The sequence below is a fragment of the Arthrobacter sp. AL05 genome (assembly GCF_029960715.1).
In the GTDB taxonomy this organism is placed as follows: Bacteria; Actinomycetota; Actinomycetes; order Actinomycetales; family Micrococcaceae; genus Arthrobacter.
In genome coordinates this window covers 1-56,888 of the sequence record NZ_JASBRC010000013.1, presented here as the reverse complement: position 1 = coordinate 56,888, position 56,888 = coordinate 1, and the positions used below count along the sequence as shown (strand labels likewise).

Annotated in this window: 53 protein-coding genes (1 of these 53 running past the window's edge); 15 read left to right on the top strand and 38 right to left on the bottom strand. The window is 66.2% G+C overall.

All coding sequences use genetic code 11. The features are described 5' to 3' along the window. The 17 genes from QK287_RS15015 to QK287_RS14935 all read right to left on the bottom strand — a co-directional run. A protein-coding gene (locus QK287_RS15015; RefSeq protein ID WP_226775137.1) for a dihydroorotase crosses the window boundary here: on the bottom strand, positions 1-1,047 show its 5' portion. It extends 321 nt beyond the left edge of the window; only the first 1,047 of its 1,368 coding nucleotides appear in the window; the start codon lies at positions 1,045-1,047; its stop codon lies off the left edge, out of view. Next, on the bottom strand, positions 1,047-2,084 hold the full coding sequence (locus tag QK287_RS15010) for an aspartate carbamoyltransferase catalytic subunit (protein WP_226775136.1): 1,038 nt from the start codon (positions 2,082-2,084) through the stop codon (positions 1,047-1,049). Before QK287_RS15010 ends, QK287_RS15015 begins: the two co-directional genes overlap by 1 nt. After that, the gene (pyrR, locus tag QK287_RS15005) at positions 2,081-2,680 is read right to left on the bottom strand and encodes a bifunctional pyr operon transcriptional regulator/uracil phosphoribosyltransferase PyrR (protein ID WP_226775135.1); all 600 of its coding nucleotides are present in this window, start codon (positions 2,678-2,680) and stop codon (positions 2,081-2,083) included. The genes QK287_RS15010 and pyrR overlap by 4 nt, the downstream gene beginning before the upstream one ends. A 429-nt stretch (positions 2,681-3,109) precedes the next feature. Beyond that, complete coding sequence (gene nusB / locus QK287_RS15000; RefSeq protein ID WP_024368581.1) at positions 3,110-3,520, bottom strand: transcription antitermination factor NusB; 411 nt, start codon at positions 3,518-3,520, stop codon at positions 3,110-3,112. Then, a complete protein-coding gene (efp, locus tag QK287_RS14995) occupies positions 3,520-4,083 on the bottom strand; it encodes an elongation factor P (protein ID WP_226775134.1) in 564 nt (187 codons plus the stop codon). The genes nusB and efp overlap by 1 nt, the downstream gene beginning before the upstream one ends. Before the next feature lie 180 nt (positions 4,084-4,263). Further along, complete coding sequence (locus tag QK287_RS14990; protein WP_226775133.1) at positions 4,264-4,782, bottom strand: tetratricopeptide repeat protein; 519 nt, start codon at positions 4,780-4,782, stop codon at positions 4,264-4,266. Next, a complete protein-coding gene (gene aroB, locus QK287_RS14985) occupies positions 4,782-5,873 on the bottom strand; it encodes a 3-dehydroquinate synthase (protein WP_226775132.1) in 1,092 nt (363 codons plus the stop codon). Before aroB ends, QK287_RS14990 begins: the two co-directional genes overlap by 1 nt. Further along, positions 5,870-6,463 (bottom strand): shikimate kinase, encoded by a 594-nt coding sequence (locus tag QK287_RS14980; protein ID WP_226775131.1) that lies wholly within the window; start codon positions 6,461-6,463, stop codon positions 5,870-5,872. The genes aroB and QK287_RS14980 overlap by 4 nt, the downstream gene beginning before the upstream one ends. Before the next feature lie 11 nt (positions 6,464-6,474). Further along, complete coding sequence (gene aroC, locus QK287_RS14975) at positions 6,475-7,674, bottom strand: chorismate synthase (protein ID WP_226775130.1); 1,200 nt, start codon at positions 7,672-7,674, stop codon at positions 6,475-6,477. 26 nt (positions 7,675-7,700) lie between these two features. Continuing rightward, positions 7,701-8,615, bottom strand: a complete 915-nt coding sequence (locus tag QK287_RS14970; RefSeq protein ID WP_282360609.1) for an NAD(P)-binding domain-containing protein — start codon at positions 8,613-8,615, stop codon at positions 7,701-7,703. Further along, positions 8,612-10,303 (bottom strand): endolytic transglycosylase MltG, encoded by a 1,692-nt coding sequence (gene mltG, locus QK287_RS14965; protein ID WP_282360608.1) that lies wholly within the window; start codon positions 10,301-10,303, stop codon positions 8,612-8,614. Before mltG ends, QK287_RS14970 begins: the two co-directional genes overlap by 4 nt. After that, positions 10,284-10,898, bottom strand: coding sequence for a Holliday junction resolvase RuvX (gene ruvX / locus QK287_RS14960; RefSeq protein WP_282360607.1), 615 nt, complete (start codon positions 10,896-10,898; stop codon positions 10,284-10,286). The genes mltG and ruvX overlap by 20 nt, the downstream gene beginning before the upstream one ends. A 10-nt stretch (positions 10,899-10,908) precedes the next feature. Then, complete coding sequence (gene alaS, locus QK287_RS14955) at positions 10,909-13,587, bottom strand: alanine--tRNA ligase (protein WP_282360606.1); 2,679 nt, start codon at positions 13,585-13,587, stop codon at positions 10,909-10,911. 150 nt (positions 13,588-13,737) lie between these two features. After that, entirely contained in the window at positions 13,738-14,004 is a 267-nt protein-coding gene (locus QK287_RS14950; RefSeq protein WP_226775125.1) for a DUF6167 family protein, read from the bottom strand. A gap of 19 nt (positions 14,005-14,023) precedes the next feature. Continuing rightward, a complete protein-coding gene (locus QK287_RS14945; RefSeq protein WP_226775188.1) occupies positions 14,024-14,398 on the bottom strand; it encodes a DUF948 domain-containing protein in 375 nt (124 codons plus the stop codon). A 145-nt stretch (positions 14,399-14,543) separates the two neighbouring features. After that, positions 14,544-15,170 (bottom strand): 30S ribosomal protein S4, encoded by a 627-nt coding sequence (rpsD, locus tag QK287_RS14940; RefSeq protein ID WP_123254752.1) that lies wholly within the window; start codon positions 15,168-15,170, stop codon positions 14,544-14,546. Positions 15,171-15,361: 191 nt separating this feature from the next. Then, positions 15,362-16,804: a replication-associated recombination protein A gene (locus QK287_RS14935; RefSeq protein ID WP_226775124.1), complete on the bottom strand. Its 1,443-nt coding sequence runs from the start codon at positions 16,802-16,804 to the stop codon at positions 15,362-15,364. Positions 16,805-16,864: 60 nt separating this feature from the next. Between QK287_RS14935 and QK287_RS14930 the strand changes: the two genes are divergently transcribed. Further along, complete coding sequence (locus QK287_RS14930) at positions 16,865-17,512, top strand: acVLRF1 family peptidyl-tRNA hydrolase (RefSeq protein ID WP_282360601.1); 648 nt, start codon at positions 16,865-16,867, stop codon at positions 17,510-17,512. Positions 17,513-17,633: 121 nt separating this feature from the next. Here the strand turns inward: QK287_RS14930 and QK287_RS14925 are convergent, their stop codons facing one another. From QK287_RS14925 to QK287_RS14910, 4 genes are all read right to left on the bottom strand, one after another. Next, positions 17,634-18,221 (bottom strand): hypothetical protein, encoded by a 588-nt coding sequence (locus QK287_RS14925; RefSeq protein ID WP_226775122.1) that lies wholly within the window; start codon positions 18,219-18,221, stop codon positions 17,634-17,636. Between the two features lie 203 nt (positions 18,222-18,424). Continuing rightward, positions 18,425-18,805 (bottom strand): DUF1048 domain-containing protein, encoded by a 381-nt coding sequence (locus QK287_RS14920; RefSeq protein ID WP_226775121.1) that lies wholly within the window; start codon positions 18,803-18,805, stop codon positions 18,425-18,427. A gap of 2 nt (positions 18,806-18,807) precedes the next feature. Next, positions 18,808-19,170 (bottom strand): PadR family transcriptional regulator, encoded by a 363-nt coding sequence (locus tag QK287_RS14915; RefSeq protein WP_226775120.1) that lies wholly within the window; start codon positions 19,168-19,170, stop codon positions 18,808-18,810. Positions 19,171-19,300: 130 nt separating this feature from the next. After that, positions 19,301-22,012: a PLAT/LH2 domain-containing protein gene (locus QK287_RS14910; protein WP_282360642.1), complete on the bottom strand. Its 2,712-nt coding sequence runs from the start codon at positions 22,010-22,012 to the stop codon at positions 19,301-19,303. A 193-nt stretch (positions 22,013-22,205) separates the two neighbouring features. Here QK287_RS14910 and QK287_RS14905 point away from each other — a divergent pair, with 193 nt between their 5' ends. Next, positions 22,206-22,427: a hypothetical protein gene (locus tag QK287_RS14905; RefSeq protein WP_282360600.1), complete on the top strand. Its 222-nt coding sequence runs from the start codon at positions 22,206-22,208 to the stop codon at positions 22,425-22,427. A 129-nt stretch (positions 22,428-22,556) separates the two neighbouring features. On the opposite strand, the gene QK287_RS14900 is transcribed toward QK287_RS14905, so the two are convergent. Together QK287_RS14900 and QK287_RS14895 are read right to left on the bottom strand one after the other, a co-directional pair. Then, the gene (locus QK287_RS14900) at positions 22,557-22,778 is read right to left on the bottom strand and encodes a hypothetical protein (protein ID WP_226775118.1); all 222 of its coding nucleotides are present in this window, start codon (positions 22,776-22,778) and stop codon (positions 22,557-22,559) included. A 236-nt stretch (positions 22,779-23,014) separates the two neighbouring features. Beyond that, positions 23,015-24,532: a CYTH and CHAD domain-containing protein gene (locus tag QK287_RS14895; RefSeq protein ID WP_282360599.1), complete on the bottom strand. Its 1,518-nt coding sequence runs from the start codon at positions 24,530-24,532 to the stop codon at positions 23,015-23,017. A gap of 170 nt (positions 24,533-24,702) precedes the next feature. Between QK287_RS14895 and QK287_RS14890 the strand changes: the two genes are divergently transcribed. Genes QK287_RS14890 through QK287_RS14875 form a run of 4 tightly spaced genes read left to right on the top strand, consistent with a single transcriptional unit; the run spans position 24,703 to position 27,886 of the window. Next, positions 24,703-25,467, top strand: a complete 765-nt coding sequence (locus QK287_RS14890; protein WP_282360598.1) for a phosphatase PAP2 family protein — start codon at positions 24,703-24,705, stop codon at positions 25,465-25,467. A 10-nt stretch (positions 25,468-25,477) separates the two neighbouring features. Further along, positions 25,478-26,218 (top strand): VTT domain-containing protein, encoded by a 741-nt coding sequence (locus QK287_RS14885; RefSeq protein ID WP_226775114.1) that lies wholly within the window; start codon positions 25,478-25,480, stop codon positions 26,216-26,218. A 1-nt stretch (position 26,219) separates the two neighbouring features. Beyond that, entirely contained in the window at positions 26,220-26,894 is a 675-nt protein-coding gene (locus QK287_RS14880; RefSeq protein WP_253032672.1) for a response regulator transcription factor, read from the top strand. Further along, the gene (locus QK287_RS14875) at positions 26,891-27,886 is read left to right on the top strand and encodes a HAMP domain-containing sensor histidine kinase (protein WP_282360597.1); all 996 of its coding nucleotides are present in this window, start codon (positions 26,891-26,893) and stop codon (positions 27,884-27,886) included. Before QK287_RS14880 ends, QK287_RS14875 begins: the two co-directional genes overlap by 4 nt. A 294-nt stretch (positions 27,887-28,180) precedes the next feature. Here QK287_RS14875 and mmuM read toward each other — a convergent pair whose 3' ends face one another. The 3 genes from mmuM to aspS all read right to left on the bottom strand — a co-directional run bounded on the left by mmuM (position 28,181) and on the right by aspS (position 31,872). Next, entirely contained in the window at positions 28,181-29,164 is a 984-nt protein-coding gene (gene mmuM / locus QK287_RS14870) for a homocysteine S-methyltransferase (RefSeq protein ID WP_282360595.1), read from the bottom strand. Positions 29,165-29,279: 115 nt separating this feature from the next. Then, positions 29,280-30,050: a GNAT family N-acetyltransferase gene (locus QK287_RS14865; RefSeq protein WP_348774716.1), complete on the bottom strand. Its 771-nt coding sequence runs from the start codon at positions 30,048-30,050 to the stop codon at positions 29,280-29,282. Next, positions 30,037-31,872 carry an aspartate--tRNA ligase gene (aspS, locus tag QK287_RS14860; protein ID WP_282360593.1) on the bottom strand — a complete coding sequence of 612 codons (1,836 nt, stop codon included), beginning with the start codon at positions 31,870-31,872 and terminating at the stop codon, positions 30,037-30,039. The genes QK287_RS14865 and aspS overlap by 14 nt, the downstream gene beginning before the upstream one ends. Before the next feature lie 108 nt (positions 31,873-31,980). On the opposite strand from aspS, the gene QK287_RS14855 reads away from it, so the two are divergent. After that, complete coding sequence (locus tag QK287_RS14855; protein WP_226775110.1) at positions 31,981-33,279, top strand: APC family permease; 1,299 nt, start codon at positions 31,981-31,983, stop codon at positions 33,277-33,279. On the opposite strand, the gene hisS is transcribed toward QK287_RS14855, so the two are convergent. Next, a complete protein-coding gene (gene hisS / locus QK287_RS14850; protein ID WP_282360640.1) occupies positions 33,276-34,634 on the bottom strand; it encodes a histidine--tRNA ligase in 1,359 nt (452 codons plus the stop codon). The two genes, QK287_RS14855 and hisS, sit on opposite strands and share 4 nt — an antisense overlap. Before the next feature lie 258 nt (positions 34,635-34,892). Here hisS and QK287_RS14845 point away from each other — a divergent pair, with 258 nt between their 5' ends. From QK287_RS14845 to QK287_RS14835, 3 genes are all read left to right on the top strand, one after another. Continuing rightward, positions 34,893-35,693: a peptidylprolyl isomerase gene (locus QK287_RS14845; protein ID WP_226775109.1), complete on the top strand. Its 801-nt coding sequence runs from the start codon at positions 34,893-34,895 to the stop codon at positions 35,691-35,693. A gap of 61 nt (positions 35,694-35,754) precedes the next feature. Beyond that, complete coding sequence (locus tag QK287_RS14840; protein WP_282360592.1) at positions 35,755-37,380, top strand: DUF349 domain-containing protein; 1,626 nt, start codon at positions 35,755-35,757, stop codon at positions 37,378-37,380. A gap of 269 nt (positions 37,381-37,649) precedes the next feature. Next, entirely contained in the window at positions 37,650-38,162 is a 513-nt protein-coding gene (locus QK287_RS14835) for a type IV toxin-antitoxin system AbiEi family antitoxin (protein ID WP_226775107.1), read from the top strand. Between the two features lie 46 nt (positions 38,163-38,208). On the opposite strand, the gene QK287_RS14830 is transcribed toward QK287_RS14835, so the two are convergent. The 9 genes from QK287_RS14830 to pdxT form a co-directional block, all read right to left on the bottom strand. After that, on the bottom strand, positions 38,209-40,527 hold the full coding sequence (locus tag QK287_RS14830) for a bifunctional (p)ppGpp synthetase/guanosine-3',5'-bis(diphosphate) 3'-pyrophosphohydrolase (protein WP_282360638.1): 2,319 nt from the start codon (positions 40,525-40,527) through the stop codon (positions 38,209-38,211). Positions 40,528-40,775: 248 nt separating this feature from the next. Continuing rightward, positions 40,776-41,798, bottom strand: coding sequence for a protein translocase subunit SecF (gene secF, locus QK287_RS14825; RefSeq protein WP_226775105.1), 1,023 nt, complete (start codon positions 41,796-41,798; stop codon positions 40,776-40,778). Further along, entirely contained in the window at positions 41,799-43,559 is a 1,761-nt protein-coding gene (gene secD, locus QK287_RS14820; RefSeq protein WP_282360591.1) for a protein translocase subunit SecD, read from the bottom strand. Between the two features lie 106 nt (positions 43,560-43,665). Then, a complete protein-coding gene (yajC, locus tag QK287_RS14815) occupies positions 43,666-44,073 on the bottom strand; it encodes a preprotein translocase subunit YajC (protein ID WP_226775103.1) in 408 nt (135 codons plus the stop codon). Between the two features lie 190 nt (positions 44,074-44,263). Next, a complete protein-coding gene (gene ruvB / locus QK287_RS14810) occupies positions 44,264-45,373 on the bottom strand; it encodes a Holliday junction branch migration DNA helicase RuvB (RefSeq protein WP_282360590.1) in 1,110 nt (369 codons plus the stop codon). Next, on the bottom strand, positions 45,366-46,013 hold the full coding sequence (ruvA, locus tag QK287_RS14805; RefSeq protein ID WP_226775101.1) for a Holliday junction branch migration protein RuvA: 648 nt from the start codon (positions 46,011-46,013) through the stop codon (positions 45,366-45,368). The genes ruvB and ruvA overlap by 8 nt, the downstream gene beginning before the upstream one ends. Before the next feature lie 92 nt (positions 46,014-46,105). Then, the gene (ruvC, locus tag QK287_RS14800) at positions 46,106-46,684 is read right to left on the bottom strand and encodes a crossover junction endodeoxyribonuclease RuvC (protein ID WP_282360589.1); all 579 of its coding nucleotides are present in this window, start codon (positions 46,682-46,684) and stop codon (positions 46,106-46,108) included. After that, positions 46,681-47,436, bottom strand: coding sequence for a YebC/PmpR family DNA-binding transcriptional regulator (locus tag QK287_RS14795; protein WP_226775099.1), 756 nt, complete (start codon positions 47,434-47,436; stop codon positions 46,681-46,683). Before QK287_RS14795 ends, ruvC begins: the two co-directional genes overlap by 4 nt. A gap of 3 nt (positions 47,437-47,439) precedes the next feature. Then, positions 47,440-48,141 carry a pyridoxal 5'-phosphate synthase glutaminase subunit PdxT gene (pdxT, locus tag QK287_RS14790; protein ID WP_253032661.1) on the bottom strand — a complete coding sequence of 234 codons (702 nt, stop codon included), beginning with the start codon at positions 48,139-48,141 and terminating at the stop codon, positions 47,440-47,442. A gap of 81 nt (positions 48,142-48,222) precedes the next feature. Here pdxT and QK287_RS14785 point away from each other — a divergent pair, with 81 nt between their 5' ends. From QK287_RS14785 to QK287_RS14770, 4 genes are all read left to right on the top strand, one after another. Further along, complete coding sequence (locus QK287_RS14785; protein WP_282360586.1) at positions 48,223-49,572, top strand: Mur ligase family protein; 1,350 nt, start codon at positions 48,223-48,225, stop codon at positions 49,570-49,572. After that, complete coding sequence (locus QK287_RS14780; protein WP_282360583.1) at positions 49,569-50,291, top strand: glutamine amidotransferase; 723 nt, start codon at positions 49,569-49,571, stop codon at positions 50,289-50,291. Before QK287_RS14785 ends, QK287_RS14780 begins: the two co-directional genes overlap by 4 nt. A 96-nt stretch (positions 50,292-50,387) precedes the next feature. Further along, the gene (locus QK287_RS14775) at positions 50,388-51,488 is read left to right on the top strand and encodes a glycosyltransferase family 4 protein (RefSeq protein WP_282360582.1); all 1,101 of its coding nucleotides are present in this window, start codon (positions 50,388-50,390) and stop codon (positions 51,486-51,488) included. After that, positions 51,485-52,330, top strand: a complete 846-nt coding sequence (locus tag QK287_RS14770) for a class I SAM-dependent methyltransferase (RefSeq protein ID WP_282360581.1) — start codon at positions 51,485-51,487, stop codon at positions 52,328-52,330. Before QK287_RS14775 ends, QK287_RS14770 begins: the two co-directional genes overlap by 4 nt. 51 nt (positions 52,331-52,381) lie before the next feature. Here QK287_RS14770 and QK287_RS14765 read toward each other — a convergent pair whose 3' ends face one another. Both QK287_RS14765 and QK287_RS14760 read right to left on the bottom strand, forming a co-directional pair. Next, entirely contained in the window at positions 52,382-53,218 is an 837-nt protein-coding gene (locus QK287_RS14765; RefSeq protein WP_282360579.1) for an alpha/beta fold hydrolase, read from the bottom strand. A 120-nt stretch (positions 53,219-53,338) separates the two neighbouring features. Then, positions 53,339-54,607 carry a CapA family protein gene (locus QK287_RS14760; RefSeq protein ID WP_282360578.1) on the bottom strand — a complete coding sequence of 423 codons (1,269 nt, stop codon included), beginning with the start codon at positions 54,605-54,607 and terminating at the stop codon, positions 53,339-53,341. 80 nt (positions 54,608-54,687) lie between these two features. On the opposite strand from QK287_RS14760, the gene QK287_RS14755 reads away from it, so the two are divergent. After that, a complete protein-coding gene (locus tag QK287_RS14755; RefSeq protein WP_226775091.1) occupies positions 54,688-56,700 on the top strand; it encodes a M3 family metallopeptidase in 2,013 nt (670 codons plus the stop codon). The last annotated feature ends 188 nt before the right edge of the window (positions 56,701-56,888 follow it).

The following is a 56,888-nucleotide window of genomic DNA, read 5'->3' as shown; positions in this document are numbered from 1 at the left end:
GGTTTCGATCATGGTGTGCTGGACAACGGACAGCGCGGTTTCCAGCCCGGTCATGCCCATGGCCGCCTGCGCCCATTCACACTCCTTGTGTTCGCTGGGGTGCGGGGCGTGGTCGGTGCCCACAACGTCGATCGTGCCGTCGGCGAGAGCGGCGCGCAGGGCCTGGACATCGGCGCCGGTGCGCAGCGGCGGGTTGACCTTGTAGACCGGGTCGTAGCTGCGCGCTAGCTCATCGGTGAGCCAGAGGTGGTGCGGGGTGACTTCGGCCGTGACGTTCACGCCGCGGGATTTGGCCCAGCGGATGATCTCTACGGAACCTGCGGTGGAGACGTGGCAGACGTGCAGCCTGGAGCCGACGTGCTGGGCCAGGAGGACGTCGCGGGCAATGATGCTTTCCTCGGCGACGGCGGGCCAGCCGGTGAGGCCGAGGACGGCGGAGACCTCCCCTTCGTTCATCTGGGCCCCGGCGGTGAGACGGGGTTCCTGTGCGTGCTGGGCCACGACGCCGTCGAACGCTTTGACGTATTCCAGCGCACGGCGCATCAGGACGGGGTCGTGGACACACACGCCGTCATCGGAGAAGACCCGGACGCGGGCCCGGGAGTCCGCCATCGCACCGAGCTCGGCCAGCTGCTCCCCCGCCAGGCCCACGGTGACGGCGCCCACCGGGCGGACGTCCACCCAGCCGGCGGTGCGGCCGAGGGTGAGGACCTGTTCGACGACGCCGGCAGTATCGGCCACCGGGGTGCTGTTGGCCATCGCGTGCACCGCCGTGTAGCCGCCCAGGGCCGCGGCGCGGGTGCCGGTTTCGACCGTTTCGGCGTCTTCGCGGCCGGGTTCACGCAAGTGCGTGTGGATATCCACCATGCCGGGCAGGGCCACCAGGCCGGCCGCGTTGATGACGGTCGCCCCGTCCGCTGGGAGGTTGTGCCCGCGGGCGGCAATGATTCCGTCCCGGATCAGCAGGTCTTCGGGGGCTCCGCCGAGGATGGCGGCGCCGCGGATCAGGTAGGCGCCCGCTCCGGGGTCCTGGGGTTGTGCTGCCATTAGTGGCTCTCCTTGGGGGCGGGGGTGGAGGTGTTCTCTGCGGGGCGGATGGTGCTGGTGTGGCCTGCCGGTTCGCGGTTGTCACCTGAGAGCAGCAGATAGAGGGCTGCCATGCGGATGGACACACCGTTGCGGACCTGAGCCAGCACCGTGGAGCGGGGCGAGTCGGCCGCGGCGGAAGAGATTTCCAGCCCGCGGTTCATCGGCCCGGGGTGCATGATGATGGTGTCTTTCAGGCCCAGATGGTCGAGGGCCTGGAGGCGGTTGTCATCAAAGCCCCAGCGCCGCGAATATTCGCGGGTGCTCGGGAAGAACGACGCGTTCATCCGCTCGCCCTGGACCCGCAGCATCATCACGGCGTCAACGCCGCCGGCAAGCGTCTCGTCAAGGTCGTAGCTGACGCTGCAGGGCCATTTTTCGACGCCGATCGGCAGCAGCGTCGGCGGGGCAACCAGGGTGACCTCGGCGCCGAGGGTGCGCAGCAACCAGACGTTGGAACGCGCCACCCGGGAGTGCAGCACGTCGCCGGCAATCGCTACCCGCATGCCGGCGAGGTCCGCACCCGCGGACGGGGTTCCGGCCAGCCGTGACCAGTGCCGGCGCATGGTGAAGGCGTCCAGCAGCGCCTGGGTGGGGTGTTCGTGGGTGCCGTCGCCGGCGTTGATTACGGCGGCGTCGATCCAGTCGGTGGCGGCGAGGCGGTGCGGGGCACCGGAGGCCCAGTGCCGGATAACGACGGCGTCGGCGCCCATCGCAGCGAGTGTCTGGGCGGTGTCCTTGAGGGATTCGCCTTTGGAGACGGAGGAACCCTTCGCAGCGAAGTTGATGACGTCGGCGGAGAGCCGTTTGGCGGCGGCCTCGAAGGAGATCCGGGTGCGCGTTGAGTCCTCGAAGAACAGGTTCACGACGGTCCGGCCGCGCAGGGTGGGAAGCTTTTTCACCTCACGCTCCCCCACCGCGGCCATTTCCTCGGCGGTGTCGAGGATCCGGACCGCGTTGGACAGGCTCAGGTCCTCGGTGGAGAGCAGGTGCTTCATGCGGCGGCCTCGATAACCACTTCGTTGACCGGTACGCCGTCGACCGAGTCGGTCTCCGCCAGCCGGACCCGGACCTTTTCGGAAGAGGACGTGGGGAGGTTTTTGCCCACATGGTCCGCGCGGATGGGCAACTCCCGGTGGCCGCGGTCAATCAGCACTGCAAGGCGCACGATCCGTGGCCGGCCCAGGTCGATGATCGCGTCGAGGGCCGCCCGGATGGTCCGGCCGGAGTACAGGACGTCGTCGATCAGGACAACTACCTTGTTGTCGATGCCGGTGCGGGGAAGCTGGGTGGGGTACGGCGGCCGCAGTCCCTGGTGGGAGAGATCGTCGCGGAACATTGTCACATCCAGCTGGCCGACAATCGCCGCGGGGTCCACGGTCGGATCTGCGGCGGCAATCTTGGCGGCGAGCCGGACGGCGAGCGGGTAGCCCCGGCGCGGGATGCCCAGCAGGACCAGATCCTGGGAGCCTTTGTTGGACTCGAGAATTTCATGGGCGATACGAGTGAGTGCACGGTCTATATCCGCCTGGCTCAGCACTACGCGGGCGAGTGCAGCCTTGGCCGGAACCGGTGCTTCTGGAACAGAAGTCAACGCTCGTCTCCCCTTTCCCCGCCTCACGGGACGGAATTAAAAAAGGATGGTTTGCGCTCCTAAATTACCACAGCACCCCGACGGCGCCGACGCCGGGGGCCTGCGATTCAGCTCACACGCACATGGGCTCGAGTCCATAAGAACAAATGATCCACCGCCGGAGCACCACCGCTCCGGCGGACTCCCGGGCGGTCCGCGGCCGCGGCCCCGGCAGGCCAATCCGACGTGGCTCGGACATGCCCGGCCGGAGTATTACCGGCCGGCCCCGGCAGCGGATCCTCAGGGGCTGCGATGCGCCCGTACACCACCTCGACGGGCACCATCAACCCGCCGAGACTGCCCCCTCCCGGACGCCGTCGCCGGCTGCCTGGAGAACACCAAAGAACCCCGCCCGGGATGATCCGGACGGGGTTATTGTGAGCTTCGGGGTCAGGCGAGCAGCGAAGGCTTCAGCTGCTGCAGCCGGCCCAGCAGGCCGTTGATAAACGACGGCGACTCGTCGGTGGAGAGGGTCTTGGCCAGGGCCACGGCCTCGCTGACGGCAACGCCGTCGGGCACGTCGTCGTTGTACAGCAGCTCCCAGGTGCCGATCCGCAGGATGATGCGGTCCACGGACGGCATACGTTCCAGCGTCCACCCCTGCGAATAGGTTTCCAGGAATTCGTCGATCGCAGCCTGGTGGGAGACCACACCCTCGACGATTTCGAGGGTGTACGGGTTAACGATCTGGTCCGTCTGCTCCCGCCGGGACTTCAGCACATCGAACGCTGACACGGAACGTTGTTCCGCCTCAAAGAGCACATCCAGGGCCCGGTTGCGGGCCTTACCGCGGGCACTCACTAGTCGTTAACCCGCCCGAGGTAGTTTCCGTCACGGGTATCAACTTTGACCTTGGTGTTGTTCTCGACGAACAACGGCACCTGGATCTCGTAGCCGGTCTCAAGGGTGGCGGGCTTGGTGCCGGCCGAGGAGCGGTCGCCCTGAAGGCCCGGTTCCGTGTAGGTGATTTCCAGTACCACGCTGGGCGGCAGCTCGATGTACAGCGGGTTGCCCTCATGGATGGCAATGCTGACCTTCTGGTTCTCGAGCATAAAGTTGGTGGCGTCCCCGACGGTTGCCCCCGAAACGGTGAGCTGGTCGAAATCGGCCGTGTCCATAAACACGAAGTCCGCGCCGTCCTGGTACAGGTACTGGTAGTCACGGCGGTCTACCGTTGCGGTCTCGATCTTCAGTCCGGCGTTGAAGGTCTTGTCCACGACCTTGCCGGACATCACGTTGCGCATCTTTGTGCGGACGAACGCGCCACCCTTACCGGGTTTGACGTGCTGGAACTCGATGATGTTCCAGAGCTGGCCCTCAAGTTTGAGGACGGTTCCGTTCTTGATGTCGTTAGTGGTTGCCACTGTATCCTCTGGTTTCTCTTCTGACGGCTTCTAGCTGCCAGCCGGTTATGCCAGGCAAGCATGCCAAATGGCCCGCCAGCGCGTATTTATCAAAAATCCAAAAACCATTCTACCGGTTTTGTCTGCCCGCTGCCGGACGGGTGCGGCCGGAAGCTGCACGCAGGCCCGCGCGGACCCGCGTCAAGAGTCGAGATCCAGCACGTACCGGGCGCGTTGCAGAGCCACCGTGGAGGCGTAGATCAGTGCCGCGTCGGCAGACCCGGCCACACGCAGGTCCAGCGCTTTGGCGAAGCTTTCGACGGCGGCGCCGACGTTGCCGCTGGCAAAGTGGGACCGTCCGAGGTGCTGGCGGATGACCGCCTCGTCCGGTGTGCCGCGGGTCTCCGCCAGCAGCTGATCAAACAGCTCAACGGCCCGGTCAAGCCGGTTGGAAACCCGCAGTACGTCGGCTTCGAAGATGCGCAGGCGCAACGAGCCAGGGTCACTGTAGCGGGCTTCGGCGAGCAACTCTGCAGCCTCGGCCGGGTGCCCTTCGACCAGACGCACAAAGATCAGGTCCCCCGGGTCCGTCGATGCTGCAAGCGCTTCGGCGACGGCATCCTCATTGACGATTTGCGGGACCAGGCTGTCCGGGTTGATCTTGATCCCGGGGAACCCTGCAGCGGGCCAGTCGCTGGTACCGCCTGGGAGGAATGCCATCAGGAGGCAATCTCCTGGTACGCGGCGAACAGCAGCGAGGTGTCCGGGACGTCGAGGATACCGGGGCGTGCTACGCCGTCGAGCACCACAAAGCGCAGCAGGTCACCGCGGGACTTTTTGTCCCGCCGCATTCCGTCGAGCAGCGCCTGCCAGCGGTCGCGCCGGTAGGTCACGGGCAGACCGAGGCTTTCCAGGATGCTGCGGTGCCGGTCGGCGCTGGCGTCGCTGAGGCGCCCCACGCTGCGGGCCAGTTCCGCAGCGAACATCATCCCGACCGAGACGGCGGCGCCGTGGCGCCAGGAGTAGCGTTCGGCGAGCTCGATCGCGTGGCCCAGGGTGTGGCCGTAGTTGAGGATTTCGCGCTGGCCGGTTTCTTTGAGGTCCGCGGAGACGACCGTGGCCTTCACCGTGACGGCGCGTTCAATCAGTTCCCGCAACGCGTCACCGCGGGGCTCGGTGACTGCCGCGGGGTCTTTCTCGATCAGTTCGAGGATGGCCGGGTCCGCGATGAAGCCGCATTTGATGACCTCGGCCAGGCCGGAAATAATCTCGTTTTTCGGCAGTGTGTCCAGGGTATCGAGATCCGCGAGAACAGCGGCCGGCGGGTGGAAGGCACCAACGAGGTTCTTGCCTTCGGCGGTGTTGATGCCGGTTTTGCCGCCGACGGCCGCGTCGACCATACCGAGCAGGCTCGTGGGCATGTGGATGACTTTGACACCGCGAAGCCAGGTCGCGGCGACAAAGCCGGCAAGGTCGGTCACGGCCCCGCCGCCAACAGCAACGACGGCATCCGATCGGGTGAAGTCGTTCTGGCCCAGCACCTGCCAGCAGAAAGAGGCCACCTCGATGTGTTTGCCTTCTTCAGCATCGGGAATTTCGGCGGTGAGTGCCGTGAAGCCCGCCGACGAGAGCTCTTCCCTGACGGTGTCACCGGTGAGGCGCAGGGCGCGCGGGTGGATAACAAGGACCCGTTTGACCCGTTCCCCCAGCAGTCCGGGCAGGCTGGCCAGCAGGCCGCGGCCCACCACGACGTCGTAGTTCTCACCGGGCGTCTGCCCGGTGACCTTGATGACGGTTGATTCGGTGTTCACTTTTCAACTTCCTTTGTCGCCGCTGGTGCGGGTACACCAGCGGTTCCCGCCGCGCCATACGCGCGCAGCGCATCTTCAAGCCGGTGTGCGATGTCCGCAACGGTTCCGTTGCGCACATCGAAGACCAGGTCAGCCAGCCGTTCGTAGACCGGCCGGCGGGTGGCGAACAATGCCTTCCAGCGTTCCATGGCATCTCCGGCCAGTAAGGGCCGGCCGGAATTCCTGGCGATCCGGTCAACCACTGTGCCGGCGTCACACTCGAGGTAGACCACTGTGCAGTGCCCCAGCAGTTGCTGGGTACCGGAGTCCAGGACTGCCCCGCCGCCAAGCGAGACTACCGTATTCCTGCCTTGCGCGTCTTCCAGGGCCCGGGCGACGGCCCTGGCTTCCAGTTCGCGGAACACATGCTCGCCGCGGCTGGCGAAGATCTCTGCGATGGAGCCGTGGTTGGCAACGATTGTGACGTCAGTGTCCACAAACGTGGCCCCCAACTGCTGGGCGAGCTGGTATCCGATGGCTGATTTGCCGACTGCCATCGGCCCGATCAAGACGATGGGCCGGGCAGCATTCCTGGCCGGCCCTGCCGGCATTTCGGCCGGCACTATCGGCCGATCGAGTCCAGGGACGCCGGAATGTTGTCCAGGTAACCCTTGATGTTTCGGGCGGTTTCCTGCACGGAGTCGCCGCCGAACTTTTCCACAACCGCCTCGGCCAGGACAAGCGCGACCATGGCTTCGGCGACGACGCCCGCTGCGGGAACCGCACAGACGTCGGAGCGCTGGTGATGGGCCCTGGCGGCCTCGCCAGTACTCACATCGACGGTCCTGAGGGCTCGGGGCACCGTGGCGATGGGCTTCATCGCGGCGCGCACCCGCAGCACGTCGCCGATGCTCATTCCGCCTTCAATGCCGCCGGCGCGGTTTGAGGTGCGCACGATCCTGCCGTCGGCGTCCTTAACAATCTCGTCGTGGGCAGCCGAGCCGCGGCGTGACGCGGTGAGGAAGCCGTCACCGACTTCAACGCCCTTGATGGCCTGGATGCCCATCAGGGCTGCCGCCAGCCGTGAATCGAGGCGGCGGTCCCAATGGACGTAGCTGCCAAGTCCCGGCGGAAGCCCGTAAGCGAGGACCTCGACGATACCGCCGAGCGTTTCGCCTTCCTTGTGCGCGATGTCGACCTCGGCGACCATGGCGTCGGAGGTTTCGCGGTCGAAGCAGCGCAGCGGATCGGCGTCGAGTGCCAGCACGTTCTCCGGGACCGGGAGCGGCCGCCCTTCCGGCACGGCCGTCGTGGCGATCGACACGGTGTGGGAGACAAGTTCGATGCCGAGCTGCTTGAGGAATCCGGAGGCGACGGCGCCCAGGGCGACGCGCGTAGCCGTTTCGCGGGCACTGGCGCGCTCCAGCACGGGCCGCGCCTCGTCAAAGCCGTACTTCTGCATACCGGTGAAGTCCGCGTGCCCGGGCCGCGGACGGGTCAGCGGCGCATTGCGGGCCTGGTCGGCCAGGATTTCCGGGTCCACGGGGTCAGCAGACATGATCTGCTCCCATTTGGGCCACTCGGTGTTGCCGATCTGGATGGCGACGGGACCACCTTGGGTGATGCCATGGCGGACGCCGCCGAGGATTGTCACAACGTCCTGCTCGAACTTCATCCGTGCGCCACGGCCGTAGCCCAGCCGGCGCCGGGCCAGCGAATCAGCGATCCGTTCGCTGGTGAGCTCCACACCGGCGGGTACGCCTTCAATAATTCCGACCAGGGCCGGCCCATGGGATTCTCCGGCAGTCAACCAACGCAACATAAAATCCATCCTGCCATGTAAGGCGGTTAGAACACCCGTCGGGGTGCCCCGACTGCGTCACACATCACATCTATGACTTCCGCCGGGACTGCCTCGTGCAGGCCGGTGAAATGCCGGACCTGTTCCACGGCCTGGTAGATCAGCATTTCCAGGCCGGGAACCACCACACCGCCGGCCTTCAGCCAGGCGGCAGCGATCCGGCTGGGCCAGGGTTCATATGCGACGTCCAGCAACACACCCGGGCGGACCTCTCCGGCCGGCCCTCCGGCCCCTTGCGCGAACAACCGTGCCAACTCCTCGGCCAGCGGATCGGCGGCCCGCGGGGGCAGCGTGGAAATCACGACGTCGGCCCGGGCCAGGGCGGCAGACGCGCCCTCCAGGGGCCGGACCCGCACGGGCAGGCCAAGTGCCGCAGCTGCCGCGCGTGCCTCCCGCGCGCGGGTGATGTCGCGGACGAAAATGTCGGCTGCTGGCGCGTCCAGCTCCTTCAGCGCTGCGATGGCAGCGGCTGCGGTTCCACCGCCGCCCAGGACGGCGGCAGCGGGCGCCGAGGCGGCACCTGCATGGCGGAGTGCGTTTACGATTCCGGCGACGTCGGTGTTGTAGCCGACCAAACGGACGGGAGCGGCGCCCGTTCCCGCGGCCGGCCGTTCGAACGCGACCGTGTTCACCACCCCGAGCTCGCGGGCCACGCCTCGAACCTCATCCACTTCGCCGACCATGGCTGACTTCAGCGGCATGGTGACGGACAGCCCGTGCCAGCTCGGCCCCAGCTGCACGTCCTTCCTGACCCGGGCCATAAAGGCCGGCAGCCCGGCTTCGGTCACATCGATCGCCGAATAGTTCAGCTCCACACCCAGGCGGGCGTAGGCGGCCCGGTGCAGGGCCGGAGACTTCGAATGGCTGATCGGGTGCCCAAGCACGGCAGCCCTGCCGGTCATACGCAGCGTCCGGCGTTTGCCTCACACCAAGCGTTGTATTTGGCCACGTAGGTGTTGTGCTCCGCGAGCGTCTTGGAGAAGCGTGTCTCCTTGGTGTCCAGGTTGATGGTCACCCAGTAGAGGTAATCGTTGGTCTTGGGCTTTGCCGCAGCGTCAATCGCCGTTCGGCCCGGCGATCCGATGGGTCCGACCGGCAGGCCCTGGTTGGCGTAGGTGTTATACGGGTTGGACTTGTCCGCCTTCTGGTCCTCGTCGATGTGGAAACTTTTGATGCCGAGGCCGTAGGTTACGGTGGCGTCCGACTGGATCAGCCCGTTAGTCTCCGTGTTATTTGGCTTGAGGCGGTTATAGATCGCGCCTGCCACATCGCCGTATTCGGCCTGGCCGCCCTCGGCCTGGACAATGCTGGCGACTGTCACAACGTCGTACTGCTTGGCCGGATCGGTGACGCCTTGGGACGTGAGCTCATCCAGGGTGGTGGTCACGAGCTTTTGCACCACATCCTTGGCCGGGGTGCCGATCGGGAACCGGTATTCGCCCGGGGCGAGGAAACCTTCAAGGGTCTTAGCCCTGGCCGGCACCCCGAACTGGGCTGGCGATGCGTTGAGTGCCTTGAGCTCGGATACCGGCACTCCGGTACCTTCGGAGATGGCTTGGAGGGAGTCACCGATGCGGAGCCCGGCGCTGAGCGCAAAGTACATGACCTTGCTTTGGTCCTTGTTCAGCAGGACAGCGACGGCGTCCGAGTTCTTCATTTCGTTGCGCATGCTGAAGTCGCCCGGGGCCAGCGCACCGCCGGAGGCCACAAAGTCGCGCAGGAAACTGTCGGCGTTCGCCACGACCTTCTTGTCCTGCAGCTCGGTCGCTACGGACTTGGGTCCGGCGCCCGGCGGCACGGTAATCATGACCTCACCGGTTCCGGGCCCCGGGTAATCAGCCACGGTGTCCGCGCCCAGAAGCGGCTTCAGGAACTGCGCGCCCACAGCAATCGCCACCACAAAAACAGCCAGGGTCAGGAGCAAGGCAAGGAAGCGGCGCCGGCGGCGGACCTTCTTGGACGGACCCTTGGACGTGCGGATGGCGGCTCCTCCGGCCAACACAATGTGGCCGTCTTCCTCGTGGTGATGGTCCTCGTGGTGATGGTCCTCGTGGTGATGGTCGTCGTTGTACGTGTACGCGTCGGGGTGGCCGTCCTGGGTCACCCCGTCCGGGTGCGGTTCGTCGCCGGGATGAAGGTCGGAATCATGGAAGACGGTGTCCGCATCTGCCACAGTCCCGGCGTACTCGTGTACTGGAACCTCCGGATCCACGGGATGGACATGCTCCACGGGAACCTCTGGAACCTCTGGATCCACGGGATGGACATGGTCCACGGGAACCTCTGGAACCTCCGGATCCACGGGCAGTTCGTGGACGGTCGGGGCTGCGGCCGGCGGCTCCGGCGCCTCGTCCGCCTGGCTCGGCCCGCGATTACCTACCGCGTCGTCGCCGGTTTCGGGGACGGATCGGTTGTCGGCGCCGGGTGCTGCCGCAGGGGTTTCCTCGCCGGTTTCGAACGCCTGCGGCGGGACGACGTTGTGCCCCTCGGGCGCCTGGACCTTCTCCTGGGCCCTCAGCTCCCTGCGTGTCAGCGGTCGGCCGGTGCCGAAGGCAGCACCGGAGGAGTCGTCACTGTTGACCGGGCTCACTGTAGCCTTCCATTTTGGGCAGAATGCGTAGTGCAGAATGCTCGTCTTGTGCCGGACTGGCCTGTGGACCATCCCCGGTCGGCCCCGGCGCGGACTCCGCGTATACGCGGCTTCCGACCTCCGTCCCCCTGGCCTTTTGCATATCGATCGCGTGTTGCAGGATACCTGCGGCCGCAACCTGATCAACTACCTTACGGTGATCCCGGCTGCTCATGCCAGCTTCGTGCAGGTGCCGGTGCGCAGATACTGTGCTCAGCCGCTCGTCCACCAGCCGAACCGGCACCCCGGAACCTGACTCCCCCAGTTTACCCGCCAGTAGCTTTGCATAGTCAGTCGCCATCCGGGCGGAGGCGTGCTCCTCACCCTTCATGGTCCTCGGCAGGCCGACAAAGATCTCCACAACGGCGAGTTCCAGGGCCAGTTCCGCCAGGATCCGCACGTCCGTATTCTTCTTCGCGTTCCGTTCCAGGGTGCGCAACGGCGTGGCCAGGATGCCGTCACGGTCACAGACAGCCACACCAACCCGGACGGTCCCGACGTCTACCCCGAGCTTTACGCCGATTGGGTAGCCGCCGGGCACAGCAGTTTCGTTCACGGCCTTTCCACTATCGTCCGGTGATGGCGTCCACGACGGCGGCGAGGGCCGCGCCGACCTTGCCGGCGTCCGTGCCGCCGCCCTGGGCGACGTCGTCCTTGCCGCCGCCGCCGCCGCCGAGGATTCCCGCGGCGAGCCGCACCAGGACCCCAGCCTTGACCCCTGCCGCCCGGGCGGCATCGTTGGTCGCGATCAGGATCACCGGACGGTCATTACTGACACCGGCAACCGCGACGGCGGCCGGATCGGAACCGAGCCGGGTCCGCAAATCCAGGGCCAGGCCGCGGAGGTCGTCCGCACCGCTGACCTGGCCGGCGTCGTGCGCGATGACCTTGATGCCGGCGGCATCCCTGGCGGTACCCACCAGCTGGCCGGCGGCAGCTGTGAGCTGCTCCTTGCGCAACCGCTCGAGTTCCTTTTCGGCGGTCTTGAGTTTGGCCAGGGTGGCGGCGATCCGGTCCGCGAGCAGTCCCGACGGCACCTTAAGCATGTCGGTGAGTTCGGTGACCAGCGCGCGTTCGGCAGCGAGGTGCCGGAAGGCGTCCATTCCGACGAAGGCCTCGACGCGGCGGTTTCCCGAGCCGACAGACTGTTCCCCGAGCAGTGACAGGCTGCCGATCAGCGAGGTGTTCGCAACATGGGTGCCGCCACAGAGTTCACGGGACCAGGCACCGTCGATCTCCACAACACGGACCTCGTTGCCGTAATTTTCGCCGAAGAGTGCCATGGCACCGAGGGCCTTGGCCTCGGCCAGTCCCATCACTTTGGTGTCCACCCGGTAGTTGTTGCGGATGGCGATGTTGGAAACTTCTTCAATTTCGGAGCGCGTGGCCGGGCTGAGGCCTTCGCCCCAGGCGAAGTCGAAGCGCAGGTAGCCTGCCTTGTTGAAGGAGCCGCGCTGGAGTGCTTCCGGGCCGAGGATCTGGTGGAGGGCGGCGTGCACGATGTGGGTTCCGGTGTGGGCCTGCTCGGCGGCATGCCGGCGTTCCCGGTCCACGGCCGCCTGGACGAGGGAGTCCGCTCCAATTTCGCCCTCTCGGACAATTGCCTTGTGCACACTCAGCCCCTTGATCGGGCGCTGGACGTCCAGAACCTCGACGACAAAACCGTCCCCGGTGATCAGTCCGGTGTCTGCGGCCTGGCCGCCGGCTTCGGCGTAGAACGGGGTCTGGGCGAGGACCAGCTCGATTTCCTCGCCGGTGGAGGCTTGGGAAACCTTGCGGCCGCCGGCAAGGATGCCGCGTACCTTCGATTCCCCCGCGAGTTCGGTGTAGCCGGTGAAAACAGTCTCTCCGGCGGACAGCAGCTCCTGGAAGGCGCTGAGGTCAGCGTGGGAACCCTTTTTGCCCTTCGCGTCGGCCTGCGCGCGCTGGCGCTGTTCGAGCATCAGCTTGCGGAACTCCGGCTCGTCGACCTTGAGCCCGGCCTCTTCGGCCATCTCAAGGGTCAGGTCGATCGGGAAACCGTAAGTATCATGCAGGGCGAAGGCATCGGGGCCGGACAGCGGACGCCCGGCGGCCTGTGACTCCTTGACGGCGTCCTCCAGCCGGGCCGTGCCGGAGGCGATGGTGCGCAGGAACGCCTTCTCCTCCGCGTAGGCGATCCGGCTGATCCGGTCGAAGTCCGTCTCGACGATGGGGTAGACGCCCTTCATGGCGTCCCGGGAAGCGGGCAGCAGCTCCGGCAGGCACGCTTTTTCGACGCCGAGCAGGCGCATCGAGCGCACGGCCCGCCGGATCAGGCGGCGCAGCACGTAGCCGCGGCCCTCGTTGGAGGGGGTCACGCCGTCGGCGATCAACATCAGGGAGGATCGGATGTGGTCGGCGACGACACGCATCCGGACGTCGTCGGTGTGATGCGGGTCGGCCGCGGACTCGGCGGAGGTGTATTCCCGGCCGGAGAGGGCCGCGGCCCTGTCGATCACCGGGCGGACCTGGTCCGTCTCGTACATGTTTTCGACGTCCTGCAGGATCATCGCCAGCCGCTCCATGCCCAGGCCGGTGTCGATGTTCTTTTTCGGGAGTTCGCCGGTGATATCGAAGTCCACCTTGGAGCGGACGTTGTCGATCTGGTACTGCATAAACACCAGGTTCCAGATTTCAACGTAGCGGTTCTCGTCCGCGATCGGGCCGCCCTCGACGCCGTAGGAGGGGCCACGGTCATAGTAGATCTCGGAGCAGGGGCCGGCGGGACCGGGCTGGCCGGTGGACCAGTAGTTGTCCGCCTTGCCCATCCGCTGGATCCGCGCGGCAGGCATGCCCGTGTTCCGGAGCCAGAGCTGCTCGGCCTCATCGTCCTCTTCGTAGACAGTGACCCACAGCCGCTCGGGCGGGAGCCCGTACCCGCCGTCGTCAACGCTCGAGGTGAGCAGTTCCCAGGCGAACTTGATGGCGTCTTCCTTGAAGTAGTCGCCGAAGGAGAAGTTCCCGCACATCTGGAAGAACGTTCCGTGGCGGGCGGTCTTGCCGACTTCCTCGATGTCGCCGGTCCGGATGCACTTTTGCACGCTCGTGGCACGCTCGTACGGCGCTTCCTCCCGGGCCGTCAGGTACGGGATAAACGGGACCATGCCGGCGACGGTGAACAGCAGGGACGGGTCGCTGGAGACCAAGGAAGCGGAGGGCACCGCGGTGTGGCCCTTTTTGACAAAAAAGTCGATCCAGCGCTTAGTGATCTCCTGCGACTTCATGAGCTGATTACGTACCCTTCACTGTTCACTGCGTTTGTGGTCACTGCGTTTGTGGTCCCCGCGTATGGTCCGCGGAACGGTCTGGTCCCGGCCATAGGCCGTGCCGGCGGTCCGTTTTCCGGACGCCGCTGTTCTGATATTCTCTCCCGGCTAGCGCCGGACTGCATCCCGGCCGGCTGCGCCGTGGGCAATGGTCTGGTCCAGGCCCGCGTCAATGCCGAGCGCTCGGCGCAGTTCGGTCTCACGCTCATTCATGCCCTCGCGGACGGCATCGGCGAAGTCGTACAGACCGTCGGCGACGCGCCCCACGGCCCGGTTGAGTCCTTCGGGGCCCAGGTTGGATTGCGCTTCGGTGATCTTGCGGAAGGCGATGACGCCAATGGCGACGCCGATTCCCATCCAGATGATTCTGTTCATGTCAGGTTCTCCAGCTGGGTTAGCGGCTGCGGCGGCCGGTGGCGGGCTTTTTGCGGGCGGTGAACGCCGCGCGCACACCATAGCTGAAGGAGGCGACCTTGATCAGCGGCGAACCGACGGTGGCGGCCACCAGCGAGGACAGCGCCGAGATGTTCGCCGAAGCGTCGGAGACGTTGTTCGCGATACCGTCGACCTTTTTGAGCTGTTCGTTGGTGGTGGAAACAGTCGCCGTGACTTCGTCCATCAGCGGCGTGGCGCCGTCGCTGATCGAACGGATGGAGGTCCGCACCTCATCGAACACTCCCCCAAGCTTTAAAATCGGCACGGCAAGCAGCAGGACCAGCAGTGCAAACACTCCGGCCGCGATGAGGCCGGCAATATCGCCACCAGTCATAGTCATTCATCTCCTTGTTGCGTAGTGTCTCTGCGGGCGCCGCCGGCCCAAACAGCCGGCAACCGCAGAACTCCCCCAAGTACCTTACATACAAAAAAGCCCGTGGCGCTTGCCACGGGCTTCTTTGTAAGGTGTCGCGGTGAATCTAGCGTGCGTAGAATTCCACAACGAGCTGCTCTTCGCAGGTCACGGGGACCTCGGAGCGCTTGGGGCGACGGACCAGGCGTGCCTGCAGGGCGTCAAGCTTGACGTCCAGGTAGGCAGGAACCATGGGCAGAACATCGCGGTGCGCACCGGCTGCTGCAACCTGGAACGGAGCCATGGTCTCGCTGCGGCTGTGGACGTGGACCAGCTGGCCCTCGCCGACGCGGAACGACGGACGGTCAACGCGGATGCCGTCAACCATGATGTGGCGGTGCACAACAAGCTGGCGGGCCGAAGCGATGGTGCGGGCGAATCCTGCGCGCAGCACGAGGGCGTCAAGACGCATTTCGAGCAGTTCGATCAGGTTCTCGCCGGTCAGGCCCTTGGTCCGGCGGGCTTCTTCGAAGGCGCGGGTCATCTGGGCTTCGCGGATGCCGTACTGGGCGCGCAGACGCTGCTTTTCGCGCAGACGTACGGCGTAGTCGGAGTCCTGCTTCTTGCGGGCACGGCCATGCTCACCGGGGCCGTACGGGCGGCGCTCCATGTACTTGGCGGCCTTGGGGGTCAGAGCAATGCCGAGTGCACGCGAGAGGCGTGCTGTACGGCGAGCACGAGTGTTGTTAGCCACTTGTGTCCTTCCAATATCTGCGGTGTGTCAGTGTTACTGGCCTCCACGATGGAGAGCATCGGCCAACCGCTGCCTTTTGCTACTGGGCACGGGGCAAACCCGTTTGAACAGCATAAAATGCCGGTATCAAGTGGATTGTGCGTCTGTGCCTTGCCAGACAACGACCTACTTTACCACGCCGGGACCGGCGATCACTTGCCCCGGATGATCCTGCGGAGCCGCTCAAGCCGGGTGGAAATGTCCCGTTCGGCGCCGTTGCCGGTCGGTTCGTAGTAGTTACGGCCGACGAGGTCGTCCGGCGGGTACTGCTGGGTAGCGACCGAATGCGGGGCATCGTGGGCATATTTGTAGCCCTGGCCGTGGCCCAGTTGCTTGGATCCCGGGTAGTGGGCGTCGCGCAGATGCGCCGGGATGCCGTTGCCGAGACCGGCGCGGACGTCGGCGATCGCCTGGTTGATTCCCAGATAGGCGGCGTTGGATTTCGGTGCTGTGGCGAGGTGGACCACGGCTTCGGCGAGGATGATGCGGCCTTCGGGCATGCCGATCAGCTGCACGGCCTGGGCGGCGGCGACGGCGGTCTGCAGCGCCGTCGGGTCGGCCATGCCAACGTCTTCGGCTGCGGAGATGACAATGCGCCGGGCTACGAACCGCGGGTCCTCCCCCGCCTCGAGCATCCGGGCGAGGTAGTGCAGGGCGGCGTCGACGTCGGAACCCCGGATGGACTTGATGAATGCGCTCGCGACGTCGTAGTGCTGGTCGCCGGCCCGGTCATAGCGTACGGATGCGACGTCGAGGGCCCGTTCCGTGTGCTTCAGCTCGATCTGCACCGGGGCCGGCCCGGCCGTCCCGGCGATCGTGTCGGCGTCGTCAGCATCCCCGTATGCGACGCCGGCCGCCGCCTCCAGTGCGGTCAGTGCCCGGCGGGCGTCCCCGCCGGAGAGCCTCACGAGATGGCCCCGGGCCGCATCGGTGAGTTCCACTTTGCCGCCGAGTCCACGGGGGTCCGCCGCTGCCCGCAGCAGCAATCCCTCCACGTCGGCGTCGGTCAGCGGCTTAAGTGTCAGTAGCAGGGACCGGGACAGCAACGGGGAGACGACGGAAAAGGAGGGGTTTTCGGTGGTCGCGGCAACCAGGACTACCCAGCGGTTCTCGACGCCGGGCAGCAGGGCATCCTGCTGGGCCTTGTTGAAGCGGTGGATCTCGTCCAGGAACAGCACTGTGGTGGTCTTGAAAAGGTCCCGGGCGGTGAGAGCTTCCTCCATAACGCGGCGGACGTCCTTGACCCCGGCGGTGATGGCGGAGAGCTCAACGAACTTCCGGCCGGGACCTTTAGCGATGACGTGCGCGAGTGTGGTCTTCCCCGTGCCGGGCGGGCCCCAGAGAATCAGGGAACTGGGACCCGCGGGGCCGGTGGCATCCGTTCCGGCGGCCAGCTGGCGCAGCGGCGAACCCTGTCCCAGCAGGTGCTGCTGGCCCACCACATCATCGAGCGTCCGCGGACGCATTCGGACGGCCAGCGGGCTGCGCGGGGAGGCAGCGCGACGGGCCGGACCACCGTCAACGGCGTCCTCCGCGTCGTTATCATCCTCGACAGCGGCGCCGCCGTCCCGTCCTGCGCCAAAGAGATCTTCCACATAGATAGGCTACTTCTAGTTCCCGCCCGCACCGACACCCCCACAACGGAGACCCGCGCCATGGCCAGCACCGAAACCCGCATGGCGTTTGTCTCCGGCGATCGGCTGCCGGGCTGGGTGGAGCGGTTCGCGGCCAGCCATGGCGTCCTCGCCGAGGAGGAGCTCGACGCCGGCCTGCAACTGCGCGCCGCTGACGGCGCCGTAGCATTGCTGCAGGCGCCATGGCCGGCGGACGGCCGCCCCGGCAGCGGCGGCGACGCCGTTGCCCGGCTCGCCTCCCTGGCATCGCAGCAGCGCAGCATCGGGGCGGTGCTGGTCCGCCGTGGCGGCTACTCCGTGGCAGTGGTCAGCGGCGCCGCCGTCCTCGCTTCCAAGACCGGCACCCGCCACGTCCAGTCCCGTACCGCTGCGGGAGGCTGGTCCCAGCAGCGTTTCGCCCGGCGGCGGGCGAACCAGGCCGACGCCCTGGTGGAGGCCGTGGCAAACCATGCCGCCCGTATTTTTGCGGATCACCGGATCGATTACGTGGCTCCCGGCGGGGACCGGACCCTGGCCGAGCAGGTCCTGGCCGAACCGGTGCTGAAGCAGTATGCCCCGCGGCCAAGGCTGGCATTCCTGGACGTCCCGGACCCGCGGGCTGCCGTCCTGAAGAAGGCAGCCGCCGAGCTGTGTGCCGTGCGGATCATCGTCACGGACCCGCCGCTGTAAACAGTCGCCGGGTACGGCAGGGTAATGCCGGCTCGGATGGTGCAAGGAGACGCGCAGGTGCTGCCCCCGGGTTCCTCCGTGGGCACGGCAAAACCACCAGCGCGGTACGCCGCCGGCGGACCTATTCCAGGTCGTTTGGAAGCACCCGGTCGGCAGGGTTCTTGCTGGATCCGCGCACGTAAACTCGGGGCGAACCCGCGACGGGAGCCTGAATCCACATCGGCACCCGCGCTATCCAACCGACGATCCAGAAGCCGCCGACCGCGAGGACCATCAGCGCACCGCCGCCCCAGACGGCCCATGGACCCCAGACCGGCCCGAGCAGCTCCTGGCCCGCCTCAGTGGTTCCCACGGCTGCGGCGAGCATGCCCGCAATCAGGAAGAAACCGACGAATCCCGCGCCGGCGCGGATCGCTTCGCCGCCGAGAACGGCGGCCAGCAGGAGAGGCAGCACCAGTCCGCCGATGATAAGGGCGACGGCCACGTTCCCAAGAACGTCCCCCGCCCTCCCGTCCACGTTGTCGCTCAGCGGTCCGAGGATGAATCCCGCGGCGATCGATACCAGCATGACGGTGATCAGGGCGGTGGTGACCACTTTAAGGAATCGGTCGCTGAACCGGAATTTTCCGTTCGGCCGGCTCACTTGGTTGTCGGCCCGCCGGTTCGGCGCGGACGACCGCGGCTGCGTGGCGGGATTTTTCTTACTCATGCCGTTTCCTCGTGCCTTTAGATTTCGGTTGCGAATCTGGCCTCCGCCGGGCGGTGACCCTGGGGGCGTTTGCCCGTTCTCGTCAGGGCGGGACGAGGACGCAACTCTCCGAACCAGCAAAAATCCCAATTATCGATCGAGTAGATAAAAGGAGTCTACGGGGCCCCGCACCCGGATCGCGGGTTCGAGGGCCCGGCCGGTTGTCATGCGTCCGGGCCCGTTCCCTTGCCGCCGGCGGCAGCGTCGATCGCCTTCGTGAGTCGGGCGCGCTCCTTATCGATCCACCGGGTGGCGGAGTAGGCCTGGGCGAATGTCTCGGCAAACTCCACCGGGTCCTCGCCTACGATGGCGCGCACCGGCGTGGCGTCGACAGCGGCGCGTTCCCAGAGATCGGCATGGTCACCGATCATCGTGGTGAGGGTGTCTCCGTCGGTGATCCCGCCGTAGTACATAAAGTACCGGTTGAACGCCTTCGCCGAACTGCGGTAGGGCTCCGGAAGTGCCTCGATGCGGGCCATGGACTGCTTGTACTGCTTCTTCTGTTCCAGCGACCCGGTGAGGGCCTCGAGCCACTTTGCGGCCATGACTACTCTCCGTCTTCCTGGGGGTGATCCTGCGGGTTTTCGATCTGCTGGTGGAGTTGTCCGATCCGCTCTACGAGGAAGCTCCAGCTCCTCCAGAACTCGTCGAGGTACTCGGCGCCTGCGGCGTTCAGCGAGTACACCTTGCGTGGCGGGCCCTTCGCCGACGGGACCTTCGCAACGTCGACGAAGCCACGCTGTTCGATTCTGATCAGGAGGGCGTAGACGGTGCCCTCAACGATGTCGGAAAAGCCCTGCTCGCGCAGCCGTGCGGTGATCTCGTAGCCGTAGGCCGGCTGAACGGCCAGGTTCGCGAGAACGATGCCTTCGAGGGTTCCCTTGAGCATCTCGGTCATCTGGTTGGCCACAACGGCCTCCTCTTTACTACTCAGTGTTGCTGACTACCACTAGATAGTATCACTGAATAGCGAAGTGGTGACGGTCAGTTGCTGCATTTAATCCAGCACCGCCCGTGCGCTCTGAGAGTTTTGGCACACCTCAGATGATCGGCTGGGTGAACGGTGTGGTGTCATCGATGTCGCGATCGAAGATGGCCGTGCCACTGCTGCCGAACCGGGCGCTGTGGACTTCGATTCGGTCCAGGAACCAGTCGGGGGCGTTGCCGTCGTTGTCCCGCTGCACGGTTAGTGTCTGCAGCGCGCCGAGGTCCCCGCTTGGGATCGTGACCCAGTTCCAGTCGTCGCTTTCCATTCGCTTAATGAGCTCGGTGTTCACGGTCTTGCTCGCCGACCCGGCAGCTCCGGTAAGGGTGAAGGTGACGTTGGCATCCGTGCCGGCCATCCATTTGTCGGCAGTGTGGATGTGCAGGCCGTAGCCGAAATTCGCCGGTTTGAACGGATTGTCCGCGCGCGTGGCCAACCGGATCAGCGACGAGAATTGACCTTCCGCTGCGATGTCGCGCAGGTCACGGGGGTCGTCGGTGATGGCTCCGTCGACTCCGATGCGGATGTACTCCCGTAGCTCGTCGTGCGCGTTAACCGTCCAAACGTAAATGAACGCAGGCCGCGCGGCCGCTGCGCGGATCCCGCACGCCGCCTCCAGCGTATAGCGGTAGTACGGGCCGAGGATGAAGTTCATGAAGCTGATGCCGTTGCCGTAGCCCTGGTGGCCGACGCCACGGCTGGTGAAGTAGTTCGATACCGCCGCAGCATCGTTCTCGGCATCGATCATCAATCCTTCGCGCGGGCCCAGGATGTCCACGATCCGGTCGAAGAAGGCACCTTGGTTGTCGTCCCGGTTGCCGATGGAGAGGATAACGTTCAGATCGTTGTCGAAGGTCAGGTGCTCGCGGATCGCCAGCAGCAGTTCGAAGCCGTGATCCGGTGAGGTGACTTCCGGTTTGCAGTCGAAGACGAGCAACGACAGTTGGGGGTTTGCCTGCGCGAGCTGGTGGATGCCGATCAGATAGTCCGCTACCGAGGGTGCGGACGGTTCCCCTGTCCCGTGGCTGATGCATAGCTGCCCGGGGTGGTCCTCGTAGACTTGCACGTCCGGCTCGAGGCCGTTGGCACCGTTGGTGACGGCCTCGGTCGCGTCGGCGACGGTGTTCGGGTTGTGGCCAACAACGTAGAAGGGTCGGGGCCCGAACGCCGCCGCGAAGCCGACCACCGTTGTGGCTTTGACCTCTGAGGCCCTCCCGCACAGCCATTGCTGGGCCGTCACAAGATCCCGCAGATGGAGCGGCCGAATCAGTGTGACGAGAGCGACCTGGTGCAGCGCGTCAGCCGTCGCCGAACCGAGGAACTCGTGACCGGCGCCGTAAACCTCGATCACCGCGCCCGGCACCGCGCCCCGGACGCCGACGGCGGTGTCTGCATCCTTAAGCGGCCCGAGCACCTCTACCGGCCCCGGCATGGGATGCGCCGCCACGTGCCCCGCTGCGGAGTCGACACCGGTGTCACTGCAGGCCCACTGTCGGACGAAGACACTTGCGCCTTCGACCAACAGTGGGGTCACGGCGATGACGACATTGGTGTGGAGGGCCAGCACCTGGTCGCTGATGGCCGCGTCCCCCTTGGCCGTTCGAACGAAGACCTGGAGCACCGCCCCGCGGTGGGCCTTTGTGACGCTGACCGTACCAGTGCAGGAAAACAGTTGGCCGAATATTTGCGCGGCCGGCACCTCCTCCTGGTGCGCGTCAACCGTCACAGGTACCGCGGGCGTGCTGAGAATTCCACAACACTCCTGCGTTGCGCTTACCGGATCGGTGGTCAGCGGCGGCACGCGGCAGTCGAGCCACGTCTGCTCCGCCGGTGCTGCGCCGTCGAACACCAACTGATTCGCCGCCAGGTGGACTGTCGCTCCGGGTCGCAAACCGGTCACCCGGACGGTTGTGGCGCCGGCACACAGCGGCGAGACAACGACCGGCGGGTCCACGGGTTCGAGCTTGCCAACCAGGACCGGGTCCGAGTTCTTCGGTGGCCGTTCGCAACGCTTAGCCACCTCCTGCCGGATGGTGATCTCATCGTCCTCCGCCAGCGGTTTCGACAGCAGGAAGCGCAGCGATGAACGATCAAACCCGGCGCTGTCGACGATCCCGGAACGCCGCTCCATCGTTACGGTGGCCCCATCGAAAACCCCGCTCACCATAACGGAAGGGTCACAGCCGCGGACCGGGGACTGTATGACCGGGGCAGGCAGCGGCTGGCCCAAGCCGCCCGGAAGCGGGTCTGAGGTCCGGCCGACGTCGGGCCCGGGCGCGAGCCCCGGTCCCGACTGGTGCGCGGTGATCCACCCGTTTGGCGGGATGGCACTGGTGAGGGCGAAGCGCGCGGTCCCTTCGTGCGCCTGGCCGGTGCCGAGGATGCTGCCGTTAGCGAGCAGCGTAACGTCTGCGCCTGAAACCGCACCGTCAATCCACACGTACTGGCCGCAGGCGAACAGCTGGGTGGCGACATGGACCGGGCCAAATTCAGCGCTGCTTGTCGGGGCCGCGGCAACCGGCATCGCCAGGTTGCCCGACGGTACCTCGCTCTGCTCGGCCCCGAGGTGCTGGATTGCGAACAGGGTTTCTGAGCGGGACAGGGTCAGCCCCGGTTCCAGCGGGAAGCGTTGGTCACCTGAGATGGCAGTCCCCTTGGCCACCGTGCGAAGACCGGTCTCGACTGTCACGCCCGCGCCGGGCAGTTGCCCCCGGACACGGATCGAGGAACTGAGCTCAGAGAGCGGACCAACAATAACGGGCTGCATAAGTGCCACAGCTCCAGAGTGTAGGCCCGGCCAGGTCGAGGAACAATAGCTGGCGTCCAGCGCCACGGAATCCCAGGCTTCCAGGGTACGAAGACCACTGTCGGCGGCGCAGCGCCATCAGGTCCTGGACGCTGCTGTCCACGTCGTAAGCATGCTGATAGACACCGGGGTCGCCCGAGGTCAAACTGCGTATATGGACGACGCGGACAAACAGGACACCATCAACAAGGTCACGGACCGGATATTCGTCCGGCATCCCGAGGCGCCCCGTACGCTCATCGCCAGGATCGTCACGGAAGAGTACGAACAACTGGCTTCCGGCCGGATCCGGACCTTCATCCCGACCCTGGTTGAGCACGGGGCCCGGAACAGAATCAGGCGGCAGTTCTCCTCCGGGACAGTGGACAGCAGCTGAAGCCGTTCAGTCCTGGCAGTCCCGCACCGACGGCCTTGTCCCAGCGTTGCCCCCGGCGAAGCAAAAGGTCCGACCAGTGTGGCCGGTCGGACCTTTCGCTTCAGCGCAGCGCCTGCTTCAAGAGGACTGCTATCCGGCCTTCCCGGACAGCGCTACAAGCACTCCGGCCGTGGCGAAGAATTTGTTGCTGCCGAGGTCGCGGATGGTCTTGATTCCCATGCCGGCAAGGAGTTCGTCGTGCTTTTCGGTGAGCCCGGCCAGCGCTGACGGCGGGGCGGCAAGAACTTCCTCAAGGGTCAAGTTCTCATAGGCCTTATCGAGTGCCTTGCCAAGTTCAACGGATACAGCCATGGTTATGTCCTTTGATCGATTCGGAACAACAGCACACTCGCCGCAGACTGCCTGCGAAAGCCGGAACGGGAATGCACCGACGCCGGGATACTCCCCGAGCCTCTGGCTACGCTATCGCAGCGGCCCTAACAAAACATCCATATCGGGATGTGAATCCTCATCATGCCCGCGCCGCTGCTGCATTCTGGATCCGGGGTGAAATGGCCGCGCGCAGTCCCTCGATGGCGCGGCTGCCGTCATTCCTTTGGCACCTTTGGGAAACGCTTCCAGGCCTTGCTGAACCGGGATTCGGCGTCGGCCGCCATGGCTTGTTCAAGCGCGTGCAGCCTCCCGTAGGTGAAGGCATTTTCCCCGGCGAGGTGCGCCTGGGCGCCGAGGCGCCGGAGCAGGGCCCGGGTGACAACGCTGTCCTGGTGCTCGCCCAGTATTTTTTGCAGTCCGTGGGCGGCGCCGGCCAACCGGGCAGCGCGCTTGCCGATCACAGGAATTCCGGATTCGGCTGCGTAGCGGAGCCGTTTGGCGCTTTTACGCGCCTCGTGCAGGGCGGCGTCGTGATCCGGGCCGTCCGGCGTGGCCTCCGCAATCCGAACATTCCGGCGTAACCGCTTCCAGTCTTTCCTGACCAGGGCGGCCACGGTCGCGTGCGCCGGCCGCGGATCAGGAACGGCCACCGGCACGGCGGCAAGGAAGTCGTCGAGACTGTCGAGGAGGCGGAAATACAGTTTATCCTCGAGCACCTGCAATACCGCGGCGCGGGCGGCGCCGTAATCGGCGCCCAGCGCTTCCCGCATCCGGCGCGAGACGGGTCCGATCACCAGATCCGCCGGCTCGCAGGCAACCAGGTCGTCGAGCCGTTCGCGCATCACCTCCGCGTCCCGTGCCTCGCCCAGACAGCCGGCCAGCCATTTAAGCTCCGCCCGGAGCGTGTTTACCTGTTCCGGTTCCAGCAGCCGGCGGTAGGTGCCCAATACCGAACGCATCCGTCTGGTCGCCACCCGCATCTGATGGACGGCGTCCGGTGCGTCCCGGCGCACCCGCGGATCCAGTTCCGAAATGGCCTGCACCTGAGCGTGCACATAGGCCACGAGCACGGCAGTCGCCGGCCCCTTGCGGCGCACGGGCGGCGGAAGTGCAGCCGGACCGGCCAGCGGCTGATCGCCGAGCGTGCGTTCCAGCTTCGAGGCATGCGCGGCCGGGCGCCCGCCGGCCGCGGCAAGCACCGCCTCCGCCGCGTCCAGCAGCTCACGGGACCCCTGGACGAGTTCTATCTCCCACTCCCGCCACGTCAGGCTGCGGGGTTCCGGTCCGAGCCTGTCGGCCTGCACCCGGTCATCGGCAACATCGGCAAGAATCCCGTTGTGATCGTCCCGGAGGCGGTGTAGCATCCGCCGGGTTCTCACGCGGGCGACGGCGGCAAGGGGACGGTCCCGTACGTGCACCCGGACGAGCTGGAGGAACCTCGGCGGAACCAATTCCGGGTCGTTTCCCGGCGGCTCGTGCATTTCGAGCCTTGTGTCCTGGCCGCCGGGGAGTTTGAGGTGCCATCCGGAATCGTCGCCGCCGGTCCGCCGGCGCAGGGTTATGCCGTGCGCCGCCAGGGCCAGGGCCGCCGTGTCGAAATACTCGGCCTCCAGCTGCTGCTCAACGGGCCGTTCTGCCCGGGCCACCCCCGGCAGCTCGTCAAGAGGCGGCAGCGCGGCCCTTTCGTCGACGTCGTACTTTCGCTCGATTTCAACGCTGTCCTCGGAGGCCATGACACAGTCTAGGACCGGCACCCCGGTCTCGCACCACAACCGACGGCCGAGCGTGTTCCTGCAGGAACGGCTCCGCGCAGGCCCCGGCACTTCTTAAGCGTTTCTTAAAGGCCCTGCGGGAAAGTTGGAGCGTGCGCCGGACAGCGCCCTCGACCCGACCGGAGGACCCCATGACTGGACCCGCCCATGCTGGCAGCGTTACGGCGCCCCGTGATTCTGCCGGACTAAAGGCAGCTGCCGGCCCGCAGACCTGGGCCATCCCCCAGCCCCGTCATTGGCTGTTATGGGGCATCCTGCTGTCCGCGGCGGTCATCGCCCTGGGCGCAACGGCACAGCTGTTACCCGGTGGTACGGCGGCTGAACTGGGCGTTGACCAGGACCTCAGCCAACACCACGCCGCAATCCTGACCGGCCTCGCTATGACCCTGAACCTGGTGTTCGGCCCGGCGGCCGGAGTCGCATTCGTTGCCGCCGCTGCACTCTACCTTTGGGTGATCAGGCGTTCCCTGGTAAAAGCCATTGCGTTCGGCATCTTTGCATCCTCCGGTTGGGTGGCAAGTGGCTTGTTTAAGCTCATCATCGCCCGGCAACGTCCCAATCCGGCGCTGCTGGCCGATCCACTCTCCCCCGAAACCGGCTCCAACAGTTTCCCGAGCGGGCACGTGTCCTTTGCGGTGGCGCTGGGATTTGCCGTGTACTTCCTGGTCCGCGGAACCCGCTGGGCCAAGGCGACAGCCTTCGCCGCGGCGGCACTGGCCCTCGTGGTGGCGTGGTCGCGGCTGTATATCGGAGTCCACTACCCCACCGACGTGGTGGCGTCATTCCTCGCGGCCAGTGCGGCCGTGGTGCTGCTGTCCGGACTGTGGAACCGTTTCGCCGTGCCCCTCCTGGACCGCGTGACGGCCCCCGCCGCACTCCGATCATCCCAAGCCTAAGGAACTGACCATGTACGTCATATACGCCTCCGGGCTTGTCCACACAGTGGCCCCCTCGATTGATCTTCGCTCACTGCTGGACCCCGCCAGCCTCCTCCAGGGTCTGGGTCCGGCGGCGCTCGGCGTCATCTCGCTGCTGGTCTTCATCGAATCCGGGGTGCTTTTCCCGTTTTTGCCCGGAGATTCACTGCTGTTCACGGCCGGCCTCCTGCACCAGCAATTGCAGTTGTCGCTGCCGGTGCTGATCGGCGTTGTCACGGCAGCTGCCATCGCCGGCGACCAGGTTGGCTACATGATCGGACGCACCTTCGGCCGCCGGTGGTTCAAGGACGATGCCCGGATCCTTAAGACAGCGCACCTGACCACCGCCGAGGATTTCTTCCGACGCCACGGCGGCGCCGCAGTTGTGCTGGCCCGCTTTGTGCCCATGGTCCGGACGTTTGCACCCCTGAGCGCCGGCATCGCCCGTTACGGCTACAAGTCCTTTACGCTCTGGAACATCTCCGGGGCGCTGGCTTGGGCCGCTTCCGTCACGCTGCTGGGAACATGGCTGGGGCACTTTGAGGTCATCGCCAAGAACATCGACGTCATTGCAGTGCTGATGGTCCTCGTTTCGGTCCTGCCGTGGGTGGTCGAGTTCGTTAAGCGACGGCGCCGGAACCGCGGCCCCGCGGCCGAAACCCGGCCCGGTCCCGGCAGCCTGGAGACAGACCGGCCCCCGGCGCAGCGTATTTCGCAGGACAATAGCTGACATGAGAACCCCATTCGGTCCGCCGTCCCTGCTGCTGGTGGAGGATGACATTGTGCTGGGACCGCTCATCGCCGAACTGCTGGAACCGGACTACCATGTCAGGCTGGCCACCAACGGCCAGGAGGGTCTGCATCAGGGGCTGACCCAGGACTGGGACGTGATGGTGATCGACCGCGGCTTGCCGCTGATGGACGGTATCGCCCTGATCGGAGCGCTGCGGGCCAAGGGGGTATCGACGCCGATGCTTATCCTCACGGCTCTCGGGGCCGCCGAAGAAAAGGTCAGGGGCCTGGACGCGGGAGCCAATGACTACCTGACCAAACCGTTCGACGCCGGTGAACTCGGGGCGCGCCTGCGGGCCTTAACGCGCACTTTCGCGCCACCCCTGGCGCCGCTAAGCATCGGCAACTGGGAACTCGATCCGGCATCGCGTTCCGTGCGCTCGGTGTACGGGACACGGGTGTCCCTGACGGCAAAGGAAGCTGAGTTGCTGGCTGCCCTGGCAGTCGAGCCGGACAGGGTCTTCACGCGGGACGAACTGCTTTCCGGGCATTTCCAGCCCACCGACCAGCCGGGCGTGATCGACACCTACGTCCACCACCTCCGGCGAAAAGTCGCTAGGTCGATCGTCCGCACAGTCCACGGCGTCGGCTACCAGATCGGCGATGCCTTATGAACGGCCGCTCCGTCCCCGGCGAAGCGGACCGGGACACCCTTCGCCGGGCTTCGCTGAGGGTCGCCGTGCGGATCAGCGCCGCCTGCGGTGTGCTGGTCCTGTGCCTCCTCGCTGCCGCGACGGTATATCTGATGAATAAGCTGGCCAACCCGGATCTTCCGGGCACCTCCCCCGCGGGCAAGGCCTACACTTATCTCGATTCCAAGGACCTCATCGAGGCGATGATCATCGCGGGGGTGACCGGCGTTGTTCTGGCCGGCGTGGTCGGGTGGCTCAGTGCGCGCAGCGCCATCCGTCCCTTGGGGGAAGCACTGGCCCTCCAACGCCAGTTCGTCCAGGATGCCAGCCACGAACTGCGTACGCCCTTGGCCATCCTGGACGCGCGGATACAGCTCGCCCAGCGTGATGCTGAGCCGGATTCCACAACGGGCCGGGCCCTGGGCCGGATCCGTGCCGACACGGGAACGCTGACGGGCATCGTCAACGAGCTCCTTGTGGCTGCAACCGGAGCAGCACCGGATCCCACGGGTGAACCGACGGATCTGGCCGACGTCGCCGGATCCGTTGCTGAGAGCCTGCAGGACATTGCGGCCCAACAGGATATCCGGCTCACATTCTCCGACTCCGGGCGGCCGGAAGCGCGCATTGACCCGAGCCCGCTGCGCCGGGCCGTGCTTGCGCTCGCGGAAAATGCCCTCGCCCACACCCCGCCCGGCGGGAGCATCACCATCAGCACAGCCGTCGAGCGCAACCAGGCGGCAGTGTACGTGGCGGATACAGGGCCCGGAATCACGGGCGTGGACCAGGCCAGGATCTTTGACCGCTTCGTCAGGACCGCCGCCCCGGCTGCGCCCCAGGGCCGGCGAAGCTTCGGCATCGGCCTGGCATTGGTCCGCGAAATCGCCGCGGCGGCCGGCGGAACCGTCGAAGTTGCCCGGAGCGGACCGGCAGGTACCACGATGAAGCTTTTGCTTCCGCTGGTCCGGCAGTAAGTGCGGGTGGCCAGGCACTAAGTGCGGGAGCCGGCAGCTGAGCATTCCCGCCCGCGCAAAAGACTTCCGGTCAGCGGCCTTAGGCCCGTTCCGTAGCTGACGTGTGTGCCGGCCCTCCCACGCTCCGGCACCTAGTGCTTGCCCAAGGCAATTATCCGGGACACAATGGGATGCATGGAAGCCGGTGCCTCCGAGGCACCGCTTTATTGGGGGCTGCACAGCGCAGAAGCCGTTTTTCTGTGCTGTGCAGCGGGCCGGGGCTGCGTTTGCTGTGCCGGACCGGCAGGGGTGTTCCTAGCGGCCGGACGCTTCCGTCCGGGCACTTCGTGAGAGTTTGGCCACCGCGGCAATATCCCGCGGGGTGGTTCGACAGCACCCGCCAATGAGCCGGGCACCAAGTTCACGCCAAATTGGTGTTCCCCCCGCAAGTCCAGCGGGTGGTTTGCTGCCGGGGCCGGCCGGACCGTCCGCTGCCGGCCCCCAGGTTTTGGAGACCGGGTCGTAGCGTTCGCCCGAATTCGGGTAGGCAATCAGCGGCATGTCGGTGACTTTACCCAGGGCACGCAGGGCCGGGGAGACCAGCTCAAGGGGCACACAGTTCACCCCGATCGCCGCTGCGAGCGGCTGCTCCGCAACCAGCGCCGCCACCTGCGCCAGCGGCGTACCGTCGCTGATGTGCCCACCGTCCCGCAGCGTAAAGGAGAGCCAGGCTTCGACGTCGTACTCTTTGATCAGTGTCAACAAGGCCGCCGCTTCCGGCAGGGACGGCAACGTCTCACACGCAAGAACGTCCGCTCCGGCGTCCACCAGCGCCGCGATTCGCGGCCGGTGAAACTCCAAAAACTCTTCTCCGCTGAGGCTGTAGTCGCCGCGGTATTCCGACCCGTCCGCGAGGTATGCGCCATAAGGTCCGACCGATCCGGCAACCAGCAGGGGCCGGGGGACGGAGCTTTCGGACAGGTACTCGCGGCGCGCTTCGTCAGCCAGGCGCACGCTCAAGGCAATCAGCTCCAGGGCGGTATCCGCGCTGATGCCGCGCTGCGCAAATCCCTGCGGGGTGGCCTGGTAACTCGCGGTGATCGCGACCGAGGCTCCGGAGCGAAAATAGTCAAGGTGTACGCGCCTGACAACATCCGGTTCCTCCAGCAGGACTTTGGCGGACCACAGCGCATCGTGCAGCTGGCAGCCTCGAGCTTCAAGCTCGGTAGCGAGGGCGCCGTCCACTGTCAGATTTGCTCCGGCCGCGAGGATACCGGAGAGCTTTGTGATACTGGGCATCGGTGAGGGCTCCAAAAGGTTCGGTTCGCGCGCAAGTCAGCTCCGGCGTTTCTCCCGAACCGCCCCTCCAAGCTTGCCACACACAACCCCAGTCACGGCCGACTCGTGGACCGACTCAGCAGCCGGTCAAGTGCCGCCTTGGCCGTTCCTGCCGGTAGAGGTATCGGCCCGCCGGCCGGAAACCTTCGCGGGCGTAGAATTCGCGGGCCCCGGCGTTGGCCACCGTCACCAGCAGCCAGTATCCCGCCAGGGCCCGTGCGTCACCGGCGCGCAGCAGCGCCCGCAGGATCCTGGCCGCATAGCCGCGCCGCCGGACGTCCGGACGCGTCGCCATGCAATACAGCCCGCCCCGCGCGCCGGCACCACCGGGAAGTGCGAGACGTCCGACGGCGGCCGGTTGGCCGCCGTCGTCCCGGACAAGGGCGTACAGCGAGGGACAGCCCTCGAGGATCCCGCGGGCGACAGCCAGGGCAGAGTCATCGCCGCGGCCGTCCACGCCCCACCACAGCCGCAGCCACTCCGCCGAAGGCACCGCAGAAATTTCGACGTCGCCGGCATCGTCCGGCGACTCGGTTGCACCGTCCCGGACCAGCACCAGGGTTTCGGACTGCCGGGTAAAGCCTTCGGCGTCCAGCAAGGCGCTCAGCCTTTCGACGCGAGGGTCCTCGAAGACCTGAAAGATCAGCGGCAACCGGCGGTTTCGGTACCAGAGGCGTGCCGCCCGGAGCAGTGCGAGTTGATCCCCGGAGTCCGGGCCGGGCTCCCGGGGCCACACCGAGTTTGCCCGTTGCGTCACTCCGGCGGCCGCGCGGAGAACCCAGCCGCCGGACTCTTCCCGCTCAACCGGCGGCCACGCGGCATCCATCAGCGCGTCAAGGCCGGTCATCGCTGCCGGTTCCATGGCCTTGGCTGCTGCCGGCGTCAGATTGCTTGGTGCCGTCGGCCTTCTTGGCCTCAGGCTTGAAATCCACGCCGGCTTCCTTGCGCTGCTGGGCCGTGATCGGGGCGGGCGCCTGGGTCAGCGGGTCATAGCCGCCCCCGGACTTGGGAAACGCGATGACGTCGCGGATGGACTCGACGCCTGCCAGCAGGGCAACCACCCGGTCCCAGCCGAACGCAATGCCGCCGTGCGGAGGAGCGCCGAACTTAAAGCCTTCGAGCAGGAAACCGAATTTAGTCTGGGCATCCGCCTTGTCCAGGCCCATAAGCTCGAAGACCCGTTCCTGGACCTCGCTCTGGTGGATACGGATGGAGCCGCCGCCGATTTCGTTGCCGTTGCAGACAATGTCGTAGGCGTAAGAGAGCGCGGACTCTGGATCCTTGTCGAACGTGTCCATGAATTCGGGCTTGGGCGAGGTGAATGCGTGGTGCACGGCAGTCCACTGGCCGGCTCCGACGGCGACATCACCGGACGCGACGGCCGCCGCGGCGGGCTCGAACATCGGCGCGTCCACAACCCAGCAGAAGGCCCAGTCGCTCGGGTTGATGAGGCCGGTGCGGTGGCCAATCTCGACGCGGGCGGCGCCCAGCAGGGCACGGGAAGGCGTCTTCTCACCGGCGGCGAAGAAGATGCAGTCCCCGGGTGTGGCGCCGACGGCCGCGGCCAGGCCTGCACGCTCGGTATCGGTGAGGTTCTTGGCCACGGGGCCAGCGAGTTCGCCGTCTTCCTTGAACAAGACGTAGGCCAGGCCCTTGGCGCCGCGCTGCTTGGCCCATTCCTGCCAGGCATCGAGGGCGCGGCGGGCCTGGGAGGCGCCGCCGGGCATAACGACGGCCCCGACATAGGGCGCCTTGAAGACGCCGAAGTTTGTGTCCTTGAAGAATTCGGTGAGCTCGGTAAGCTCCAGGCCAAAACGCAGATCCGGCTTGTCCGAACCGTAGCGGGCCATGGCGTCGTGGTAGGTGATGCGCTGGATCGGCGTCGGGATCTCGACGCCGATCAGCTTCCACAGCGCCCTAACGATGTTTTCGCCGAGGCCAATGATGTCGTCCTGGTCAACGAAGCTGGCTTCGATGTCCAGCTGGGTGAACTCCGGCTGGCGGTCCGCGCGGAAGTCCTCGTCCCGGTAGCAACGGGCGATCTGGTAATACTTCTCAAAACCGCCCACCTGCAGGAGCTGTTTGAAGAGCTGCGGAGACTGCGGCAGCGCGTACCAGGAACCCGGTGCCAGGCGAGCGGGGACCACAAAGTCGCGGGCACCTTCCGGCGTCGAGCGTGTCAGCGTCGGGGTTTCGATCTCGACGTAGCCGTCCTGGTGGAGAAGTTCGCGGGCCACCCGGTTCGCCTCCGAGCGCAAGCGCATGTTGCGTGCGGGGCCGGGGCGGCGCAGATCCAGGTAGCGGTGCTTGAGGCGGGCTTCCTCGCCGACTTCAACATGCTCATCGATCTGGAACGGCAGCGGCTCGGAAGTGTTGAGGATGGTGACCTTCTCGGCCATCACCTCGATCTCGCCGGTGGCCAGCGCGGAGTTCTCGTTGCCCTCGGGGCGCCGGGCGACAGTGCCGGTAACCTGCAGCACGTATTCGTTGCGCAGGCCGTGGAAGACTTCCTCTTCACGAACAACCACCTGGGATACGCCCGAAGCGTCACGCAGGTCAACGAAGGCAACACCACCGTGGTCACGACGCCGGCCGACCCAGCCGGCGAGGGTTACGGTTTGTCCAATGTGCTCGGAGCGAAGGGATCCGAGGTCATGTGTGCGCAGCACAGCACGCCTTTCTGAAGAAGACAGAGGGAAATCAAAAATCATGTTCACTAGGATCGCTAACAGGAACGATCCCGTACGAGTTTACCCGTTGGAAAGGCCCCTCCCGCCATGGCAAGCCGCCGCCAGATGAAGCCGTCCCCGGACCGGCAGACGCCCCAGCCCCTACAGCGCCGGTTGGGCGTGCTCGATTCGACAGCGATCGGCCTCGGCTCGATGCTGGGCGCCGGCGTCTTTGTGGTTTTTGCACCGGCGGCTGCGCTGGCCGGTCCACTGCTGGCGGCCGCTGTGGCGCTGGCCGGTGTGATCGCCTACTGCAACGCGGTGGCCTCGGCGCAATTGGCCGCCGTGTACCCGGCCAGCGGCGGAAGCTATGTCTACGGGCGGAACCGGCTGGGCGAATGGCCGGGCTTCATCGCTGGCTGGGGGTTTGTGACCGGCAAGACGGCGTCCTGCGCGGCGATGGCGTTGACGTTCGGACACTATGCGGCGCCGGAGTTCGCGACGCCGCTGGCGGTGGCCGCGGTGGCGGTCCTGACGGGGGTGAACCTGCTGGGCATCACCCGCACGGCACTACTGACCCGGATCCTGCTGGGTGCGGTGCTCACCACACTGGCGTTTGTGGCCGCCGCCGCACTCCTGGGCCCGCATCCGGCAGCGGACCCTGCCGCCGGCGCTGCCACGGCAGGCGGCGGCTGGGGCGTGCTGCCGGCGGCCGGGCTGATGTTCTTTGCCTTCGCCGGCTATGCCCGGATTGCGACGCTGGGCGAGGAGGTCAAAGACCCGGCCCGCACCATTCCGCGGGCCATTTTTGCGGCGCTGGCCGCTGCGTTCATCATCTATCTTGGGCTGGCCCTGCTGCTGGCCCGGCACCTGCCGGACGGGCAACTTGCCGGCTCCACGGCGCCCTTGCTTGACGCTGTGGCCGGCTCCCGGCTCAGCGCCGGCGCCCCGCTCGTCCAGGCGGGCGCCGCAGCAGCTTGTCTCGGCGCGCTGCTGGCACTGATCACGGGGGTGGGCCGGACCACCATGGCCATGGCCCGGGAAGGTGACCTGCCGGCTCCGCTCGCCCGGGTGGGCGGCACGCACCCGGTCCCGTTCCTGGCCGAACTGGCCGTCGCCGCGGCCGTCATTGTGCTGCTGCTGACCACCAACGTGCTCACGGTGGTGGGGTACTCGAGCTTCGGAGTGCTGGTCTACTACGCGGTGACGAATGCCGCAGCGTTCACCCTCGCCGAGCGCCCCGGGCACGCCCCGCGCTGGCTCAATGCCGTGGGCTTCCTCGGCTGCCTGCTGCTGGCCGTGACGCTCCCGCCGGCCTCGGTGCTGGGGATGGCGGCGGTGCTCGGCGCCGGTGCTGCCGGGCGCGTCCTGGCGCTGCGGCGGCGGCTCCGGAAAGCCGCTGCCTAGGCCTTCAGGATCCGGACGTGCAGGTCCTCGGCTGCTGGAGCCCAGCTGGCCGGATCGGCGTCGACCTGCTCACCGGAGCGGATGTCCTTGACCTGGTGTTTGCCCTCGTCGTCGGTGAACCAGACGAAGGGGATACCGCGGCGGTCTGCAAATTTGATTTGCTTGCCGAACTTCTCCGCCTTGACCGCCACTTCGGTGGCGATTCCCCGGCCGCGCAGCTCCGCGGCAACGTCCTGCGCAGCCCCCCAGCTGTCATCGCTGCTGAGCGCCACCAGCACGGCGGTGGGCACCGACCGGGTGGCTTTGGCGAGATCCTGGCTGAGGATTCGGGACACCAGCCGGGTTACGCCGATGGAGAGTCCAACGCCGGGGAACGTCCGGTTGCCCTTGCTGGCGAGAGCGTCGTAGCGCCCGCCGGAGCAGATGGAGCCGAGCTGTTCGTGGCCCACCAGGACAGTTTCCACCACGGTGCCGGTGTAGTAGTCCAGGCCGCGGGCGATGCTGAGGTCCGCGACAACCTTGCCGGGGGCGCGCTGGACGGCGGCCGCGATGACCTGTTCCAGCTCGGCCAGGCCCTCTTCGAGGAGCTCATTGCTGACTCCGAGAGCGCGGACCTGCGCCACGAAGGACGTGTCCCCGGTGCGGATCGAAGCCAGCTTGAGCGCTAACTGGGCCTGCTCCACGGTGGCTCCCAGCTCGGACCGGAGCAGCTCGGCGACCTTGGCGGCGCCGATCTTCTCGAGCTTATCGATGCTGCGCAGCACCCCTGCGGTGTCGGTGAGGCCGATGCCGTCGTAGAAGCCCTCGGCCAGCTTGCGGTTGTTGATCCGGAGCAGGAAATCCGGGATCGGCAGGGCACTGAGGGCCTCCGCGATCACCAGCGCAATCTCGACGTCGTACCGGAACGGCAAATTACCGTCGCCCACGATGTCGATATCCGCCTGGGTAAATTCCCGTGCTCGGCCTTCCTGCGGTCGCTCGCCGCGCCAGACCTTCTGGATCTGGTACCGGCGGAACGGAAACGCAAGGTAGCCGGCGTTTTCGACGACGTACCGGGCGAACGGCACCGTGAGATCAAAGTGCAGGGCCAGGGCGTGCGGATCGCTTCGGTGTGAAGTGGCACCGTCCGGCGCCGGAGCCCCCTCATCGTCCTGCAAACGGCTCAGCCCATAGACCTCTTTGTCGATCTCACCCTTTCGCAGCAGCTGCCCCACAGTCTCCACGGCCCGGGTTTCAATGGAGGAAAAACCATGCAGTTCGAAAACCCTGCGCAGGGTGTCCAACACATGCAGCTCCACCATCCGCTCCTCGGGAAGCCACTCGGGGAATCCGGACAGGGAGGCGGTGCGTGCCATGGTGGATTTTCTCCTCAGGTAATAACCGGCCGAGGTGTTCTGCGCCGCGGTGGGGCTGAAACGGGCGTCCGAAACGGGGATCAGATGGGCGGCAGACAGGCCGGTCATGCATAAACTGTGTGCGGCAGTCAGTTTATGCTTTCCGCGCCCGCATCTTCTAATGCGGCGGTATACGGCGCGATTGCCTGCAGTTTTACCGTTGAACCCGCGCAGCGCCACGGCGCCTGCGCAGGTTCGGCCCTAAACCCAGGAGGACTTTTGGCGGCCAGTTCACGGAGCGCCCGCGAAGCGAAGCGGCGCGTCCAGCAGATGGAGGCAAAGCGCGAGCTGCGCAAGGAGCAGGACAAACGGCGCAAGCGCGACAACGTACTTGCCGTCGGCGCCGGAGTCGCCGCGCTCGTCGTTGCACTGGTCCTGCAGCTGACAGTTTTCGCCGCCAATCCCAGTGAGGACGAATACGCCGCAGCCCAGGCCGGACTTACCACCCCGTCCGCCACGCCGTCGGCCTCCGCCGGTAATGCCGACAACATCCCCAAGCCTGAAACAGCGGCCGGCCAGACGTTCACCGGCGAACTGAAGCTCAACAGCGGCACCCTCGGCATCGAGCTGGACGGCACCAAGGCGCCCCAGGCAGCCGCCGTCTTCAAGTCCCTCGCGGACCAGAACTTCTATTCCGGGCTGAGCTGCCACCGGCTCACCACTGGCGAAACGTTCGGCGTCCTGCAGTGCGGGTCCAAAGCCGGCGACGGAAGCGGCGACGCCAACTACACGTGGGGCCCGCTGGAAAACACGCCGCAGGACAACACCTACCCTGCCGGAACCATTGCCGTGGCAAGGACCGGTGGAAACGCCTACGGCAACGGCACGCAGTTTTTCATCGTGTATAAGGACACCGTCATTCCCGCCGATGCCGCGGGCGGATACTCCGTGGTCGGGAAACTGACCTCGGGCCTGGATGTTGTGACCACAATCGCGGCCGCCGGACTAAAACCAGGTGACAGCCCCACAGACGGCGCCCCGGCGGAACCAGTCACGATAGACTCGTTCTCTCTGAAGTAACCAGCCGTCGCCCTCGTGGCACCGGCCCCGGTATTTCCCTCCAAGCGAAAGACTTCTAGCGGTGACAGACAGTCAGAAATCCGACGAAACAGTGTCAGCAGCAGCTGCCAACGAAACGCAGGCCGGAGCTGGGTTCGCAGAACCAGCCACAGGCCCGGGCACGGCGCAGGCAGATGCCACAACCCCGGCTACGGTGACGGAGACGGCACCAGAGGCGCAGGCCGCCGCGGCTGTCGCCGCAACGGGGGCTCCCGCTTCCACCCACGCCGGCGAAGCCGCACCCGCCGCCGCCGAAGCCGCGGATACCGCCTCTGAGCCCGCGGCTCCCCCGGCCCCGCGCCCCGCGCCGTCACCGGCAGCGTTTGCGGCACGGCCGAAGGCGAAACCCGCACCGGCAGCACCGGCAGCACCGGCTACCGTTTCCTCCGCTGCTTCACTGGCCGAGGCCGCACGATGGGGCCGGGTCGAAGGCGACGGCCACGTGTTCCTGACCCTCGACGGTGCCGAGCACCCTGTCGGGCAGTACCCGGACGTCAGCGACGACGAGGCACTGGGTTACTTCGCCCGCAAGTACGATGACGTCGTCGCGCAGATTGTCCTGCTGGAACAGCGGGTCAGCTCCAAGGCACCCACCACGGACATGCACAAGACCGTGGCCCACCTGCGCGAGCAACTCGCCGGGCGCAACATGGTGGGCGACCTTCGCTCCGCCGAGTCCCGTCTGGACGCCCTGGCCACGCAGATCTCCGAGCTCGAAAAGTCCGAGAAGGCAGAACACGATGCCGTCCGCGCTGCCGAGTTGGCCGCCCGCGAAGCCATCGTCGCCGAGGCTGAAGAGATTGCCGGCCACGACCCGGCCCAGATCCAGTGGAAGACATCCAGCGCCCGGATGAACGAACTGTTCGAGGGCTGGAAGACCGCGCAGAAGAGCGGCGTCCGGCTCGGCCGCAGCAATGAGGACACCCTCTGGAAGCGCTTCCGCGCCGCCCGTACCGTCTTTGACCGGCACCGCCGTGCGTATTTCTCCCAGCTGGACAGCACCAACTCGGCAGCCAAGGCCGCTAAGGAGAAGCTGATCACCGAGGCGGAAGCGCTCTCCTCCTCGACCGACTGGGGCTTTGCCGCCGGCGAATACCGCCGCCTGATGGATGATTGGAAGGCATCGCCGCGTGCCAGCCGCAAAGACGACGACGCGCTGTGGGCCCGGTTCCGTGCCGCCCAGGACGTCTTCTTTACGCACCGCCAGGCGGCCAACGATGAGATCGACCAGGAATACGGTGCAAACCTCGTGGTCAAGGAGGCGCTGCTGACGGAAGCCAACGAGCTCCTCCCCATCAAGGACCTCACCGCGGCCAAAAAGGCGCTCCAGTCCATCCGTGACCGTTGGGAAGAGGCCGGCAAAGTCCCCCGCGCCGACATGGCACGCGTCGAAGCCGGGCTGCGGAAGATCGAAGATAGCGTCCGCCACGCCGAGGACGAGAACTGGAAGCGGTCCAACCCGGAGACGAAAGCACGCACCAACAGCGCGCTGACGCAACTTGAATCGGCCATTGCAGGGCTGCGGGAGGACCTGGCCAAGGCGGAGAAGGCCGGCGACGATCGCAAGATTAAGGCCGCCAAGGAAGCGCTCGAGGCCCGCGAGGCTTGGCTGGAACAGCTCGAAAAATCAGCGAGCGAACTCTCCTAGCCCGCAGGCGCCGGACCCCAAGCCCTACGAAGCGGGCCCCGCACCGGTTATCCACATGACCGGTGCGGGGCCTGTTCGCTGATTCCGGGACGGGTCAGGATGGCTGAATGGTCATCGTTCACGGCCCCGCTGCCACGTCCACCCCAGGCTCACTTCTACCGTCACTGTCAACGTTGCGGTCAGGGTCAGCGCCGCTGACGGCTGCACTGTCGCCGCCGGCTGAATTGTATTCCCCCGGAGCGCTCTTCTCCTGGCCCGAACTTCAAGCGATGGCGTTGGACGGCGTGCTGACGCAGCTCTACCAGCGCGGCTACCTGCCGCCGGGGACCCGCCCCACGCCGCGGCTCAGGGCCCGTGCGGCCTCCCTCCTGATAAGCCCGGCCATCCGCACCCGGGTTGTCGCGGGGCGGATGACGGCCGCCTGGATTTACGGCTGCGCCATCGAACCTGACCGTCTTGCCCTGCTCGTCGACACCAAGCGACGGATATCCAGCCTCAGGTCGGCCCGCGGGTGCACACTCCACGAGGTGCGCCTGGGCCCGTTCGACGTCGTGAGCCTGGGTGGTCTGCTGGTCTCCAGCCCGCTGCGGACCGCTGTGGACATCGCCCTGCATGTGGACGCGGAGCGGGCCGTTCCGGCGCTGCGGGCGCTGCTGGCAAACCCAGATCTGGGTTTGCAGACCCGGCTGCTGCTGCGGGCCGTGGAGGCATCGCCCCGGATGCCGCACAAAAAGGAAGCGCTGGCGAAACTCGAACAGCTGCAGCCCCGTCCGGCGCCATAACCCGGCGCCTCCCGGCGCCCGGTTACGGTGTCTCGCCAAACAAGATTCAGCCGCGCCGCCGGCTGCCGGTGGTCCGGTAGACGTCAAAGACCCCGTCGATGCGTCGGACGGCACTGAGCACATGGCTGAGGTATTTCGGGTCGCCCATCTCGAAAGCGAATTTCGAGATGGCTACCCTGTCCGTGGATGTGTGAACGCTCGCGGCCAGGATGTTGACGTGGTTCTCCGACAGGATGCGGGTCACGTCCGAGAGCAGCGACTTGCGGTCAAGGGCTTCAACCTGGATTTCGACCAGGAAAACGCTCGACTGGGTGGGTGCCCAATCAACCTCCACTATCCGGTCTGGCTGCTCCAGCAGCCCACTGACGTTGGTGCAGTCCGTCCGGTGCACTGAAACGCCGGAACCGCGGGTGACGAAGCCCAGGATCGGGTCCGGCGGAACAGGTGTGCAGCAGCGGGCGAGCTTGACCCAGACATCGTCCACGCCGCGTACTACGACGCCTGAATCGGAGTACCGTCCCTTGCTGACTTGCGAGGGGATGGAAACCTCGGTGAGGGCGTCGTCGGGAGTGTCGTTGCCGCCGACGCTTTCCACGAGGCGTTCCATAACGGACTGAGCCGAGGTGTGGCCGTCGCCGACCCCTGCGTACAGACCGGAGATGTCGACATACTTTAAGTCCTCCGCGATCGCGGCGAGGGCGTCATGGGTCATCAGGCGCTGCAACGGCAGGTTTTGCTTGCGCATCGCCTTGGTCAGCATTTCCTTGCCCCGGTCGATCGACTCTTCGCGGCGTTCCTTGCTGAACCACTGACGGATCTTGTTGCGGGCCCGGGCGCTCTTGACGAAATGCTGCCAGTCCTGGCTGGGACCGGCGCCCTCGGCCTTGGACGTGAAGATTTCCACCCAGTCGCCGTGGTTCAGTTCACTGTTCAGCGGGACCAGTTTGCCGTTGACTCGGGCCCCGATGGTCCGGTGGCCCACTTCGGTGTGGACGGCGTAGGCGAAGTCCACGGGTGTGGAACCGGCGGGTAGGGCCATAACCTCGCCCTTGGGGGTAAAAACAAAAACCTCCCGGGCGTTGATTTCAAAACGCAGCGAGTCCAGGAACTCGCCCGGATCGGAGGTTTCCTGCTGCCAGTCCACGAGGGAGCGGAGCCAGCCCATCTCACCCTCGCGGGGGCTTCCCGGCCCGGCAGCGGTGCGGTTCGGCTGATCCTTATACTTCCAGTGTGCCGCAACGCCGTATTCAGCGCGGCGGTGCATTTCGTGCGTGCGGATCTGGATCTCCACGGGTTTGCCGCCGGGGCCGATGACGGTGGTGTGCAGCGACTGGTACATGTTGAACTTGGGCATCGCGATATAGTCCTTGAACCGCCCGGGGAGGGGGTTCCAGCGTGAGTGCATGGCGCCGAGGGCCGCGTAACAGTCCCGGACCGAGTCGACCAGCACCCGGACGCCCATCAGGTCGTTGATGTCGTCGAAATCTTTGTCCCGAACAATCATCTTCTGGTAAATCGAGTAGTAATGCTTGGGCCGGCCGCTGATAGTGGCCTTAATTTTCGCTTCGCGCAGGTCCTCGGTGATCTGGTTCCGGATCACCGAGAGGTTCTTTTCGCGTTCGGGGGTCCGGTCCCCCACCATACGCACGATTTCCTCGTAGACCTTCGGATACAGCGCCGCAAAGGAGAGGTCTTCAAGTTCCCATTTGATGGTATTCATGCCCAGCCGGTGTGCCAGCGGAGCGAAGATCTCCAGTGTTTCCCGGGCCTTGCGCGCCGACGACTCGGCCGAGACGAAGCGCCAGGTCCTGGCGTTGTGCAGCCGGTCGGCCAGCTTGATCATCAGGACCCGGATGTCCTTGGCCATGGCGACGACCATTTTGCGCACGGTTTCAGACTGGGCGGCCTCGCCGAAGCTGACCTTGTCCAGCTTGGTGACCCCGTCGACCAGCATGGCCACTTCCGGCCCGAATTCGGCTTTCAGGTCCTCCAGGGAGTACGAGGTGTCCTCGACCGTGTCGTGCAGGAGAGCCGCCGCCAGGGTGGTTCCGCTGAGCCCCAGTTCGGCCAGGATGGTGGCAACCGCCACGGGGTGGGTAATGTACGGGTCGCCGCTCTTGCGCTTCTGCCCGCGGTGGCAGCTCTCCGCCACCACAAAGGCACGCTGAATCAGCTCAAAGTCCTCTTTGGGGTTGTTGGCCCGCACGGTGCGCAGGAGCGGCTCCAGGATGGGCGAATAGGCAGGTGCACCGCGACCGGTCAGGCGCGCCAGCCGGGAGCGGGTGCGCTCACGGCGGCCGGGGAAGGTCGGGCGGGCCCCCGAACTGTCGACCGGGACGGGCGGATCAGCGCGTCCCGGAGCCACCACGCCAGTCTGCGAACCCTGGCCTGCAGCCTCATCCGCCTGCGCTGTTGGCACCGGCGTCGAACGTTCTTCCAATGGAGCACCTCTCCGAACCCGTTAATTCTTCCAGTCTATTCCCGCAGCAGGATACTTCGATAACCGTCGACGATACGGCGACGGGCCGGAGAGCACCACGAATGGCGTTCTCCGGCCCGAAGGTCTGCGGAAGCAAATACCCCGGCGGACCGGGTCCGGCAGGACCGCTGCGGCTAGGCCGTCGCGGGAGCTTCTGCGGTTTCCGCCTTGGCGGCAGCCTGCGCCCGGCGCTGCTGCACCCGTGCGGCCTGCTTGACCAACTCCCGTTCGCCCTGGCGCAGCCAGGCGTAGAGGGGCGCGGCGATAAATATGGTGGCCGCCGTGCCGATCAGGATGCCGACAAAAAGAGCCAGTGAGAGGTCCCGCAAGGTTCCGGCGCCGAGCAGGCCAGCGCCGATGAATAGGATCGCACCCACAGGAAGGATGGCAACCATCATGGTGTTGATGGAGCGCACCAAGGTCTGGTTGACGGCCAGGTTGACCTCCTCGCCGAACGTCCGGCGGGTGGACGCCTGCAGGTCCGCGGTGTTCTCGCGGATCTTGTCGAAGACCACCACTGTGTCGTACAGCGAGTAGCTCAGCACGGTGAGGAACCCAATGATGGCCGACGGCGTGACCTCGAAATCGCTGAGGGCATAGACGCCGGCGGTGATGAACATCGTCACCAGCATGCCCACGAGGGCCGAGAGCGACATCTTCCAGGTCCGGAAGTACAGCGCCATCAGCACCGCGGCGAGACCGACGAAGATCGCCAGGCCCAAAAGGGCCTGTTTTGTAACGTCGGCACCCCACGTCGGCCCGACAAAGGTCGAGGTGACCTCATTGTCGGTGACGCCGTAGGCCGTGGTGAGTCCGTCCTTGATCCGCAGTGTCTCGTCGTCGGTGAGCTTGTCCGTTTGGATCCGCATCGTGGTGCCGGCAACGTTGGCGACGCGCGGGACGCTTCCAGAGACAACGTCCTTCACGGCTTTCTCGCCGAGGGCAGGGTCCGTGGTCTTGACATTTGAGACGGTGAATTCCGAGCCGCCCCGGAACTCGATGCCGAGATTGAAGCCACCCTTGGCGACCGGCAGCAGGATCGAGAGCGCAACCAGGACGGCTGCAATCAGGAACCAGATTTTCTTGGAATCGACGAAGTCGTACGAGCGCTTGCCCGTGTAGAGCTCATTGCCGAAATTGGCGAAGCTGGTGGCCATTTAGTTGCCCTCCTTGGACGCGTTCTTGGAGGAACCGGCAAGCTGTTCCTGGCGTTCCGCGAGCCGTCGTTCCGCAATGGTCATCCGGCGTTCGGCCTCGGCCGCGGCGCCGGTGTTCTTGGCGCGAAGCGCAACGGCGGGCTTGTCATCCGGGGTGCGGATCCGGCCCGCCCCGCGGTACAGCGGGATGGCCCCGAGCCGCTTCGGGTCCAGGCCGGAGAACCGGTGGCCTTCGCCGAAGAACTTGGTGCCCGAGAGCAGCTGAAGCGTCGGGTGCGTGAACATAAACACAACGATGAGGTCCGCGATGGCAGTCAGGCCAAGCGTAAACGCGAAGCCGCGGACGTTGCCCACTGCCACGAAGTACAGCACCAGTGCGGCCAGCAGGTTGACCGCCTTGGATGCGAGCACTGTGCGTTTGGCGCGCTTCCAGCCGTTCTGGACTGCCGAAACGAGTCCTCGGCCTTCCCGGAGCTCGTCACGGATGCGTTCGAAGTAGACGATGAAGGAGTCAGCTGTCTGTCCGATTGCCACAATCAGACCGGCCACACCGGCAAGCGAGAGCCGGTAGTTTTCCGTCCAGCCAAGGATCGCGATGGCCAGGTAGGTCAGGGCACCGGCAACCACCAGGGACGCCACGGTGACCAGGCCCAAGGCCCGGTACTGGAACAGTGAGTAGACGACCACCAGCAACAGGCCGATCAGGCCCGCCAGCATGCCCATCCGCAGCTGCTCACCACCCAGGGTGGCTGAGATCTGCTGTTCGCTCTGGATTTCGAAGCTGATCGGCAAGGCTCCAAAGCGGAGCTGGTCCGAGAGTGCCTTCGCGGACTGTTCGGTGAACCCGCCGGTGATCTGCGGACGTCCATCGGTGATGACCGCATTCGCACGCGGCGCGGAGATGACCTGGTCATCGAGCACGATGGCAAACTGCGCTTTCGGATCCGAGCCGCCCTGGGCCTGGCTGGCGACGTTGAACTGATACAGCCGCTCAGTGACTGCCTTGAACTTGGTGGTGCCTTCGTCGTTGAACTGGATGTTAACTGCCCACTCGTTGGTCACCGCACCCTGGGCGCCGCGCTGCAGCTGGAAGGAGGACCCGGCGATGTTTGAGCCTTTGACTTCAACCGGGCCAAGGATGTACTTGATCGCCGGGGAGCTGGCGGAGGCCGGCTCGCAGGTTACCAGCGGTTTGGTCGGGTCGGAGCGTTCCTGCTTGTCCTGCGACGGGTTGTCGCAGTTGAGCAACTCGAACTTCTTGTAGACCTCCGGGGTAACCCAGTTAATGTCGCTGCCGTTGGTGGGCTCGGCGGTGGGCTTGGGCAGCTGGTCTTCCGGAGTCAAGGACTCCGTGGGGACGGCTGCGCCCGGACCGGCTTGGAGGACGGGGCGGAAATTCATGTCGGCGGACGCCTGGATCAGGGCGCGGGTTTCCTTGGCGGGTGTGCCCGGCAGGCTGACGACGACGTTCCGGCCGGACTGCGTGCTGATTTCGGCTTCCGCGACACCGGAGCCGTCCACACGCTGGCGGATGATCGCCACGGCCTGATTGAGCTGCTCTTCATTGATGCCTGAACCGCCTTCAACCTTGGGCGCCAGGATCATCTGGGTGCCGCCTTCAAGGTCCAGGGCGAGCTTGGGTGCCCAGCTCGCCTGGCCGGCCATGGTGCCGCCGGCCAGGACGGCCGTCAGGACGGCGAGGATAACGCCGAGCCAGACCAGCACCCTGAGGGCTGTGTTTTTGGGGCCAGTTCGTGCCATTGTGGATCTTTCTATTGTTTACGGAGGAACCGCCGTGCGGCCCTCACGGGCGCGCTCCGGCGGTGGCCCGCAGCCGTTGTTTCGCGGGATAGCTCAAACAGGCAGACTAGCTGTCTTTTTTGCCTTCGTCGCTGAGGCGGCGCAGGGTTTCCTCAGGCGTCTCATCGCGCGGTGCATCGTTGACAGGAGCGATGCTTTCGGACTTCTCGATGGTCAGCGAAGATGCATCGTTGGGAACCACTGCAGGCTCCTCGGCGGCGAGGACCGGCTCGACGATCTTGGTAACTGCCTGGCGGTGCACTGTGGCGGTGTTCCCCGGGGAGAGTTCGAGCAGGACCTTGTTCTCTGCGTCGTCGATCTCGACGATCCGTCCGAAGAGGCCGAAACTGGTCATAACCTCGACACCCGGGGCGAACTGTGACTGCAGCGTGGCTGCCTGTTCCTTGGTCTTCTTGTTGCGTCGGAACATCATAAAGACGAAGAGTCCGAGCATAACGAAAAGCAGGATGTTCATTGGATCCAAGGGAAAAGTTCCATTCTGTACTTGCGTAGCTGGTTGTACAGCAACGTCCGTTTCGCTCCGGGATAGCTGGCAGGCAAATTATGCCGAGCCGACGGCGGCCAGGAACTGGCCGCGCACGGAAACAAAGACCCGAACGTGCCGAGCGTCATACTAGTCTAGAGGGAAAGGCTACGCGCTGCTGCTATTGACGGTTACGGATCCATTCCGGATCGGCATCCTGGCCCGGCCCGGCCTCGAAGTCGGCGTCACCGTCCGCCGGGAAGAGTTCCAGCGGGTCCTGCGCGAAAACGCCGGGCGGCACCGCGTAGCCAAGATGTGTCCAGGCCGGGGCGAGCGCGATCCTGCCCCGGGGGGTCCGGCCCAGCAGGCCCTCGCGGACGAGGTACGGCTCGGCGACGGTTTCCACCGTTTCCGTCTCCTCGCCGACGGCGATAGCCAGGGTGGACAGGCCCACGGGTCCGCCGCCGAACTTGGTGATCAAAGCCTCCAGGACGGCCCGGTCCAGCCGGTCAAGTCCGCGTTTGTCGACTTCGTACATGTCCAGCGCCGCGGACGCGGTCCGGGCATCGATCTGCTCGACCCCGTGCACCAGCGCCCAGTCGCGGACCCGGCGCAGGAGCCGGTTTGCGATGCGGGGCGTACCGCGGGACCGCCCGGCAATTTCGCTGAACCCGGCGGAGTTGACCTTCAGGTCCAGCAGGCCTGCAGAGCGCCGGAGGACGAGTTCCAATTCCGCCACGGAGTAAAACTCGAGATGTCCGGTGAAGCCGAACCGGTCCCGGAGCGGTCCGGGCAGCAGGCCCGCGCGGGTGGTCGCACCCACCAGGGTGAACGGCGGAAGTTCAATCGGGATGGCGGTAGCTCCGGCTCCCTTGCCGACGACGATGTCGACCCGGAAATCCTCCATGGCCATATAGAGCATTTCCTCGGCCGGCCGGGACATCCGGTGGATTTCATCAAGGAAAAGGACTTCACCTTCGGAGAGCGAGGACAGGATGGCAGCCAGGTCGCCTGCGTGCTGGATCGCCGGGCCGCTGCTGATTCGCAGCGGTGCGTTCATCTCGGCCGCAATGATCATGGACAGCGTGGTCTTACCCAGGCCGGGAGGACCGGAGAGCAGGACATGGTCAGCGCTGCGGCCCCGCATGCGGGAAGCTTCCAGGACCAGTGACAGTTGTTTCCGGACCCGGTGCTGGCCCACGAAGTCATGCAGGTTTTTGGGCCTGAGGGCGGCTTCGATGACCCGCTCCTCCGGCTCCTCTCCCCCGGCGACGACGGATGGCTCAGCCACGGGCGCCTGCCCTGTTGCCGGCCCGGGCGCCGTCCTGGCCCAGCCAGCGGAGGGTGGCGCGCAGGATCTCGGCCACGTTGCCCCTGTCGGCCAGTTCGGGTGAATCGGCCAGGGACTTGTCGATGCTGGAGGTGGCATCCTTCTCGGACCAGCCCAGGCTCGTCATGGCCGCGACCACCTGGGGCTTCCAGACCGACTCGGAGCTTGCCGCGGGAGCAGGTGCATCGGCCGCGGTGCCGTGCGGCACCAGCTTGCCGGCCAGTTCCAGCACAATCCGCCCGGCGACCTTGGGGCCAATCCCCGGCACCTTGGTGAAGGCCTTGCCGTCTCCGGAGTGTGCGGCGACGCGGATCGTTTCCGGCTCATGCACGGCCAGGACTGCGAGAGCCAGCCGGGGCCCGACGCCGCTGACGCTGAGCAGGATGTCGAACACAGCTCGTTCGTCGTCGGAAGCGAATCCAAACAGGGTAAGGGAGTCCTCCCGCACGATCAGGGAGGTGAACAGCTTCCCTTCCTCGCCGGCACGGAGCCTGCTGAGGGTCTGCGGCGTGGCGTTCACGCTCATGCCGGCGCCGTTGAGGTCGATCACGGCGGAGGACAGGCCAACGTGCGCTACGGTTCCGCGGAGAAAACTGATCAAAGCCGGGCTCCTGAAAATTCAGCCATACATGAACCGGGAGGACCCGGCTATCCGAACATATCTACGAATACCCTAGCAAGCGCACCGGACATTCAGCGGGTGCGGCGCGCTTTGGCTTCCGCGTCTGCCCAAGCCCGTTGCGCGGGAGTCAAGGAGCCGCTGCCGGGCCCGGTGGTGCTGACGGCCGCGCCGCTTCCGGCCCGCCAGGCGTGGGTGATGGCCAACGCCAGGGCGTCGGCTGCGTCGGCCGGCCGCGGCGGGGCGTCAAGGCGGAGGATCTTGGTAACCAGCTTGGTCACGGCATCCTTGTTGGACGTGCCGCTGCCGGTCACGGCGGCTTTGACCTCGGACGGTGTGTGCAGCGCTACCGGGATGCCGCGGCGCGCGGCAGCGGCGATCACCACGCCCGAGGCCTGGGCCACCCCCATCACGGTGCTGACGTTCAGCTGGGAAAAGACGCGCTCAACGGCCAGGACGTGCGGTGTGTACTTGTCCAGCCACTCGTCGATGGAGGTCGCGATGACCAGGAGGCGCTGGTCCAGGCTTTCCTCCGGCGAGGTCCCGACGACGCCGAACGCCACCATCGTGGCCCGGCGGTTTTTCTCAACGTCCACGACGCCGATCCCGCAGCGGGTGAGGCCCGGGTCGACGCCGAGGACGCGCAGCGTCACTCCGCTTCCAGTGCGGCCTGCACTTCGTCGCTGAGGTCGGCGTTGCTGTAGACGTTCTGGACGTCATCGAGTTCTTCGAGGGCATCGACAAGCTTCATGAACTTTTTGGCGGCTTCGAGGTCCAGCGGAACCTGCATGGACGGGACAAACTCCGCCTCGTCGGAATCGTATTCGATCCCCGCGTCCTTGAGGGCATCGCGGATGGCCTGCAGGTCCGTCGGCTCGGAATGGATCTCGAAGCTGTCCGAGTGGTCCTTGACTTCCTCGGCGCCGGCGTCCAGGACGGCCATCAGGACATCGTCCTCGCTGAGGCCGTTCTTCGGCAGCGAAACGACACCCTTGCGGGAGAAGAGGTAGCTGACCGAACCGGGATCGGCGATGGTTCCGCCGTTGCGGGAAATGGCGAGCCGGACTTCGGAGGCGGCACGGTTTTTGTTGTCGGTCAGGCACTCGATCAGCAGCGCCGAGCCCTGCGGCCCGCGGCATTCGTACATGATCTCGGTGTAGTCAACCACTTCGCCGGTGAGGCCGGCGCCGCGCTTGATGGCACGGTCGATGTTGTCAGCGGGGACCGATGTCTTTTTTGCCTTGGTGACGGCGAGTTCCAGGCCCGGGTTGCCGGCGAGGTCCGGACCGCCCATCCGTGCGGCGACTTCGATGTTCTTGATCAGCTTGGCGAACGACTTGGCCCGGCGGCTGTCGAGGATGGCCTTCTTGTGCTTGGTCGTCGCCCATTTGGAGTGGCCTGACATGCTTTACGCTTCTCCTCTGATCATTCGGATAAACAATTTATGCACACGCTTCTCCCCCGTCACTTCCGGGTGGAAGGAGGTGGCCAGCAGCTTGCCGGAACGCACAGCAACAATTCTAGCCGCCCCGGCCAGCGCCTCGGGGTGGGAGGCGCCGGCCGGCTCCACTACGGCGAGGACCTCCACGCCGTCGCCGACGCGTTCCACCCACGGTCCGCGGATAAAAACAGCGTGCACGGGGGCGACGCCGTCGCCGGTGGCACTGAAGCCCAAGCCCTTGAAATCGAGATCCGTTTCGAAAGACTCACGCTGCCGGCCGAAGGCGTTCCGGCGCACCGTGATGTCAAGGCCCCCGAAGGTCTGCTGGGGGTTGCCGGCGAGGTCCTTCGCGGGGTCGGCGATTTCCTCGGCGAGGAGAATCATCCCGGCGCAGGAACCGTAGACCGGCAGCCCGGCCCGGATGCGGGTGCGCAGCGGATCACGCAGTCCGAAGGCCCGGGACAGCTTGTCGATGGTTGTCGATTCACCCCCGGGAATGATGAGGCCATCGAGGCCGTCGAGTTCGGACGCCCGGCGGACGCCGATGCCCGTGGCGCCGGCTTCTTCCACCGCGCGCAGGTGTTCGCGGAAGTCGCCCTGAAGGGCCAGGACGCCGATCCGCAGGCCCGAACCCGCGCGGGAAGAGGAGGCAGAAGAGGGGTTGGTCATCCGAACAGCATAGTGGCCTGAACGAACCCGCCGCCGCCGCCCGGCGGGCTTCCATGCCGACGCTGGGATATATTACAGAGCATGTTTTACTTCAGCGTTCCGCTCGGCAAGCTCGTCCGCCGGGTGTCCCGGCTCAGGGGCGGAGGCTCTGCCCTGCCGGGGCTGGTCGTCGAAAAAATCGACCCCGGGTTTATGCGCAGGACGCTGTCCACGCTGCCGCACGGCGTCGCCGTCGTCAGCGGCACCAACGGCAAGACCACCACCACGAAGATGGTGGTCGAACTCCTGGAGAGCCAGGGCCTGAAGGTCTTCACCAACCGCACCGGCAGCAACTTCACCCGCGGCGTGGCCGCTGCGCTGCTCGGCGAGGTGGACTGGCTGGGACGCCTCGACGCGGACGTCGCCGTGCTGGAACTGGACGAGGCGCACGCGGTGCACTTCGTGAACCAGGTGCCGCCGCGCTACTGCCTCCTGCTCAACGTGCTGCGGGATCAGCTGGACCGTTTTGGCGAGATCGACAAGACCGCCCAGCTGCTGCAGCACATCGCCGCCAAAACCACCGGAACCGTCGTGCTGAACCGCGAGGACCCCCGCGTCGCACGGATCGCGGAAACTCTCGCCGCGCAACCGCACGTAACGGGCACGGGAAAAACAGGCACGCACAGCGGCCCCGACGTCCTCTACTTCGGCTTGGATGATTCCCTGCTGAGCACCTTCCCAAACGACGACGAGATGCGGACCGCCCCCGGCAGCCCGGTGCCGCCGGCTCCCGCCAAGCCGCATGCCGACGTTGTGCTTCGCCGGGTCGGTGCCGCGGACGCGGACTTTGAGTACGACGGCGTCACGGCCACCACGGCGATGAAGCTCCGCGGTGTCTACAACATCTTTAACGCCGCGGCCGCGCTGACCTTGGCGCGGGCAATTGCGGTGGGGGACCCTGTCCCTGGAAAAACGGCCGTCGCGGACAACGAGAGCCTGCTGGCGGCCCTGTCCCGGGTGGCACCGGCCTTTGGCCGCGGAGAAAGCCTCGTCGTCGACGGCCTGCCGCTGGACCTGGTGCTGGTGAAGAACCCCAGCGGCTTCCGCCTCGGGCTGAAGTCGTTTCCTGCTGCGGGGTACGCCACGATGATCGCAATCAATGACAACTATGCCGACGGCCGGGACATGTCCTGGCTCTGGGATGTGGAATTCGACACCCTGAGCGAAGGCGGCGTGGACCAGTTGAGCGGCTCCCGCGCTTACGACATGGCACTCCGGCTGCAGTATAACGACGTCTCGATTGGCGCCGTGAATACCGAGATTGCGCCCGCGCTGGCAGCCTTTATCCGCGGGGCCAAAAACAAGCCCAAACGAATCTTCTGCACCTACACGGCGATGCTGGCCATCCGCCGCGAGCTGGCCAAAATCACCACTGTGGAGGTGGTCTCATGAGCAAAGGAACCATCCGGGTCCTCCAGCTGTACCCGCGGGACATGAACATCTACGGCGACTGGGGAAACGCCCTGGTGTTGGCACAGCGGCTTCGCTGGCACGGCTACACGCCGGAATTGCTTGAGTACAACGTCGGCGACGCCTTTCCGGCGGACATCGACCTGGTAGTCGGAGGCGGCGGACAGGACAGCGGACAGCTTGTTATCCAGGACGACCTGCTCTCGCGCGAATCCGCGCTCAAGGAACTGGCCGAGGACGGCACCCCGATGCTGGTGATTTGCGGCCTCTACCAGCTGTTCGGGAAGTTCTTCAAAACCCGGACGGGTTCAATCATCCCGGGAATTGGCATCCTGGACGTGGAAACCCACGGCACCGATGAGCGGCTGATCGGCAACGTGTCGGTGACCTCCCCCGAGTTCGGCACCGTGCTGGGGTACGAGAACCACAGCGGGCAGACCAGCCTGGGCCCGGGCGTCTCGCCGCTGGGAGCCACCGCCAAGGGCACGGGCAACAACAGCAGTTCCGGCCAGGAAGGGGCCCGCTACCGCAACATTGTGGCCAGCTACCTGCACGGCTCACTATTGCCCAAGAACCCGGTCCTGGCAGACTTCCTGATCCGGACCGCCGTCGAGCGCAAATACGGCAGCTTCTCGCCCGGTACCCCGGACGACTCGTACGCCGTCCTGGCCCGCGACCACGCCGCCCGCCGCCCGCGCTGACGGCCAAGGCGCCGTCCGGGCTATCCGGGTAGCATGGGTCTCGCGTGCCGTGACCTGCGGCCCGTCGCTCATCCGTCGCTCGAAATGGAGTCCGCCATGGTTGGAGATCCAGATCCCGGGCTGGTGTTCGCCATCCCGGGCGACCTTTCAGCGCCCACCGGCGGCTACGCCTATGACCGCAGCCTCCTGACGCACCTGCCCGGCTCCGGCATCCGGGTCCAGCACCTCCAACTCCCGGGCCAGTGGCCGTCTCCGACGGCCGCTGACGTTGAACAAACCAGGCGGGTGCTCGCCTCGCTGCGGCGCGGGACCCCGGTTATGGTGGACGGACTCGCGTTCGGTGCGTTCCCGGACACACTGCTTGAGATGCTGGGCGACGGGACCGGCCACCCGCTCCTGGCCCTCGTCCACCATCCACTGGCACTGGAAGCCGGGATCGCGGAAGACGAACGCCGGTTGCTCGCGGCAACCGAGCGCCATGCCCTGGCACGCGCCACGCACGTGATTGCCACCAGCGCGGTGACGGCCCGGACTCTGAGCCGCGACTACGGCGTCCCGGCCGGCAAAATCTCGATCGCCTGTCCGGGGACACCACCGGCACGCCGGGCCGAAGGCTCAGACGGCACACGCGGGGCGGAACTGCTCTGCGTCGGGTCGGTCTCCCCACGCAAGGCCTACGGCGTCCTGGCCCTGGCACTTTCGCAGCTGACTGACCTGGACTGGCATGTCACCATCGCCGGTGAGACTCACCGGGTGCCGGGCGAGCACGCCCGCGTGGCCGCCGCCATCGAGGCCCACGGCCTTGCCGGCCGGGTTACCTTTACCGGTGTCCTGACGGCGGATGAGCTGGCGGCCGCCTACCGCTCCAGCGACCTCTTTGTGATGCCTTCCCTCTATGAGGGCTACGGCATGGCGTTGGCGGAGGCGATGTCCTACGGCCTGCCGATTATCTGCACCACCGGCGGGGCCGCGGCCGAGACGGTGCCGGACGGCGCTGCCGTCAAGGTCCCGCCCGGCGACGCGCCCGCCCTCGGCAATGCCCTCCGACTACTTTTGACCAATCCGCAGCGCCTCGCCGACCTCGGGGAGCGCTCCTGGGCCGCCGGACGGACGCTGCCGTCCTGGTCTGAGACTGCCGGTCGGGTCGCTGGCGCGGTGCGGGCCGTGGCCCGGTTGCTCCCGGAGCACGCGGCATGAGCGGCTTCAGCCCGGAGTGGCTGGACCTGCGCGAACCGGCTGACCACCGGGCCCGGGATTCGGAGCTAGGGCAGCAGCTGTCCGCCTATTTCGCGGCACACACACACGTCAGCGTGGTGGATCTGGGCTGCGGTTCCGGGTCCAATCTGCGGGGCACCGCGAAGTTCCTGCCGGACCACCAGTCCTGGCGGCTGGTGGACTATGACGCGCAGCTGCTGACCTTGGCCCGGCACCGCCTGGTCGACTGGGCGGACGAGAGCCGGTCCGAGGGCGCCCTCCTTCGGCTGCGCAAGGAGAACAAGCGCATTGACGTCAGCTTCGCCGAGGCCGACCTCACCCGTGACCTGGCGCAGGTGCTGGCGCCGGCTCCGGATCTTGTCACGGCCGCAGCACTGTTCGACCTCGTTTCGGAGCCCTGGCTGGAGCTGTTCACGGCCGCCCTCAGCGCGGCCGGGCTGCCGCTCTACACGGTCCTGAGCTACGACGGCCGGCAGGAATGGCAGCCGGCCCACCCGCAGGACGGGCGTGTGCTTCGTGCGTTCAACAGCCATCAGCAGTGGGACAAGGGCTTCGGTCCGTCCACCGGTCCGCGGGCCACGGCTGCGCTGGCGGGACTGCTCGCGATGCACGGTTATGCCGTGCACACCGCCGACTCGCCCTGGCTGCTCGGACCGGAGGATTCGGATCTCCGGCGCGAACTCGCCACCGGCATCGGCGCTGCCGCGTTGGAGACGCGGGAGCTGACCCCGGGGGAAGTCGCCGACTGGCTGGCCGCCCGCCGGGATCCGGGCCAGGCCACGATCGGCCACAGCGATGTTTTCGCCACGCCCCGGCTGGACTGAGCCGGACACTCCGGTACGCCGCGCCGATGGGTTCCCGGACCGCGCCGTCGCTTAGCCAGGTCCTATATAGGCGAGGACGTCCCGGGCTATCCGGCTGCTTGAGGCTGCCCGGAGGTGACCCATGCCCTCGTACCAGATGAGGGTGCAGTCCGGGATAAGTCCGGCCGTCTCGCGCGCAACGTCCTGCGGGAAGAACTGGTCCGAGCCACCGCAAAGCAGCAGCACCGGCCGCCGGATGTGCGGGAGCACGGCCCTGGAATCAAAGCTCACTTCCGCCTCGACTTCGGTCAAGACGTCCGCGAGCGGATAGCCGGCCCCGGTGATGACCAGGCGGCTGATTACCGGTCCGAGCATCCGCCGAAGCCACCAAAGCCGCTCGTTCGGGATCAGATACTCGGCGAAGACCGTTCCGGCGCCGTCCGTGTCCCCGTCCGCAATGGCATGCGCCATCCGGGAGTCGACGTCCTTGCCCCAGTCACTCAGCTCCGCGGCGGTGACCACCATGGCCATGTGGTCGAAGGATTCGGGATGCCGCGCCGCCAGGTACTGGGCGATCATTCCGCCAAACGACTCAGCCACGACAATGTCCACGCGGCCGCCGAATTCCTCGGCTATCAGCCGCGCATAGTCGTCCGCCATGTCGGCTACCCGGTGTTCCGGCGGCATTCCCCGGCGCCGGGTGACAATCCAGACGGAGTACCCGGCCCGGAAAAGTGGGGCGAACTGCCGCCGAAGCATCTGGCGCAGCAGCCCCCGGGGAACCGTGCTCCCCGGGCCACCCTGGATGAAAAGGAGTTTTTTCCCGCCATTGCCCAGGCTCAGGTAGTCCATGCCGTTGGGAAAGGTCCCGTTCCGGGTTTCCCGGTCCGCTATCGGTACTCTGCCCACGAAAGCCTCCTGCCCGGTGGTGAAAGGAACTGCCCCCAGCCCTCGCGTCACCACCACGGTATGCGCCGGTCGGAAGCACGGCAAGACCCCGCGGAGTGGGCGCGGCCGTTCCGCCCGGCGCTACGGCTCCCTCGTGATGAGCAGTTCGTGGGCGCCCGCGGCTGCGGCTCCCATCGACTCGACCACGGTCTGGGTGCGCAGGTGGGTGGCCGCGTCGGCCGCGGCACCGGCGCAGGGGCCCTGCGGGGCGTCGGAGGCAACGGAACACCAGCGGTAGGGGCTGCGGACAATTACCGACGGCGCCCAGGCCAGATCGGAGGCGGTCCACTTGCCGGCGGCGTCCTGGCTGAACTGTACCCGCACCAGGAGACCTTCATTGTTGACCACGTAGCTCGGCGAGAGTTCGGTGATCCCATTGCCCAGTCCGTACACAATCCACGTCCCCTTGTACTGCTCGATCGGGAGAACCGAGTGCGTGTGGTGACCGTAGATCATGGTGAACTGGCCGCTGTCCGCGAGAGCGTGGGCGACGCTTTGCTGCTCGGCGTTGGGCTCACTGGAGTACTCGTCGCCGGCGTGCATGGCAGCGAGGACGATGTCCGCTCCCAAGGCGCGGGCCTTCTTGGCCTTGGCGATCATCACCCCGGGATCGAGCATGTCCACCTGCCAGTCGGCCTCCGGAACTTGCCCGTTCAACCCATAGCTGGCATCGATGACCGCGATTTTGGCCGCAGTGGTTTTCAGGACCATAATTCCCTGCGAGTCCGCTTCGCTCCGGTACGAGCCGGTGTGCTGGAGTCCGGCGGCGTCCATGGCGTCCAGCGTGCGGACCAGGCCGGTCGTGCCCTGGTCGATGGTGTGGTTACTCGCCGTCGTGCAGGCCTGGTAGCCCACCCCCTGCGCAGCCGCAATAATCTGCGGCGGGACGTTGAACGAGGGGTAAGCGGAGAAGGGGCCGGTGGGGCCGGCTACCGGTGTTTCCTGGTGGCAGATCGCCAGGTCACTCTTCTCGATGTATCGGCGCTGGCCTTCCAGTAGCGGTCCGAAGTCCAGGCCCTTCGCACCGGTGGCGAGGGCGTCGGCACGGGCCTGGTCCCACAGCTGGGCATGAACCAGCATGTCGCCGGTCACCAGCACCGAGGCGCAACGGACGGCCCGGCAGGCCGGGCCCTTCCCCGGCGTCGGGATCGGGGCCGGTGACGTCGACGGGCCCGGTACCGGGTTCCCCGCCGATGCAGCACCACTCTCGCTGCTACCGGCGGCCGCGGAACGCGAGCCGCCGTTTTCCGGTTGTGCGCCGGACCCGCAGGAAGCCAAAGAGGCTACGAGGAACAGGGCTGCGGCAACGGTGATCAGGCGAGCACGCCGAGTCGGGGTAAGGGTACGCATGGCGCCATCCTACGATGGCGCCGGGCAAAAAACGCCGGGCCGCCGTTGAGACTCCCTGCATTACATGAAAGAGTTATTTCATGATCAACCCATTGATGAGCCCCAGCCACCTGCCCTTCGGCCTGCCGCCCTTCGCGGACATCACCGATGAGCACTACTCCGAAGCGGTCGAGGCCGGTCTTGCCGCCCATCTCACGGAGATCAAGGCGATCGTGGACACCGCGGAACCCGCCTCGTTTGAAAATACGGCGCTCGCCATGGAGCGGTCCGGACAGCTCCTGCAGCGCGCCGCCGCTTCCTTCTTCACCCTCGTCTCGGCCGACGCCTCGGACGCCATCCGCGAACTGGAGACCACCCTATCCCCGCGTTTGTCGGCCCATCAGGACGCCGTGTACCTCAACCGTGGCCTGTTCGAACGGTTCGCCGCGATTAACACCGACCAGCTCGACGCCGAGTCTTCGCGCCTGGTGGACGAATACCTCAAGGAATTCCGCCAGTCCGGCATCCAGCTCGACGGCGCGGGCCAGGATCGGCTCAAGGCCGTCAACGCCGAGCTCTCCCGGTTGGGCACGGAATTCGGCCAGCGGGTCAAGGAAGCAATGAAGTCCGCAGCTCTGCTGCTCGATGACGCCACCGAACTTGCCGGACTTCCCGCGGACGATGTTGCCAGCGCTGCGGAAGCTGCCCGCACTGCCGGGCACGAAGGCAAGTACCTGCTGACCCTCATCCAGCCCAGCAACCAGCCCGCCCTCGCCGCGCTGGACCACCGGGGCGTCCGCCGGCGCCTGTACGAGGCGTCCGTTGGCCGCGGCAGCGCCGGCGGCAACCTTGATGTTTTGGATCTGGTCAAGGACACAGTCCGGCTCCGGGCCGAGAAGGCTGCGCTGCTGGGCTTCAACAACTACGCCGAACTGGTCGTGGATCAACAGACCGCCCCGGACTTCGCCGCCGTGCAGGCCATGATGAACCGGCTCGCGCCAGCCGCCGTCCGCAACGCGAATGCGGAGGCAGAAGCGCTGGCCAAGATCGCCGGGCACCCGCTCGAAGCCTGGGACTGGGCCTACTACTCCGCCAAGGTCAAACGCGAACGGTACGCAGTTGACGAACAGGCTCTGCGCCCTTACTTCGAGCTGGACCGCGTCCTGCACGAGGGCGTGTTCTTCGCCGCCAACGCGCTGTACGGTGTCACCTTCCACGAACGCGCAGACCTCTCCGGCTACCACGCGGACGTGCGGGTCTGGGAAGTCCGGAACCAGGACGGCACCGAGCTGGGGCTATTTTTGGGCGACTACTACACCCGCGAGTCCAAGCGCGGCGGAGCATGGATGAACTCTCTGGTGGAACAGTCCGGCCTGCTCAACACCCGGCCCGTGGTGATCAACAACCTGAACATCTCCAAGCCACCGGCCGGCGAACCCACCCTCCTGACCCTCGACGAACTCCGCACCGCGTTCCACGAGTTCGGCCACGCCCTGCACGGACTGTTCTCCTCCGTCACGTACCCGCGCTTTTCCGGTACCTCCGTGCCGCGGGACTTTGTGGAGTACCCCTCGCAGGTCAACGAAATGTGGATCATGTGGCCCGAGGTTCTGGCGAACTACGCACGCCACCATGCCACCAACGAGAAGCTCCCGCAGGAGATCGTGGCCAAGCTCGATGCCGCGCAGCTGTGGGGCGAGGGCTTTGGCACGACCGAGTACCTGGGCGCTGCCCTGCTTGACCTGGCCTGGCATGTCCTGGACGGCACAGAGGTGCCCGAGGACGTTCTGGAGTTCGAGGCCGGGGCATTGGCAGCGGCCGGCGTGGCACACCACCTGATCCCGCCGCGCTACCGCACGGGGTACTTCCAGCACATTTTTGCCGGTGCCGGCTACGCCGCGGGCTACTACTCCTACATTTGGAGCGAGGTGCTGGACGCCGAGACGGTGGAATGGTTTAAGGACAACGGCGGCCTCACCCGCGCAAATGGCGACTTCTTCCGGGCTGAACTGCTCTCCCGCGGCAACAGCCGGGATCCGCTGGATTCCTTCCGCGCCGTCAGAGGCCGCGACGCCGGACTCGAACCGCTGCTCAAGCGCCGTGGCCTCGAGTAGCCCACGGAATCCACCCCGCGCAGCCCAACTGACTCGCAGGTGGGGTCGTTTTGAGCCCTCAAAACGACCATATCTGCGAGTCAGTTGGGCGTTGGTGCAGTTACCAGCCGCGCTCGGCGAGGCGGTGCGGCTGCGGGATTTCGTCGACGTTGATTCCGACCATGGCCTCGCCCAGGCCGCGGGAGGCC

Excerpts from the sequence above, each read along its gene's own strand:
- QK287_RS15010 (WP_226775136.1), bottom strand. The coding sequence starts at position 2,084 with ATGAAGCACCTGCTCTCCACCGAGGACCTGAGCCTGTCCAACGCGGTC.
- QK287_RS14990 (WP_226775133.1), bottom strand. The coding sequence starts at position 4,782 with ATGGCATTCCTCCCAGGCGGTACCAGCGACTGGCCCGCTGCAGGGTTC.
- QK287_RS14980 (WP_226775131.1), bottom strand. The coding sequence starts at position 6,463 with ATGCCGGCAGGGCCGGCCAGGAATGCTGCCCGGCCCATCGTCTTGATC.
- aroC (WP_226775130.1), bottom strand. The coding sequence starts at position 7,674 with ATGTTGCGTTGGTTGACTGCCGGAGAATCCCATGGGCCGGCCCTGGTC.
- QK287_RS14970 (WP_282360609.1), bottom strand. The coding sequence starts at position 8,615 with ATGACCGGCAGGGCTGCCGTGCTTGGGCACCCGATCAGCCATTCGAAG.
- alaS (WP_282360606.1), bottom strand. The coding sequence starts at position 13,587 with ATGAAGTCGCAGGAGATCACTAAGCGCTGGATCGACTTTTTTGTCAAA.
- QK287_RS14950 (WP_226775125.1), bottom strand. The coding sequence starts at position 14,004 with ATGAACAGAATCATCTGGATGGGAATCGGCGTCGCCATTGGCGTCATC.
- QK287_RS14945 (WP_226775188.1), bottom strand. The coding sequence starts at position 14,398 with ATGACTGGTGGCGATATTGCCGGCCTCATCGCGGCCGGAGTGTTTGCA.
- QK287_RS14930 (WP_282360601.1), top strand. The coding sequence starts at position 16,865 with ATGGCCAGCACCGAAACCCGCATGGCGTTTGTCTCCGGCGATCGGCTG.
- QK287_RS14925 (WP_226775122.1), bottom strand. The coding sequence starts at position 18,221 with ATGAGTAAGAAAAATCCCGCCACGCAGCCGCGGTCGTCCGCGCCGAAC.
- QK287_RS14920 (WP_226775121.1), bottom strand. The coding sequence starts at position 18,805 with ATGGCCGCAAAGTGGCTCGAGGCCCTCACCGGGTCGCTGGAACAGAAG.
- QK287_RS14910 (WP_282360642.1), bottom strand. The coding sequence starts at position 22,012 with ATGCAGCCCGTTATTGTTGGTCCGCTCTCTGAGCTCAGTTCCTCGATC.
- QK287_RS14905 (WP_282360600.1), top strand. The coding sequence starts at position 22,206 with ATGGACGACGCGGACAAACAGGACACCATCAACAAGGTCACGGACCGG.
- QK287_RS14900 (WP_226775118.1), bottom strand. The coding sequence starts at position 22,778 with ATGGCTGTATCCGTTGAACTTGGCAAGGCACTCGATAAGGCCTATGAG.
- QK287_RS14895 (WP_282360599.1), bottom strand. The coding sequence starts at position 24,532 with ATGGCCTCCGAGGACAGCGTTGAAATCGAGCGAAAGTACGACGTCGAC.
- QK287_RS14890 (WP_282360598.1), top strand. The coding sequence starts at position 24,703 with ATGACTGGACCCGCCCATGCTGGCAGCGTTACGGCGCCCCGTGATTCT.
- QK287_RS14885 (WP_226775114.1), top strand. The coding sequence starts at position 25,478 with ATGTACGTCATATACGCCTCCGGGCTTGTCCACACAGTGGCCCCCTCG.
- QK287_RS14880 (WP_253032672.1), top strand. The coding sequence starts at position 26,220 with ATGAGAACCCCATTCGGTCCGCCGTCCCTGCTGCTGGTGGAGGATGAC.
- QK287_RS14875 (WP_282360597.1), top strand. The coding sequence starts at position 26,891 with ATGAACGGCCGCTCCGTCCCCGGCGAAGCGGACCGGGACACCCTTCGC.
- mmuM (WP_282360595.1), bottom strand. The coding sequence starts at position 29,164 with ATGCCCAGTATCACAAAGCTCTCCGGTATCCTCGCGGCCGGAGCAAAT.
- QK287_RS14865 (WP_348774716.1), bottom strand. The coding sequence starts at position 30,050 with ATGACCGGCCTTGACGCGCTGATGGATGCCGCGTGGCCGCCGGTTGAG.
- QK287_RS14855 (WP_226775110.1), top strand. The coding sequence starts at position 31,981 with ATGGCAAGCCGCCGCCAGATGAAGCCGTCCCCGGACCGGCAGACGCCC.
- hisS (WP_282360640.1), bottom strand. The coding sequence starts at position 34,634 with ATGGCACGCACCGCCTCCCTGTCCGGATTCCCCGAGTGGCTTCCCGAG.
- QK287_RS14835 (WP_226775107.1), top strand. The coding sequence starts at position 37,650 with ATGGCGTTGGACGGCGTGCTGACGCAGCTCTACCAGCGCGGCTACCTG.
- secF (WP_226775105.1), bottom strand. The coding sequence starts at position 41,798 with ATGGCCACCAGCTTCGCCAATTTCGGCAATGAGCTCTACACGGGCAAG.
- secD (WP_282360591.1), bottom strand. The coding sequence starts at position 43,559 with ATGGCACGAACTGGCCCCAAAAACACAGCCCTCAGGGTGCTGGTCTGG.
- yajC (WP_226775103.1), bottom strand. The coding sequence starts at position 44,073 with ATGAACATCCTGCTTTTCGTTATGCTCGGACTCTTCGTCTTTATGATG.
- QK287_RS14795 (WP_226775099.1), bottom strand. The coding sequence starts at position 47,436 with ATGTCAGGCCACTCCAAATGGGCGACGACCAAGCACAAGAAGGCCATC.
- pdxT (WP_253032661.1), bottom strand. The coding sequence starts at position 48,141 with ATGACCAACCCCTCTTCTGCCTCCTCTTCCCGCGCGGGTTCGGGCCTG.
- QK287_RS14785 (WP_282360586.1), top strand. The coding sequence starts at position 48,223 with ATGTTTTACTTCAGCGTTCCGCTCGGCAAGCTCGTCCGCCGGGTGTCC.
- QK287_RS14780 (WP_282360583.1), top strand. The coding sequence starts at position 49,569 with ATGAGCAAAGGAACCATCCGGGTCCTCCAGCTGTACCCGCGGGACATG.
- QK287_RS14775 (WP_282360582.1), top strand. The coding sequence starts at position 50,388 with ATGGTTGGAGATCCAGATCCCGGGCTGGTGTTCGCCATCCCGGGCGAC.
- QK287_RS14770 (WP_282360581.1), top strand. The coding sequence starts at position 51,485 with ATGAGCGGCTTCAGCCCGGAGTGGCTGGACCTGCGCGAACCGGCTGAC.
- QK287_RS14760 (WP_282360578.1), bottom strand. The coding sequence starts at position 54,607 with ATGCGTACCCTTACCCCGACTCGGCGTGCTCGCCTGATCACCGTTGCC.
- QK287_RS14755 (WP_226775091.1), top strand. The coding sequence starts at position 54,688 with ATGATCAACCCATTGATGAGCCCCAGCCACCTGCCCTTCGGCCTGCCG.